We start from the raw sequence: 57,671 nt of genomic DNA on the forward strand, positions 1-57,671 counted from the left end.
AGAGAGAGAGTTATTCGGATCGTATTCATATTGGAACAAGGGAATCCGTTGAAGGTAGTATTTCTAAATTTGATCTTACCTTAACCATGATAAGTGATTCAGAAGGCTATAAGATTGATTTTGAATATTCTACAGACTTATTCAAACCAGAAACGATCGAGTACATGGCAAAACACTTCTTAACATTAATTGAAGGAGTTTTAATGTCTCCGGAAAAGAAGCTGCAGGAGCATGCCATGGTAGATCTGTACGAAGAAGCAAAAATATTGGATGAGTTCAATATGACGGATGCAGAATTCCCTCAAAATATGACGATTGTGCAGTTACTTGAAGAGCAGGCCGCCAGAATACCTAATAGTATAGCCATCACATTTAATGGACAACAGATGACCTATGCACAATTAAATGAACGGGCGAATGCTCTGGCAAGAAAGCTTCGAGAGGACTATAACATTCAACCCAATGACTTTGTGGTGATCTCAACAGAGAAGTGTTTGGAGATGGTGGTGGGTATATACGCTATTTTAAAGGCTGGAGCAGCTTACGTACCGGTTGATCCATCTTATCCAGAGGAAAGAATTAATTATATCATTAATGACTGTAAACCAAAGGTCGTATTATGCAGTACAAAAGAACCTGAAGTTGACATTCCTGTCATGCATCTTCATGATGAGGCAAATTATCAAATGGAATGCAGTAACCTTGTTCATGTAAATCACTCAAGTGATTTGATGTATGTTATTTATACCTCAGGTACGACGGGCCGGCCAAAAGGTGTTATGGTTCAGCATGTAAATGTAGTGCGATTACTCAAGAATGACAAGTTTAAGCTTGATTTATATGAAAATGATATTTGGGTTCAATTCCATTCTTATTGTTTTGATGTTTCGGTTTGGGAAATATTCGGAAGTCTATTGAATGGAGCAAAGCTTGTAATACCTTCTGAGGATACAGTAAAAGATGGATATGCCTTCGGAGAGCTGCTTCAAAAAGAAGCGGTAACCATCTTATGCCAGGTACCTTCACCATTCTATGCGTTGATCGATGCAACGACAGGACAAACCATAAATAGTTTACGATATGTTATTTTTGCAGGGGAGGCACTTTATCCAGCACATTTGAAGAAATGGCATGAGAACAATAGACATTGTCGTCTGGTTAATATGTACGGGCCAACAGAAACCACGGTATACGCTACTTATCGCGATATTGATGCTGAAGCCATCGAGAGAGGAATTAGCGATATAGGAATGCCACTTCCAACATTAAAGATTTATATATTAAATGGAAATGAACTTTGTGGAATTGGAGTTCCGGGTGAGGTATGTATAACAGGTGAGGGTGTATCTCAAGGATATTTAAATCTACAAGACCTGACAGACGAGAAGTTTGTACACAACCCATTTGGATCCGGAAAGATGTATCGGACAGGTGATTTGGCACGTTGGTTACCTAACGGAAACATTGAATATATTGGACGGATGGATGACCAAGCAAAAATCAGAGGATATCGTATTGAACCACGAGAAGTAGAAAGCCGTTTATTGGAGCTTGAAGGCATAAATGAAGCTGTAGTCATAGTGCGAGAAGACAAAAGGAATGAGAAATTCCTGTGTGCCTATGTAATAACTGAGACAGAAATAGAAGAAAAGGACGTTAAGATCAAGTTAAGTAAAGTATTACCAGATTACATGGTGCCTGCACATATTATTTCGGTTGATGCGATTCCACTTACAAGTAATGGGAAACTTGACAAAGCCTCATTACCACAGCCGCAGTATAAGTCAAAGGAATATATTGCACCACGAAATGAATATGAAACTCTGATCGTGCAGGCATTTGAGAACATTCTAGATATTGAAAAAGTCAGTGTAACTGATAGCTTCTTTGATCTAGGGGGATCGTCACTGAAAGCAGTGCTCTTGTGCAATGAATTGGAGAAGGCCATAGGAGTAAGATTGTCAATTAGAGATGTTTTTACTTTTGGTACGCCCGAGCAGATAGCGGGAAATATCGAGTCGATTGAGAGCGAGATGTTTGTGGCAATAGAACAAGCTTCAGCAGCTGAATACTACCCTACAAGTTCAGCTCAGAAACGACTCTATCTTCTGGACGAGATGACCGGACCTAATATTAACTACAACGTATCGGACGTTTATGCTTATGAAGAACCGCTAGATAAAGAAAGATTACAGAAGGCTTTGGATAAGCTGTTAAAGCAAGAAGAAATCTTGCGAACTAGTTTCCATGTTGTGGACGGTGAGCCTATTCAAACGATTTCTCCAGACGCAAGGGTTTTAATAGACTACAGCGAAGTGGACGAAATAGATATACAAACAGAATACGATAAATTTATACAACCGTTTGTTTTATCCGAAGCACCGTTGATGCGTGTGAAATTAATGAAGACAACAACGGCCTCCTATCTATTTGTTGATATTCATCACATTATATGTGATGGAGAAAGCCTGCCAGTTATACTGCAACAAGTGAACGAATTTTATGAAAATGATGGAACTGATCATGAATAAGAGGAGAACTTATGAATAAAAATTCTAACCGTGTTCAATATAAAGATTTCAGTGTATGGCAGAATTTTTATGACATCTCAAGACAGGAAGAGTATTGGAAGAGGGAATTCGCTGGTGAAATTGCTAGGGTGGATTTGAAGACGGATTTCCTCCGTCCTCAAATCCAGTCTTTCAGGGGAGACAATGTTGTAGCAAAGGTAAAGGAGCCATTAAGCTCAGGGGTTAAAAATCTAGCCCTAAAGCATGGTGCTACTGAATTTATGGTTACCCTATCTGTGTTCATTTTATTATTAGCCAAATATAGTCGCCAAAAGGATATTATTGTAGGAACTACCGTGTCAGGCCGAGTTCATGCAGATACTAAGGGTATGTTGGGGATGTTTGTCAATACTCTGGTGATCAAGGGAGAAGTTAGTCCGGATGAGACCTTTGAGCATTTGATATTAGCTGTGAAGGAGAAGTGTCTGCAGGCTTATGATAACCAAGAATACCAATTTGAAGATTTAGTTGAAGCCGTAGAGAAGAAAAGAGATCTCTCAAGAAATCCAATTTTTGATTTTATGTTCGGATTAAAAGAAAAGAAAAAACCGACGGAAATGCAAGGCCTATTGGGCGGAAAAAGTGCATTCATTAAAAGAAATGTCTCAAAGTTTGACTTATCCGTTCTGGTTGAATGTATGCCAGAAGGGTATGAGATAGATTTTGAGTATTGCACAGATTTATTCAAACAAGAAACGATTGAATATATGGCAAGGCATTATGTAACGCTGCTTGAGGAAGCCATAACACATCCAGGCAAAAAACTTAAAGATCTGCATATGCTTGATCTCAGAGAACAAGAGAAGATCTTGGTTGATTTCAATGCAACGAATGTAGAATACTCTCGAGAACAAACAGCTGTCAGCTTATTTGAGAATCAGGTAGAGAAAACAGCAGGAAATATTGCACTTAAATTTGATGATAATAAGATGACATATGCCGAGCTGAATGAAAGAGCAAATCAGTTGGCGCGAACTCTTCGGGATTTAGGAGTGGCTCCAAACGATCTAGTGGCTCTAGTGACAGAACGCAGCATGGAAATGATTGTAGGGATATTAGCCATCATCAAGGCAGGGGGAGCTTATGTACCCATCAATCCTGAATATCCAGATAATAGAATTCACTATATGCTGGAGGACAGTAGTCCAAAGATTGTATTGACGTATAAGAATAAGCTGCCAGGGAAGGTAGAGATACCAGTATTAGATTTAGAAGATGAGAATAATTATGCTAATGAAACGGACAATCTTTTGCACGTTAACAGGTCTAATGATTTAGTGTATTGTATCTACACCTCGGGTACAACTGGAAATCCTAAAGGAGTTTTAATTGAACATCGAAATGTGGTCAATATGTGGGTCACATATCAGGAGACATTTGCACTAAGCGACAAGGATACGGTGCTGCAATTTGCAAATATATCTTTTGACCAAGCGGTGGGAGATATCTTCCCTGCACTATGCAATGGTGCGGCATTATGCATTGTACCAAAACATTTAACCTATGATATGGAGCAACTACAAAAATATATCGATCGAAATAATGTTACAACAGCTTCATTGACACCTAAGTTAATAGACGGGTTGTGTGTTGACGCATTACCGACGCTTCGTTTGCTGGAGTCAGGTGGAGAGGCAGGTAGTCTAGAAAGCTTAAAAAAATGGGCGGAAAGAGTAGAAGTGCTTAACACATATGGGCCTACGGAGTCTACTGTAAATGCAACTAGTTTTAGAGTGAATACAGACTCTACTTCAATTTCCATTGGACGTCCGATTGCAAATACAAAGGTATATCTTCTAAATGAAATGGAGCTATGCGGGATTGGAATACCTGGTGAGTTGTGTATTGCAGGAGATGGTTTAGCAAGAGGTTATTTAAATCAGCCAGAATTGACAGATAAGAAGTTTATTAAGAATCCCTTCGGTGAAGGAAAACTGTACCGTACAGGAGATTTAGCACGTTGGCAGCCAGATGGAAATATAGAGTATTTAGGTCGAATAGATGAACAAGTGAAAGTCCGTGGTTACAGGATAGAGTTAGGTGAAATTGAAAGTGTATTAAGAAAGCAGAGTAATATTGCAGATGCTGTCGTTATTGTAAAAGAAGTTGGAAATGATGATATTCTCTGTGCATATCTCATTGCAGAAAAGGGGCAGGAACTAAGTATACCCCAAATTAAAGAAGCGGTAAGAGAAGAAGTAACAGAGTATATGATTCCTGCCTTTATGATCCAGATCGATGAATTTCCAATAACCATAAATGGGAAGCTGGATAAAACTAGGCTGCCAGAGCCAGATATGTTAGAAAGTTTGAACTACGTACCACCAAGTAATAAGACGGAGCAGGCAATCGTAGATGTATTTGGGGAAATTCTAGGAATATCTCCAGTCGGCATAGAGGATAGTTTCTTTGAACTGGGAGGACATTCGTTAAAAGCGACGGCAGCCATTAATGCCATCGAGAAGAAGACAGGGATTCGTTTGCCAGTCAAAGATATATTTAGTTCACCAACTCCTGTCATGTTGGCGAGAAAGATTGAGGCCGCGGGAGAAGGCGAATATAGTCCAATACCACAAGCAGAACAGAGAGAAGCTTATCCAGCATCCTCTACACAGAAACGATTGTTTATTCTGGATCAGATGGAAGGCAACAGTACTGCATATAACATGGCGTCAGCGCTAGAAGTAACGGGTAACCTTGATTTAGAAAAAATACAACAAGCCATAGATCGTCTGATTAAGCGTCATGAGTCGCTGCGAACAAGTTTTGTAATGACCGAAGAAGGAGCATATCAAGTCATTGCAGACGAGGTATTCTACCAAGTGGAATATGAAGAGACCGACAGCTACAGTGACGCTGACAGGGAACAATTTGTACGCCCGTTTGACATCGGAACAGCACCGCTCATGCGTTTTAAAGTAGTCAAAGAAAGAAATCAGAACAACTATATTTTACTATTTGATATGCACCATATTATTTCCGATCATCAGACGCTAAATATATTAATCGAAGATTTCTCACGATTGTATAACGGTGAAGAATTACAACCACTTGAAATCCAATACAAGGATTATAGTGAATGGATGCGTGGCAGAAACCTGGAGAGTCAGAGAAACTATTGGAAAGAAGTATTCAAAGAAGAGGCACCGGTTTTGGATTTGGTGACGGACTATCCACGTCCCAAAATCCAAAGTTACAAAGGAGCCCAAGTGTCTGTTCAGCTTAGCCGAGAGCAGAAAGCTGGCATTCAAAATATAAATAAACAACAGGGAACGACAGATTACATGACCTTACTGGCTGTATTTATGATAGAACTGCATAAATACAGCAGGCAACAAGATATCGTGGTAGGAACACCCATCTCAGGCCGAGTGCATCAGGACACCGAGACAATAGCCGGCATGTTTGTCAATACGCTGGCAATGAGAGGGTATCCAAGGGCTGAAAAAACGTTCTTAGAATTTTTAAGCGAGATCAAAGAGTTGGCATTGAATGCATATGAGAATCAAGAATACCCGTTTGAAGAATTGGTAGAGGAAGTAGAAGTACGCCGTGATCTGTCACGCAATCCGCTGTTTGACGTGATGTTTACCATGCAGAATAACGAGGAAATCCATCTTGCGATGGGCGAAGCACAGGTAGAGATGCTGGGCATTCCTTTCATTGATGCCAAATTTGATTTGGATTTACAAGCTACAGCGTATGAAGAGGGGTACGCTTTAGATCTGGTATATTGCAGTGATTTATTTACCGAGACTTCAGCACAGGTCATACTGGAGCATTTTAAGGTGTTGCTGGACAGGGTGATTGCTAACCCTGAAATGAAATTGTCTGAACTCCACATGGTCAGTGAGGTAGAGCAACAAAGAATATTAACCGCTTTCAATGATACACATACGGAGTATGCACAGAATCATACGGTAGTAGAGTTATTCGAGACACATACAGAACAGACACCCGAGAAGACGGTAATCGAATACGAAACGGGAGTACTTAGTTATGGAGAAGTAAATCGAAAGGCAAATGCATTGGCATGGGAACTGATTTCGTTAGGTGTCCAGCCCAATGATAGAGTTGCCATCATGACTTCACTGGAAGTGGAAACGATTATTGGAATTTTAGGCGTGCTAAAGAGTGGAGCCTCCTATGTACCGATTGATCCAGCGTTTCCGAAGGAACGAATAGAGCATATCTTAAACGATGCAGCACCCAAGGTCATTTTAACAAGAGAGAAGAATCTGGAAACAGAAATCCCATTCATCTCTATGAATCTTGAAGATCTGGGTGAGAAGGAGAAAAATCCAGAGCGTGCTGTTGAAAAAAGTGACATAGCCTATGTGATTTACACATCAGGAACGACAGGAAAGCCCAAAGGTGTGGCGGTGACACGAGGCAATCTGGATCATTACTTGTCGTATGCAGATCAAGAATACCAGAAGGAAGCTTGTACGACGGTATTAATTACAAGCTTAAGTTTCGACCTTTCCGTAACGTCCTTGTTCTTACCGCTGATTAGTGGTGGATCTCTTCTATTAAAGGGAGGAGACGCGGAGGAAAGGCTGCGTGCAGCATTCAAAGATAACAGGGTAACCTTCCTTAAACTTACCCCTTCCCATCTAAAAATGCTGGAAACCTATGCAGACGGCGTAGATGTCCCAAATTTAGAAGCGCTAATTGTCGGTGGAGAGGAGTTCACCACAGATACGGCGTGGAAAACGCAGAAGCTATTAGGAGACAGGGTCAAGATTCATAACGAATATGGCCCTACAGAGACTACCGTAGGATGCTGTGACTATGTCTATTCCAGCGAAAAAGATAAGGGTTTAAGTGTAGGAATCGGACATCCCATTGCCAATATGCAGCTTTATATACTGAATGAGATGGAGTTATGTGATGTAGGCGTTCCTGGTGAGCTATGCATCGCAGGAGACGGAGTAGCCAAAGGCTATCTAAACCAGCCTGAATTAACAGCGGAGAAGTTTATCGACAATCCATATGGCGAAGGGAAGTTATACCGCTCTGGAGATTTGGCGAGATGGCTGCCTAACGGAGAGATGGAATACCTGGGAAGAATAGATGAACAGGTTAAAATCCGAGGATATCGGATCGAGTTGTACGAGATCGAGAGCGTTCTAAGGAATCAGCCGGGTATATCAAATGCGGCAGTCATTGCGTTGGAAACGAGAGGTGGCAAGAGCTTATGCGCATACCTAGTAGCGACAGACGGAACTCAGCAACTGGACATTTCTAAAATCAGGGGTGGGCTGAGAAAAGAACTGCCGGATTATATGATACCAGCATTCATGATGCAGATTGAGACAATACCACTGAACCAGAACGGGAAGCTGGACAGGAAAGCATTGCCTGAACCGGATGTTTTGGCGGGACGTGAATATATAGCACCTAGAACTAAAAAAGAGCAAGCAGTAGTCGAGGTATACGAAGAGATTCTGGGCGTGTCACCCATCAGCATTGAAGACAGCTTCTTTGAACTGGGAGGAGACTCAATCAAAGCAATTAGGGTGGTTTCAAAGTTGCGGCAACAAGGCTATGAACTTTCTGTTGCGGATTTAATGAATCAACAGACAGCAAGGCTGATCTGTGAAAATATGAAGGTGAGCAAAGTAAGTCAAGTGTATGAACAAGGAGAAGTCAATGGGGAAATTCCATTAATTCCGATACAACATGAATTTTTCAGCAAGAATCATGCGGTTTCAGGTCATTTCAATCAAGCGTTAATGTTAAAAAGTAAGGAAAGGTTTTATGTACCTTACTTGAAAGAGGCAATTGCTGAGGTCGTTAAACATCATGATGTGCTGAGGAATGTGTACCACGGACAGCGTCAAATCACGCTACCGATAGAAAAAAGCAAGTTGTACGACTGGTACGAGAATGATTATACCAACACAGAAGATGTAGCGAAAGAGATAAAGTGTGCAAGTAACAAAATACAGGCAAGCATAGATCTTGCGGAAGGCCCTCTGGTGAAAATAGGGTTGTTCCATACAGATAGTAGTGATCATTTACTGATCTGTGTACACCATCTGGTAATAGATGGAGTGTCATGGAGGATTATACTGGCAGATTTGTTTACCGGATATCGGCAGATGCAGGAAACGGGGAAAATCACATTGCCAAAGAAAACTGCTTCGTTCAAAGACTGGGCGGAGGCTCTGACGCAATATGCTGAGAGTGAAACACTCTTGGATGAGGCTGAATATTGGGGGAATATAGCAAAAAAATCGGAGAACACCGAGGCACTGAGCATTGGAACAGCGAGTGGCCGATACAAAACCAAAGTAGTGGAAATTAATTCTGAAACGACGAGGAAGTTGCTGTTTGAAGCAGGGAAGACATACGGAACAGAAATAAATGACTTACTATTGGCATCACTGGCAGTTGCGGTAAATCGATGGAAAAACACAAAACAGATAACCATAGAAATGGAAGGGCACGGTAGAGAGGCAATAGATAAAGAGATAGCCATAGACCGCACGGTTGGATGGTTTACGAGTGTATATTATGTGGTCTTGAAGACAGGGGCAACGGTAGAAGAAACAATCATTGAGACAAAAGAAGCCTTGCGTCAGGTTCCAAACCACGGACTTGGATATGGGGTATTGAAACATCTGGGTAACAAGGAAATACTTAGTATGAGTGCGGAAATAATGTTCAATTATCTCGGAGCACTGGATAACGAACTTGATAGCTATGAAGGTATATCAATGTCGGAAATGTCATTAGGCCGAAATATATCTGAAAAAAATTCAGAAAAAACAGGACTGTCTCTGAATGGAGCTATTTTGAATGGGCGATTAAGATTTGATTTGACATATGATATGGGACTGTATGCAGAAGAAGACGTTCAGGCATTTGTGTTGGCTTATGAAAGAGCGATTACGGATGTTGTCGAGACGAGTTTATCAAAACAAGGTGTGGTAAAAACACCATCGGATTATGGAATACCCGATATGTCATATAGGGAATTGAAAGAACTTGCGGTGACTGGTGAAATTGAAAAAATATACGGAATGACGCCACTACAGGAAGGAATTTTATTCCATAAATTGTTTGATAAAAGTGCGACAAGCTATGTGCTGCAGACAGTACTTAATATCCATAAAAATCTCAATATGGAAAATATGAGGACAAGTCTTGATATTCTAGCAGGAAAATATGAGGTATTGCGGACGAAAATATTGACAGATAGGGCTGAAAGGCCTTTGCAGGTAGTCGTACGGGATCGGCCCATAGAACTCCGTGAAATCAATGTTTACAGTCTGGAAGAAAAAGAAGTGTTAAAGAAGGCGGATATCGCACGCGGGTTTGATTTAACAGAAGATAGCTTACTGCGGCTTACAGTTTTGCGTATGGGGGAAAACCAATGTACGCTTTTGTGGACAAAACATCACATCATTATGGATGGATGGTGTACGTCACTACTGTTTCGGGACTTTATCAAGTATTACGAGCTGATAAACGGTGGTGCCAGCAGGGTACAGATGGAAAAGCTGTTGGAAGCAGAAAAGAAACAAATTTTACCATACAGCGAGTATATCAGATGGTTTGAGAAACAAAACAAAAAAGAAGCTCTTATGTATTGGAACAGGTTGCTGGAAGATTACAACTCCGTGATAACAGTCCCACCGTTGGGAATCGAGAATAATCAAGAAGCTGAATCTCGACTTGAGGAATTGGCGGTGTCGGGAGAAACAACAAAGGCGATAGAGAAAATGGCTAGTCAACTGAATGTAACGGTAAGTACTGTGGTTGAGGCGGCATGGGGGCTGTTGTTACAGAAATATAATGGAGGCAGAGACGTTGTTTTTGGTAAGGTTGTCTCGGGAAGGAACGCTAATCTACTAGGGATTGATCAAGCGGTAGGGTTGTTCATTAATACAATTCCTTCGCGTATAACGAGTAAGGATGGGCAAACAGTGAGCGAACTACTCAAGGGGATGCAGGCACAGGCAATCAAGAGCATGAAATACGAGTACAGTTCACTGACAGAAATGCAGAGCAGTAGTAGGATTGGAAACAATTTGATACAAACGCTGTTTGTATTCGAGAATTATTATGTTGACAAATCGGCATATGACGGAATATCTGGATTTAATATAGAACTGGAGAGTGAAAGGGAGGAGGTCAATTATGATATATCCATGACTGCGTTTATACAGGGAACTTTACAACTTGCTGTAATGTATAATTCGGGGAAATATGCATTAGACGAGGTAAGATGCCTTCTTGTTCGGATGTCGACTTTGCTTAAAATAATGGCAGCTAACCCCGAAATGAAATTGTCTGATTTAAACATGGTCAGTGAGGAAGAACAACAAAGAATACTAACGGTTTTCAATAATACCCATACGGAGTATGCACAGCATCATACGGCAGTGGAACGATTCGAGAAACATGCGGAACAGACACCCGAGAAGACGGTAATCGAATACGAAACGGGAGTACTTCGTTATGGAGAAGTCAACCGCAAGGCCAATGCATTGGCATGGGAACTGATTTCGTTAGGTATTCAGCCCAATGATCGAGTGGCCATCATGACTACCCTGGAAGCGGAAACGATCATTGGCATTTTGGGCGTGCTAAAGAGTGGAGCCGCCTATGTCCCGATTGATCCAGCAACACCGAAGGAACGAATAGAGCATATCTTAAACGATGCAGCACCCAAGGTCATTTTAACAAGAGAGAAGACTATGGAAACGGAAGTCCCATTCATCTCGATGAATCTTGAAGATCTGGGTGAGAAGGAGACAAATCCAGCGTGTGCTGTTGAAAAAAGTGACATAGCCTATGTGATTTACACATCAGGAACGACAGGAAAGCCCAAAGGTGTGGCGGTGACACGAGGCAATCTGGATCATTACTTGTCGTATGCAGATCAAGAATACCAGAAGGAAGCTTGTACGACGGTATTAATTACAAGCTTAAGTTTCGACCTCTCAATAACTTCCTTGTATTTACCGCTTATCAGTGGTGGATGTCTTCTACTAAAGGGAGGAGACACGGAGGAAAGGTTAAGGGCAGCATTAAAAGATAACAGGGTAACCTTCCTGAAGCTTACCCCTTCTCATTTAAAGATGCTGGAAACTTATGCAGACGGCGTAGATGTACCGAATTTAGAAACACTGATTGTCGGTGGAGAAGAGTTAACAACAGATACTGCATGGAAAACGCAGAAGCTATTGGGAGACAGCGTAAAGATTCATAACGAATATGGCCCTACAGAGACTACCGTAGGATGCTGTGACTATGTCTATTCCAGCGAAAAAGATAAGGGTTTAAGTGTAGGAATCGGACATCCCATTGCCAATATACAGCTATATATACTGAATGAGATGGAGTTATGTGGCGTAGGGATTCCTGGTGAGCTATGCATCGCAGGAGACGGAGTAGCCAAAGGATATCTAAACCAGCCTGAATTAACAGCGGAGAAGTTTATCGACAATCCCTATGGAGAGGGGAAGTTATACCGCTCCGGAGATTTGGCGAGATGGCTGCCTAACGGGGATATAGAATACCTGGGAAGAATAGATGAGCAGGTTAAAATCCGAGGATATCGGATAGAGTTGTACGAGATAGAGAGCGTTCTAAGGAATCAGCCGGGTATATCAAATGCGGCAGTCATTGCGTTGGAAGCGAGAGGTGGCAAGAGCTTATGCGCATACCTAGTAGCGACAGACGGAACTCAGAAACTGGACATTTCTAAAATCAGGGATGGGCTGAGAAAAGAACTGCCGGATTATATGATACCAGCATTCATGATGCAGATTGAGACAATACCACTGAACCAGAACGGGAAGCTGAACAGGAAAGCATTGCCTGAACCGGATGTTTTGGCGGGACGTGAATATATAGCACCTAGAACTAAAAAAGAGCAAGCAGTAGTCGAGGTATACGAAGAGATTCTGGGCGTGTCACCCATCAGCATTGAAGACAGCTTCTTTGAACTGGGAGGAGACTCAATCAAAGCAATTAGGGTGGTTTCAAAGTTGCGGCAACAAGGCTATGAACTTTCTGTTGCGGATTTAATGAATCAACAGACAGCAAGGCTGATCTGTGAAAATATTAAGGAAGTAGCAAGAACTTCAGCGGATGTAACATATACCGATAATAATTGGCTTGAGGATAACCGTGACAGTGATTTGAGGATCGCCATCCAGAAGGAATTGAATCATTATGGAAACAATTATCTTAAAGCACGTTGTTTTTCAAATTGCCAATTACTAGCGGGTCAGGAAGTGTTTTTACGTCAAGATACTGAGGCTATCACTAACATAATAAGCATAGAAAGCAGTGCGAGAAGTGTTTATTTAGCAATAAAGAAGATAATTTCCATGCATGGTGCATTAAGAACAAAGCTCAATCAGAAAATGCGTTATTTAGAAGAATACGAATATACTGATGATTGGGAAATTCCAATTATGAAAGGTAGTTTAGGGTTATTATCTGTTGGAAATCTCCAAAAAATTGTTAATGAATTAGATTTTCTGGCAGATGGCAAGCTATTATCTAGATTTTTGATTTGTGAAATAGATGAGAATAATTGCTTGGTACTTAGCGCGATTCATCATCTTGTATGGGACGGATTTTCGCAAGATTTGTTACAGACTATGATTTATGAAGCTTTAACGAACAGATTTAACACGCAAAAAGAGTATTCTTATATAAATTATTGCAAAATAATTCAAAATCAAGTTAAGAGTTTAGAAATCTCTGGGGAGCAAGAGATGGAGATTGAAAAATATCTTGAAGTTGCTAAGAAGGCATCTAGGTTGAACTCTCGAAGAGATTCTAAAATAGTTACAAAAATTGATATAAAACTAAATGATTTACAAATCCAGAAATTTAACGAATATCCCAATGAAACAGCAATGGAATTCTTATCAGGGCTTATGTACAGTGATTTATTTGAAAAATTACCTAGAATACCATTTGCCATTATGGAACATAACAGAAACGATCTAAACAAGAAAATGTTGGGATTATCTTTAAATTTGGATTATTTTATATTTGATATTAATACCAAAACGCAAGCGCAAGTTCTATTAGCATTAGGCAAAAATAGTGTTGATAAACGTGCAATTACAGAGAAGCTGTTGCTCATATCGCAAAAGTATGGTGTTGATTACATGATAAATCTAATTCCAATCATTAACTATCAAGGAATACTTCATAAATATGCAAGTAAAGATAGCATATTATCAGAGGAGATTTCTTTAGAAACAATGGTTGTAGATGGTGAAGACCTCGGAGTTGGAATGCACTTTTACACTCATAACGATATTCTGAGTGCCCGTGTTTCGGGTATTACAATTGAAGAAGAGCTCCTTAAGGATGTCATGAAGAATATTTAATGATGCCGGATCATGTGCTTATGCTCGTGGCGACCCCATCCAAAATATCTGAAAGGGGAAAGTACGCTATATATTCGAGAGCAATAAGCACATGATCTAGCAATAAACAATTGGAGTGTTAATTAAACATGCTCTAATTGAAATTAGAAACAAGAAGAGGGCTTATAGTATGAATGAAAAAATTTCAAAAAGCATATACAAAAAGAATATAGGCTTATTTATTTTGTCCTGCTTACTTGGTATCATGACATCTATTCTGTTTATTGCATTGGCAATTATACTACAAAAGTTTATTGATTATTCTATTAATAAAGATATTGACAATATCATTAAGGTGACTACTGTTTCCGTTATTTTATTGCCTTTAGGTGCAGTGGGAATGTATGTGGGGTATGCTGTTAAAAATTTATATACAAAAAGGGCAACGTTAAACCTGAAAAATACCCTTGTTGAAAATATTTTGCGGTTAGATATGAGAAGTTTCAACAAGGAGAGTAATGGAACCTACATATCACGATTGTCAAATGATATAACGATAATTCAAAACGATTATATAAAAGGGACCGTGGAAATATTTGTTCAGCTAGCTATGCTTGTAGGTGGAGTGCTTGCGATGTTTATCATTAATTCATTCCTTGCATTGAGTATATTACTCACTTGTATCATTCCACTTGCAGTTTCGAGTATATTTAATAATCGTATGCAAAAAGCACAAGGTGAAGTGGCTGAGCAAAATAAAAATTATGTATCTTTCATTAAAGATATATTGTCTGGAAATCAGGTTGTTAAGAGCTTTAACATCGAAAAGGAGATTTTTGAAAGGGCAAAGGCAAAGGCGAACAAGCAGGAAAAAGCAAAAATGGTATACGAAAATCTGTTGTCACTCATTATGTCACTTACTGATATTTCAACTTTTCTTGTTGCTGTAGTCATATTTATTGTGGGTACTCAGCAGCTAATGAAAGGAGAAATTACAGTAGGAGAGATTATGGCTTTTATTCAATTGTTAAATTGCGTAACAGTTCCCATTAATAGACTCATAACCGGTTTTACCAAAAGGCAGGCCAGTCGGGCTTTATTAATGAATTTCAATAAAATTGGAGAGGCAAAAACGGATCAAACTCAAAGAATTGATATCCCTAAATTCAGTAATAAAATTTCTCTAAATGGGCTTTCGTTAAGCGTAGATGGGAAAAAAATTTTAGATGATATTAATTTTGAATTTGAATATGGAAAGTCTTATGCCATTGTAGGAACAAGTGGGAGTGGAAAGACAACCTTATTAAAGATGTTGACTGGGTTTTATGATGGGTATGAAGGAAATATCAGGTATGACGGGGTTGATCTTGAGAAAATAAGTGATCAGTCCATTTTCCAAAATGTTAGTTTTATTCATCAGGACTGTTTTATCTTTGATGATACGATTGAACAAAATATTAAATTGTTTCGTGAATGTGACACAGATGGGTTTGAGCAAGTAATAAAGAAGAGTATGTTACAGAAATTGATTCATGACAGAGGCGGCTTTGATGTATTATGTGGAGAAAATGGAATCCATTTTTCAGGTGGGGAAAAACAGAGAATTTCTATAGCAAGAGCACTCCTGAGAAAATCACCTATATTACTTATGGACGAGGCGACTTCAGCGTTGGACAATCAAACAGCTAGTGACCTTGAGTGTATGTTAAGTGAAATGCAGGGCATTACGAGAATTTCCATTACTCATAGGCTGGATGAATCAATTCTTAGTGGATATGATGAAATTGTCTTATTGAATAATGGGAAAATTGAAGAACACGGCACGTATCATAAATTAATGGAAGCCAAACAAAGATTTTATGCATTGAGTATGTTGAGTAGACATAATAATGATCTTTTAATAGAGAAAGGTATAACTAGTCTTGTATTTTAAATCTTGTATAAGATGAAAGGGGTGTCGTACGGATGGAGCAAATCGCAGTTGTTGGGTGTGGCGGAATGATTGGTGAAGTCATCTGTAAGAACTTATGTAAAGACTTTATTGTTAAGGGCGGACAGCGGCGTGAACCTACAGCATTAATGAACCTTAATAATTTTAACTACCAATTCCTGGATGTTTCTGACTGGGAGAACTTGATTGCGTTCTGTACTGATTGTACGGTTGTCATTAATTGTGCAGGGCCTGAATTTATAATTAAAGATAGAGTTGCTCAGGCAGCTATGGAAGTAGGAGCAAAATATGTCGATGCTTCCAATGCTTTATTATTGAGTCAGGAGCAAATAGAGCTTAAAGCTAACGGTGTAAATTACATAGGAGCTGGTTTTTGTCCTGGAATTACAGGTCTGCTATTAAAACGAGTAATAAATCATTTATTAGACGAAACGAAGTATGTGAATTGTTATATTGGTGGTGCGGAACATTATACGAAAACTTCTATCTCAGATATATTAATGAGTGGCCATAGTGTAATTGGAAAAACAGATTCTTATTGGAGTGATCATTGTGTTAAAACGGAAAATATAAATATGATGAAGAAAGAATTTGTACCTGAAGTGGATGTCCCTGTCTATAAGAAACCGTATTTAAGTCAAGAGATCATTGATATTCTGGAAGTTAGTTCGGTACAAGAACTCCACTGGTACAATATAGCAGCAAATGATAATATTTTTCGTTTAGCAATGCAATTTTATCAAATGCAACTTGAGTCTTCGGTTGAAGAAGCCCTGAAAAAACTAGACATTAGTTTAGAGGAGCAACCTAAAGAGGAATGGATAGCTTTAGTCATTGATGCTACAGGAGTGAAAAATGGAAAGGATGTTAGGTGCAGATTGAATTTACAAATGGAAACGAGTTCAGAGTTAACGGGTACAGTGGCTGCTGAAATCGCCCGACAAGTTATTTCAAGTAATAGACCTAATGGTACCTACTGGGCTTATGAAGTACTTCCTATAGATTTTATGAATCAATATGTTTTTTCTAATAAGCATGATTTTTATGAGGAAAAGTATGTTGAAATAAAGAAATGATATGACTAGGTTACATGGAGTACATCCGATATTTATTGGATAGGGGGAGTACATTATAAAAAAGCTTTTACTTAAGAGATTACCGTTGATTTCACTTGGAGTTATAGCTTACATACTGACAAAATACGCGCAGAACCATCAGGATTGGGCGGAAAAATACAGTAGGTCTGTATATCCGTTATTGTCAAAAATAGTAGGATTTGTACCTTCTTGGGTCAAGTTTTCTGTTAGTGAATGGCTCGTCGTGTTGGTTGTGTTACTTTTTCTATTTTATATCGTTTATTATGTGCGCAAGGTTATCATGAGTAAAGGTGTACGTAGGATGGTAGTTTATCGTGGTGCTCTAGGAATAGTTACGATCTGTAGCGTGATATATTTTTGTTATACTATTTTGGGTGGAATAAACTATCACAGATATTCTTTTTTGTCTTATACCGAATATAAAGAAGAGAACTACAGCAAGGAGGAACTGGTCAAATTGAGTAAGTCGCTTGCCGTTGAAATGGAATTGGCAAGGGAAAAGTTAGCGGACACTGATCTTTTGGCTCAAGTACCAGAGGCTTTTGATTATTATGCACAACACGCAGTGTTCTCGATGCAAATGTTATCAAAGGAATATCCTATTTTGGAGCATTCTTTATACTCAACACCAAAACCAGTTGTGATGTCAAAGCTAATGTCGCATGCAGGGATAAATGGTATCTTTGTCCCTTTTACTTATGAATCCAATATCAATGTTAATGTGCCCGTTTTCTTGGTGCCTGTTACTATGGCACATGAATTGGCACATCAGAGTGGTTTCATGCATGAGGATGAGGCAAATTTTATAGCATATCTGGCATGTAAGCAGCAGGATGATCCAATGATACTTTACAGTGGTTTTTTTCTAGCATTTGATTATTCTATATCTGAGCTAAAGAAAGTGGATCCAGATCAGGCGTCTGATATAATGTCCAGTCTGTCCAAGGCGGTGCAGCATGATATAGAACAAAATGAGCAGTACCGGGATAAGTATGAGGGTGTTATTTCAAGTATTTCAAGAAATGTAAATGATGTATATCTGAAGGCAAATAATCAGACAGACGGTTTGAATAGCTATAGTGATATGGTGAATTTGTTGCTGGCAGAGCAGCGAGAGATAGAGAAGTACAATTAAATGTATCTTGAATACTTATAGGTTTATATAGTAATGATAGTGGGCCCAAGTTGAACATAGGAGTGAGTGAAATAAATAAAATAAAAGTATTTCCTATTCCATATGCTGGAGCGTCGGTAAATGCATATTATGAATGGAAAAAACTACTGCCGGATAGATATGAATTGTGTATATGTGAATTGGCTGGAAGAGGAACTCGATTCACAGAGCCTTGTTACCAGTCTGTTGGTGAAGCAAGTGAAGATATCGCCAAAAGAATAAGTGAACAATTAGAATATGACGATGAATATGTTATATTTGGACACAGCATGGGAGCCTTATTGACTTATGAGATATATTATAAACTTAAGCAAATGGGAACTAAGGAACCAAGGCATCTGTTTTTTTCTGGGCGAGATGCTCCACATATTTTTGAAAAGAGAGAAGACATTGAAAATATGACTAATGAAACTTTCTTGACAAAGGTGGAACAATATGGGGGAATACCAGAGGAGTTTTATACAAAAGAGATTATGGATATGTTTCTTCCGATTTTGCGAGCAGATTTTATAATTTTGGACAATTATAAGTTTCAGCCCAAAGCAGAAAAAATAAGTTGTGGAGTAAGCGTTTTTTATGCGGATAGCGATTTTTCGACTCATATCAATGAAATGCATAAATGGAGTGAAGTTGTTGAAGGAAACGTGAAATTTCATAAGTTTAAAGGAGAACATTTTTTTTTGAATCGGTATCCTAATGATATTGTAAATACTATTGTTAAAGATACAGAGACTCAAAATATTTACCAGGCCACCCACCTGGATCGCCTGGAAATACGGGGGTAATCTCCCCCATTAATTCTATTTTGAATTAATTCAAATGAGAGAAACGTTAAAGTCTCAAGTAGTGGTGTAAAAAAGAACTGTGCCTTTTGACAAGGGAAGCCACGGTATGATTCTACTAAAGTGACGCGACTCAACTTTAGAAGGAGGATCAAAACCGTGGCTTCTATAGATAGAATCTCACTTTTGGAGCTGTTACGCAAGAGCGGAAATGAAGGCAATGTCGATTTTTTAAGAGAAGCAATGCAAGTGCTGGTGCAACCCCAGATGGAGGCGGAAGTAGTCCAAGACATTGGGGCAGAACGCTATGAGCGGAATACAGAACGTGTGAATCAGCGTAATGCATAACGCGAACGCCGGTGGGATACACGGGTGGGGACAAGTGAAATTCATGGCCGGAAGTGCTTACAATTGACTTTTAGTATAAGTATAACGGAGGATATAGTAATGGAAGAACAATTATTAAGAAAAATTGAAAGTATTGTTAAAAACAAAAAAAATACATTTGAAAGTGAAGTAACAGATATTTTAGAATCTATTACTTTTATTAAAATTATTGTAGCGATCGAAAAAACATATGGTTTTGAATTTGATGATGCTATGTTGCTATTATCGGAATTCCCTATTATTGGGTCATTAATAAATTATGTAGTCTCTAAAGTTGAGAGTTTAAACGTACAGATTAAAAATGTGTAAATTATATTTTGCTAGTGTAACAGATAGAATAGATAATCCAAAGTTTGAATTAATGCAAACGTTTGTGTCTAATGAAAAACAAGAAAAAATTAAACGTTATAGGTTTGATATAGATAAAAAATTAAGTCTATATGCCGAATTGCTTACAAGAACTATAATATACCGTAATATGGATATTGAGAACAAAGATATTGTTTTTGATATAACTTACTATGGTAAACCTATGTTAAGAAGTGTTTCTAAATTTGAATTTAATATATCTCATACGAGAAATGCTATTGCTGTAGCTATTTCAGACTATCCAATAGGAGTAGATATAGAATTAATAAAAAATGCAGAGCTAAATATAGCAGAAAGATTTTTCAACAATAATGAGATTTCATATATTACTGAGAACACTTCTTATCAGGATAAGCGATTTTATGAAATTTGGACCAAAAAGGAAGCCTACATAAAGTGTATTGGAAAGGGATTATCAATGAACTTAAACTCTTTTAATTCATTAGATCATAAGATTCCCTCTTATTTTTACAATGTTAATCGAGCAGAATATGTGATTTCTGTTTGCAATGGTATGCGAGAAATCGAATTAATTGAATTATCAGAGCGAGATATAGAAGACCAGTCTTTATCTGTTTTATTATAAGGGGCTTGTTTGTAATGGCTCAATCATTTTTTCTTTAGTTTTATGTAAAGCCACATGTGTTGATTAACCAAAATTATACAGTATTTATTTGGTTTATTTGCCGATGGAATGCTAGTATTTCTGTCAAATAAATTCTCCAATCAAACGGCAGAGTATCACAAAGAAACAGGCGTGTGAAACCTGCGAATGACAACGGTTTGATATGTTTTTTCTTACTACCTTTTACGTGAAGAAATTTTAGTAAAACGTAGGCAATCATAGCTACGAACAAATGATTGAACACCGCATTTGATGTTGTGCCAAATAGCACGGGAACGTTCAAATTCTGCTTAATCCAGCGGAAAAAGGACTCGATGGCCAACGCGATTTGTACATGGCGGCGATTTCTTCAGCTGTCACGTTCATCAAACTGGTCACGACACGCATGTCTTTCCCTTCGTAGTCGGTAAATTGCACGACACGATGGCGTTTTTTCGTCTGTTTTTGTGGCGTACCGATTGTGCACGTGAAATCAGCTGTCACATTTGAATCCGTGGGACGTGTGCCTTTTAGTGATTTCTTGCGATTCAATTGAACATTGTCTTTTAATCGGATAACAAAATGTTGCTTTTCTTTTTCAGTCACGTAGCAATCTACTTTATCAATTGAAAAATAGGCGCGATCACAAACGAGAATAAAGCGTTTATCCTCAAGGCTTACGCCGATGGGACCGTCATGTTTGAGCCCTGTTGTTTCAACGATTTGAAGAGGCATCACTGTTTCGTTTGTGAAGCTGACATGCAGTTTTATGCCCGAACGTTCGCCGTGATAAACGGCCCATGGTAAACGTGTTTTACCGACAGTAATAGTCGTCGAATCAATTGAAAGAAGCGTTCTCGGCATCTTTAGCGTTCGACGTGTAGCTCGATTTAACTTGCCAACAATAACTTCGAAAATACGTTTCATAATGGCGTAATCTAGCGCTTTCATGTGTTTTGACAAGGATGAATGATCGACGGAAATGAGTCCAACACTCGGACCAACATCGGCTGCGTGATGCAAGCTTTTCCATTCATTTGTCGCAGCACTAATCAAATAAGAAATAACAGTAGAAACCGTGCATTTTCGGGCTGTATCGGTGTGGTTGAACTCCATTAAAATCGCCTGGAGCTCTGCTTCTGAAAAAAAGTTTTGAATCAATATGTGGGACGTGGTAACTTACATTGTACAAGAGGAATCTCTCTGTTGCATTCATTTTTTGGTAGAATTTAGATAATCAACAGACGTGTTATTATATAAATCTAAAAAGATTTTGGTTTAGACTTTCTTGTCCCAATCAAGTTCCAAAAATAAAAATTTAGACTTTCTTTTCTTTGTACAGTTTGAATGTGTTTTGAAATATTATATTTAAAATAAATTTTATCAGTCTGAGAATCCTTCAATGATTGTTACTTAATTTTGCTTAATTATAAAAGTAATATTCAATAATTGTTTTAGGTAGGTTTTAGTAAGGAGAATTATGAAAAAAATTAAGAAAAAACATTGGAAATAATAAGCTTTCAGTTTTATTAATTATGAAAAATCACAAATAGAAGGAATGGTATCACCTTGTGGTGGTACCTTTTTTTGTTTTTTGGAGGGATAGTTAGTAAATGAAATTTATATCGGAGATTTTCCGAATATATCAGCGCAACTCGAAATATATCGGCAATTATTCGAATATATCGACTTTCCAGCAAAAAAACGACAACTATCGCAAAGCTTATTTTCAGTTTCATAGACGGATAACTTGAATAATCATTTGATAATGGTTATCATTTAGGGAGTCTTTTTAATTTTGGAAAATGGAGGTAAGATATGCTGCGTAAATTTTTCTCGTACTATAAACCGTATAAAGGTTTATTTATACTCGACTTTTCTTGTGCGGTTGTCGCAGGATTATTAGAACTCGGCTTCCCGCTTATCGTAAATCAATTTATTGATAAGTTATTGCCAGGGCAAAACTGGACGCTTATTTTATGGGCTTGTTTCGGTTTACTCGCAGTTTATATGTTAAATGCAGGCTTACAATATGTCGTTACATATTGGGGACATATGCTTGGTGTTAACATTGAAACAGATATGAGGCAGAAATTATTTGATCATATTCAAAAGCTATCATTCAGATTTTTTGATAATAATAAAACAGGTCATTTAATTTCACGCCTTACAAACGATTTAATGGAAATTGGGGAAATTGCTCACCATGGACCAGAAGATTTATTTATCGCCGTAATGACTTTAGTTGGGGCATTCTCATTTATGATGATGATCAACTGGAAGTTAGCGTTATTAACGTTCTTCGTCATTCCATTCCTATTATGGTTAGCACTTTACTTCAATAAAAAAATGACAGGTACATTTAGACGTTTATTCTCAGACGTTGCTGATTTTAATGCATGCATTGAGAACAACGTTGGTGGTATTCGCGTTGTACAAGCATTCGGAAATGAAAAGTTTGAGAAAGAGCAATTTGCTGTTAACAACGCTCGTTTCCGTACAACGAAATTAATGGCGTATAAAATTATGGCGTTAAATTCGTCGATTAGTTATATGCTCATGCGGCTCGTAACGCTCTTCGTCTTAATATGCGGTACATGGTTTGTTCTGCAAGGAGAATTAACGTACGGTGGATTTATCGGATTCGTTCTATTGACGAATATTTTCTTCCGCCCAATTGAAAAAATTAATGCGGTAATCGAAAGCTATCCGAAAGGAATCGCTGGTTTTAAAAGATATGTAGAGCTTCTTGAAACAGAGCCTGACATTGTAGACTCTAAAGATGCAATGGAAGTGAAGCATGTACACGGTGATATTCAATATAACAACATTACGTTTGGATATGAAAACAAAGAACCGATTTTAAATGACATTAGTTTGAAAATACATGCAGGTGAAACAGTTGCGTTCGTTGGACCATCAGGAGCTGGGAAAACGACGTTATGTAGCCTATTACCACGTTTTTATGAGCAATCATCTGGATCGATTCAAATTGATGGAATTGATACGAAAGATATGACATTATCTTCACTTCGTAAGCAAATTGGAATTGTGCAGCAAGATGTGTTCTTATTCTCAGGAACAATTCGTGAAAATATCGCTTACGGAAATTTAAAAGCATCAGAAGCTGAAATTTGGCAGGCAGTAAAACGTGCGCAGTTAGAAGATTTAATTTACTCACAGCCGGACGGTTTAGATACTGTTATCGGTGAGCGCGGCGTGAAACTTTCAGGTGGGCAAAAGCAGCGTCTAGCGATTGCTCGTATGTTCTTGAAAAACCCGCCAATTTTAATATTGGATGAAGCAACTTCTGCGTTAGATACAGAGACGGAACTTGCGATTCAAAAATCGCTTGCGGAGCTATCTGTTGGTCGTACAACATTAGTTATCGCTCACAGACTAGCAACGATTAAAAATGCAGATCGCATCGTCGTTGTAAATAAAGATGGTATTGCAGAACAAGGTTCACATAATGAATTAATTGAGCAAGGCGGAGGATACAGTAGGTTATACGAAGCTCAGTTTAGTTCGTAAATATAATTTGTACTGAATTAGTGCACCATAAGTAGGTAAAAATCTCATATGGGAGGCTGTACAGTATGATTGTAACAACAACTTCTACAATTCAAGGGAAAGAGATTATTGATTATGTCGATATCGTGAATGGAGAAGCGATTATGGGTGCAAATATCGTTCGTGATCTTTTCGCTTCTGTCCGTGATGTTGTCGGTGGTCGCTCAGGCGCTTACGAAAGCAAATTGAAAGAAGCACGTGACATCGCAATGGAAGAGATGAAAACTCTTGCAAGACAAAAAAATGCGAATGCCATCGTTGGTATCGACGTGGATTACGAAGTAGTTCGCGAAGGGATGCTAATGGTTGCTGTGAGCGGGACTGCTGTCCGTATCTAAAGTGAGAAGCCGTGCTGATGCACGGCTTTTTGTATTCTATGTCGAAGATTCAATATTTCTTGGGAAATGCGGAAGGTCCCGTCGATATATAGGGAAGACATTAGAGTGCTTCTTTACATTTCCGGATTTTAACTAATAATGTTTCGTATTCTTGTTCGAGAGATGAGATATCATTGTGATGATTTGGTATGGAAATTCGGCCGATGACTTCTGTTAATTTTGTTTGTAATCGTAACAACTCTTGCTCAGTAACGTTTACAGAATCTCCGGTGGTTCTTTTTGTGTATTGCTCGTAATTACCGTGGAATACTCTAGGTTCACTCTCATCTACTTGTAGAATATGGTCTGCAACAGAGCGAATAAAGGCACGGTCATGGCTAATGAAAAGTATTGTGCCAGGATATTCTTGTAACATGGTTTCTAATTCTTCTTGCGTCGCTAAGTCTAAATAGTTTGTCGGTTCATCTAGCAGAAGCATATTATAGTTTCCTAAAAATACTTTTGCGAGTGCAACCTTCATTCGTTCACCCCCGCTTAGAATGTGCACGGGTTTATGAACATCCTCACGGCGGAATAGAAGTCGTGCAAGTATTGTGCGAACGAATGCTTCTGTATAGTTTGTTTCTTCTAGAACATTTTCTAAAATGGTTTTATCTGTTTTTAAAATAGATAATGTTTGTTCGAAGTATCCAATTTTACAACTTTTCGATAGCTGCATGCCACGCTCGTTTGTGAGAAGCATGTTGAACAAAGTGGTTTTGCCGCTTCCATTTGCCCCTAAAACGGCAAGCTTTGCACCAGGGGCAATAGTTCCATTCATATTTTTAAATAGTATACGGTCGCCTATTTTCTTTGTTGCTTTATTGAATTGTACTGCCACCTTACTATGAATGGGTGTATGGTATTGCACGTCAAATTGAGCTTGAGAAAGATCCTTTGGCTTTTCCTTCTTTTCTAGTTTTTCGAGACGTGTCTCTAATGCTTTTGCTGCTTTACTAACCTGTTCTTGGCCATGAGCCCCACTTAACCTATAAAGTCTAGATTCAGATGAACTGAACCGTGTTGGGATTTTTGTCATGTTAGAAGCACGTTGCTTTCTTTGTAGAATGGACTGTTCTAAACGATTTTTTTCTTGTATATATTGCTCATATTCTGCTTGTTTTTGTATTCGTTCACGTTCTTTTTGTTTTCGATAGTTTGAATAATTACCTTTGTACTCTTGAATAATACCGACTTCAATTTCAATAATTTTGGTACATATATTATCTAGAAATTCACGGTCATGCGATATTAAAACAAGTGCCCCTTTATAAGATGAAAGTGCCTTTTCTAATTGCTCTGTACCGACCATATCTAAGTGGCTTGTTGGTTCATCAGCGAATAAAATGCCTGCATTTTGTTCGAGAGCATGCGCAATCTTTAGTCGCATTCGTTCACCGCCGCTCATTGCGTCGGTAACGTTTGAAATACTCCATTTTCCTTTTGCGAGAGAAGAAGCGGTTTCTGGTAGTTCTTCGCTGAGCTGAGGAATGATGGCGATAGAACTATGATGAGTTACTATGCCTCTGTCAGCTTCTATTTCTTTACTTAATATTTGTAATAACGTAGATTTACCAGCTCCGTTGACTCCGACAATTCCTATGCGATCCTGTGCTTGAATTTCCAGTGATGGTAATGTAAATAGTGTGCGATCACCAAAGCTCTTTTCAATATTACGTGCGAATAAAATAGTCATAAAAAAACCTCCCTAGTTTCACTAGAGAGGATAAACGTCGCCCTTGTATGTAAAAAATCGTACATAAATAAACGATTTTTTACATGATCGTTTCGAAAGAAAGTATCGACAAATGGACAGACTAATCCCCTGCTAGTTTTCATCATTTTTGTTCACTATTTGTGATGGATGAAATAAATAAGAGAATTAGAACTTCATTGGTCAAAGTACCTTCCTTTCATAATATTACTTTTATTGTATGCGCATACAAAAGGGTTTGTCAAACTTATTTCTGTTCGCTATTTTTGAATTTATTATTATACAATTGTGCTTTTGCCAGCGCCTCAGCATCGTTTTTAATTTCATCCAGTCCATTCGCATCTCCAATAACATAACCTTCAAATGAAGAACCAACAAAATCAAAGATATATTGGAATTGAGCAATAAGCGGTAATGCTTTTAGCTTTGGATTATCCCCGCCAACGATGACAACATACATTTTTTTGCCTTTCATTTTTTCTTTGAAATGAAGAGATGTATCGCGCAAGCTTTGTGACCAGCGATCAACAAAGTTTTTCATATGTCCACTCATTCCGTACCAATATAATGGTGTAGCAAAGATAATCGTGTCGTGCTCTAGCATGCGTTTGGTTAACTGCTCATAGTCATCATTTACGGATTGGAATCCTTCTGCATCATGACGTTGGTCTGTAATAGGATAGACGGTATGATCACGCAAATAAATTTGTTCTGTTTCAATGTCCTCTATCATCATATGTGTTAAAGCTTCTGTATTTCCGTTTTGTCTTGAACTGCCATGTATAACAAACATGTAATCACTCCTTTTCTTTTGCATGTTTTAGGAGTGAAACGTGTTTTTGCAAATTCGTTTGGATGTTGGAAAGTAATGTGATTTGCTTTGTTACTTCATTGAGTTTATCTTCGTAAAGTGTAAGGATACTGCTGCACGGATTGTCGTACAGGTGCGGTTCAATTTCAAGGCAGCGCAGCATCCTTGCCGTCTCTTCTAAATTTAAGCCAATTTGTAAGTACATTTGAATAAGCTCCACTTTTTCGATGGCACTTTCATCAAAATCACGGTAGCCATTTGCAAGGCGCTTAGAAGGGAGTAAGCCCTTTTCTTCGTAATGTCTTAGTGATCTTTCACTAACGCCAGTTTCTTTTGATAATTCTCCAATTCGCAATGTATTTCACTCCTTTTACATGTATTGTAAACCTTCACACTAATGTGAAGGTCAACTCTGTTTTTTCGCAAAAGAATCTACATGATTTAAGAACACTTGAATGGCTTTAGATGGAATGAAATATTTACCGCGCACGATGGAAAACGGACGGATTAGTTGTTCATTTGGAACTTCGACGTGGAATAGTTCTTTTGCTAATAGCTCTTTCCGTACAGTCCAATCAGAAAGGATAGCGATGCCAAGCCCGGCACTAACAGCTTCCTTTACGCTTTGGATACTACTGAATGTAAAGAATCGTTTCATTTTTAAATGGTGTTGATGAATAAAGCGGTCACTATAAGCGCGTGTACCAGAACCACTTTCTCTTAATACCCATACTTGATCTTGGAGTGTACTTTCATTTATTTCATTTGTGCGGAGTAATGGATGATTTGGCGGGACGACGAGCTTCATTTCATCTTGCATAAATGTTTCAACATCTACGTCGGCGTATACGACTTGTCCTTCCACTAGGCCGATATCAATTTGATTAGAGCGAAGGCTTTGCAAAACGTCTTCTGTATTTGAGATGAAAGTATGAACTTCGACGTGTGGATTTTCATTCGCATAGTTAGCCAGTATTTTTGGAAGTAAGTATTCGCCAATTGTAAAACTAGCACCAATGCGAAGTGTTCCTGTTACAACGTTATGTAGTTCATTAATTTCTTGTTTAGCATCTTCGTAAAGAGAGAGCATTTGCTTTGCATGTATATATAATATGTTTCCAGCTTCCGTAACTTGGACGTGCTTCGGGGAGCGTTGAATAAGTGTAGTGCCAAATTCGTTTTCTAAGTTGCGTATATGCATACTTACTCCGGGCTGTGAAAGGTTTAATAATTCTGCTGCACGGGAGAAGTGTTTCTGTTCAACGACAGTAACAAAAATTTTTAAAATGTCTACGTTCATATAATGGGCTCCTTTCTTTTTCTATCATCTTATCATAAGTATTTCTGATGATAGAGATTTGGTATTGGTATTAAACTTATTATAGAAACTCTCTTATAATGTAAGTAGAAAGAACATGCATGTTCCAATACGATTATTGGAGTGGTTCAAAATGGAACAAACACTTGTTATACAAAAGAAGAAGGGCTTTGGATTTTCGCAAGGAATTGGGATTACATTATTAATCGCAATTGCCGCGAAATATTTAGCAGAGCTTCCATTTTTAAATATTATGGGACAATTAGTAATTGCTATTCTAATTGGGATGGTTTGGCGCGCTGCAATTGGAGTTCCTCACGATGCGATAGCAGGAACGAACTTTGCGAGTAAGAAGTTGCTGCGCTTTGGGATCATCTTACTTGGAATGCGATTAAATCTTGTTGATATTGCGAAGGCGGGACCGAAAGTATTGGTCATCGCGGCGGTTGTTATTACATTTACTATTTTTGTTGTATACGGACTAACGAAAGTATTTAAAGTAGAAAAGAAACTTGGGATTTTAACAGCATGCGGTACGGCAATTTGCGGCGCAGCCGCGGTCGTGGCAATTGCACCGCAAGTGAAAGCAAAAGATGACGAAACGGCAGTTGGAGCAGCAATCATCGCAATTTTAGGTACTATATTTACGCTTATTTATACGTTATTATATCCAGTGCTTGGCCTATCTCCGTACGGTTACGGTGTATTCTCAGGTGCGACGCTTCACGAAATCGCTCATGTCATCGCAGCTGCGGCGCCAGGAGGAAGTACGGCTGTAGACATCGCAGTTATCGTGAAGTTAACGCGCGTTGCAATGCTTGTACCAGTAGCGATTTTAATCGGATTATGGTTTGGTAAGAGTGAAGGTAGCGAGGAAAAAAGATCATGGCGCGACCTTCCAATTCCTTGGTTCATCTTCGGGTTTTTAGCAATGAGTGCAGTGCATTCGCTTGGGATTATTCCAGAAGTTGTTGCGGGATACATTGTTGTCATTGCTTATATGCTAATCGCAATGGCGATGGCAGGGCTCGGTTTAAATGTAGAGTTTAAAACGTTCCGTAAATTAGGAAGTAAAGCATTCGTGGCAGGGCTGATTGGCTCGGTTTGCTTATCGGTTCTTGGATACGTTCTTGTATGGGGATTAGGATTTATATAAGTAGGACGAAGAAGCTGTTCCAAAAGATATTTTGGGGCAGCTTCTTTCTTATGCTTATGGTGCTACTGATGTCGATATATTTGGGAAATCGCTGATATAAATGGAGTTGCGCTGATATATTTGCAAAATCGTCGATATATTTTAAGTTGCGCTGATATATTTAAAAAATCGCTGATATAAATTGAATTACTCTTGTACTTTGTTAGAGAAGATATGTAGTAAAATGTTTTTCTAAAATTTGTAAAGATATCTTTACTTATAACTGGAAAATATTTATAATTTAAGTAAAGATATCTTTACTTTTGAAGGTGGATCCTATGGGTGTGAAAAATAAAATAAAAGAGTTAAGAAAGCAAAATCATATAACGCAAGTTGAAATGGCAAAGGCGATGCAGGTGACGCGGCAGACAATTGTGGCGATTGAAAACCATCATTATAACCCGAGTCTAGAGCTATCTTTAAAAATTGCCAAATATTTTGGAGTGAAGGTGGAGGAAATCTTTACGCTGGAGTAAGGAGAAAGAAAATAAATGATAAGCTTGAGAGATTTCAATTAGAGTAAACGTTTAAATATATAAGGATTGGTTTTGATTTATTAATTAGTATCGCATCAACGAGTGTGTTAGCAACAAAGAATAATAGATAGAAAAAGGGGAACTGGGATGGGATTACCGGTGTTATGTGTCGCTACAGCTATATTTTCGCTTCTTTGGGGAATGCAAAACTTTTCTCGTAATCCAGTGCCGAGCATTTGTATTATGATTGGTACTGTAGGTTTATCGTATTATTTATTATTATTAGCCCATTATCATAAAACGGCAACGAGTGTTGTTGTTGGAGCACTTATTTTATTTTGTGGGCGCGCCATACAAAAGGGGTTATTTCCATAAAAGCTGTTTATACACTTTGTATAAACAGCTTTTTGTATTTTTTTTACAAAACGCTTGAAAGTTACGTAACGTCATCTTTTATAATGAAAGGGAAGAGGTGATGGTAGTGATTTCAATACAACAATTGACGAGAGAAACAGGGGTTACAGTACGTACACTACGTTATTATGATCAAATAGATTTATTAAAGCCGAGCGGAAAAACAGAGGGTGGACATCGGTTATATAGTGAAAATGACGTTATTCGTTTGCAACAAATTTTATTTTTGAAAGAAATGGGATTTTCATTAAAAGAAGTTGCGAATATGTTAGTAAAAGGTGAGCTGGATTTAAAAAATTCGCTTGAAAAACAACTTCGCTTTGTACAGGAAGAACAAAAGAAATTTAATCGAATGGAGCGTGTTTTACAAGCGGTTGTTTATTCGGTAGATGTAGAGGGAGAACTTGATTGGAAAGTTATGTTTGAACTGATTCAGCTTTCGAAACAGTCTCCTCGTATACGTGAAATATTTCAAAATGAAGTATTTTCAAAGGAAGAACAAAAGTTACTTCATAATTTGCCGAATATGAGTGAAGAAGATCCGAATGTTTTAGAATGGGTAGATTTATTAAAGCAATTACGTAATTTTATGAAGGAAGGTAAAGACGCTGCAAGTGATGAGGTACAACGGGCAACGAAGAAATTAATGCAGAAGTGTTTAGAAATGGCTAATGGTGACGAAGCGTTTTTAGATAAGTTATGGGAAGTTAGAAAATCGAAGGAAGATTCACAGAAAATGAGCATGTATCCAATTGAAGAAGAACTTTTAGTATATATGGATGAGGCTTTTCGTATTTATGATGAAAGGGAGAAGGATAAATGAGTATACTCGCAGAATATCGTTGGTATTTTTTAATTGGGGCAGAAATTGTATTTTGGTTATCAGCTATCGGTTTCTTTTCACTTCGCTACGGATTCCGTTTGAAAAAGGCGAGTTTTATTATGGGGATTGTACTCCTCGTAAATGAAGTGTTTATTTTAACTTTAGGAGTAGTGGACTATTATCAAACAGGAAAGTTTTCTAACTTTCAAATCATTACTGTAATCATTTTATTATATGCAGTTTTCTACGGGAAAAAGGATTTAAAGAAGCTTGATATATTTGTACAAAAATCAGTTGCGAAATGGCGTAATGAACCGGCGCCTATTATTGAAGAACAGGTAGAATTAACAGGCATGGCCTATGCAAAGCAGGAAATAAAAAATTGGATATTACATCTTGTTTTATTCGTTGGTGTGCACGTATTCTTTTTCTTCGCGTATGGATTTATTCCATTTGAACAATGGGGTAATTGGTTAGAATCGGGAATCGTTTTAAATAAAGCTGCAAGTCGCGTGAGCCAAGTATGGGCGATTTTATTTTTAGTTGATACAGCAATTTCATTTTCATATGTGATTTTTCCGAAGAAGGAGAAAGGAAAAGAAAAGCTACTTTCATAGTTGAAAGTAGCTTTTCTGGTATACAAATAAATTTTATAGGAGAGGATGACAATAGAAAAAAGAACCAGTTGTATATGTCTATTTCTCTTTAGTTTAGTAGCATGTTCACCATCTAGCACTATAATTGATAAGAAGAATGATGTCATTGTAAAGGAAGCAGGAACTTCCAATCTAGATAAATTCGAACAGTTCGTTATGAACGTTGATCAAGGGAAAGTTGATAAAATAAGAATTGTACAGTATACCGATGAAGGTGACCCGGTTTTTCAAACGTTAGAGCATAGTGGGAAAGATATCCTTTATGTGTTAGATAGTAGACAAGACAAGTTTGCTGGTGACCATAAAGGATTACATAAAGATAGTTGTAAAAGTATTGTTAAAGAGCTGCGCGAATCAGAAAGTACTTATCGGTTAACAGATTGTATGAATGAAGCTGGGCGCAATGGATATGACTTAGTATATGTATCTAAAAAATAGAATTAGTAGAGGAAGGAAGTATTTACTCCTTCCTTTTTCTATGTGTATATTGTCGAAAACTTTACCGAATATCTGTTCGTTTTTTTAGGTTTTTTATAGGTATTCGTGGTAAAATAATAATACAGATTTTTATGAGGAGGTCGGATTTTCTTGGAACGTCAATTTGAAATTGTCTCAGCGTATTCCCCGCAAGGTGATCAGCCGGTAGCTATAGAGAAGCTTGTAGAGGGAATTAATAGTGGAAAGAAAAAGCAAGTGTTGCTTGGAGCAACAGGAACGGGTAAGACATTTACGATTTCAAATGTCATTAAAGAAGTGCAAAAGCCAACACTTGTTATGGCTCATAATAAAACGTTAGCAGGGCAGTTATATAGTGAGTTGAAAGACTTTTTCCCGAATAATGCAGTTGAATATTTTGTTAGTTACTACGATTATTATCAGCCAGAAGCGTATGTACCACAAACAGATACGTTTATTGAAAAAGATGCGCAGATTAATGATGAAATTGATAAATTGCGTCACTCGGCAACGTCTGCATTATTTGAACGGGACGATGTAATTATCGTTGCGAGTGTTTCGTGTATATATGGCTTAGGTTCTCCAGAAGAATACCGCGAGCTAGTTGTTTCGCTTCGAGTTGGTATGGAAAAAGACCGTAATCAATTGCTTCGTGAACTTGTTGATGTACAGTATGGACGTAATGATATTGATTTCAAGCGTGGTACATTCCGTGTGCGCGGAGATGTAGTTGAAATCTTCCCAGCATCACTTGATGAGCATTGTATTCGAATTGAGTTTTTCGGTGATGAAATCGATCGTATTCGTGAAGTAAATGCGTTAACAGGTGAAGTATTAGCAGAACGTGATCATGTAGCAATCTTCCCAGCATCTCACTTCGTTACACGTGAAGAAAAGATGAAGGTCGCTATTGAAAATATCGAAAAAGAATTAGAAGAGCGTTTAAAGGAATTAAATGATAACGGCAAGTTGTTAGAAGCGCAGCGTATAGAACAGCGTACACGTTATGATTTAGAAATGATGCGCGAGATGGGATTTTGTTCAGGTATTGAAAACTACTCCCGTCATTTAACACTTCGTCCAGCGGGGGCAACGCCGTATACGCTATTAGACTATTTCCCGAAAGATTTCTTAATCGTTATGGATGAATCGCACGTATCAGTACCGCAAGTAAGAGCGATGTATAACGGGGACCAAGCGCGTAAGCAAGTGCTTGTGGATCATGGATTCCGTCTGCCGTCAGCTTTAGATAATAGACCGCTCACATTCGATGAGTTTGAAGAGAAAACGAATCAAGTTATTTATGTTTCAGCAACGCCAGGACCGTATGAGTTAGAGCAGTCGCCAGAAGTAATAGAACAAATTATTCGTCCAACAGGGCTTTTAGATCCACCAATTGATATACGACCAATTGAAGGGCAAATTGACGATTTATTAGGAGAGATTCAAGATCGTATTGCAAAAAATGAACGTGTATTAATTACGACGTTAACGAAGAAAATGTCAGAGGATTTAACGGATTACTTAAAAGATGTAGGAATTAAAGTTAACTATCTTCACTCTGAAATTAAAACGTTAGAACGTATTGAAATTATCCGCGATCTTCGCCTCGGTAAATTTGATGTACTTGTCGGCATTAACTTATTGCGAGAAGGATTAGATATTCCGGAAGTATCACTTGTAGCTATTTTAGATGCTGATAAGGAAGGGTTCTTGCGTTCAGAACGTTCATTAATTCAAACAATCGGTCGTGCCGCGCGTAATGAAAACGGCCGCGTTATTATGTATGCAGATCGTATAACGAAATCTATGGGAATTGCGATTGAAGAAACGAAGCGTCGTCGTAGTATACAAGAAGCTTACAATGAAGAGCATGGTATTACGCCGAAAACGATTCAAAAAGGCGTTCGTGATGTTATCCGTGCAACGACAGCTGCTGAAGAGACAGAAACATACGAAGCAACTCCTGCTAAGAAAATGACGAAAAAAGAGCGCGAAAAGACAATTGCGAAGATGGAAGCAGAAATGAAAGAATCAGCAAAAGCGTTAGACTTCGAGCGTGCAGCTGAACTAAGAGATTTACTATTAGAATTAAAAGCGGAAGGGTGAAAAAAGTGAGTAAGAGCAAGGATTTTATCGTTGTAAAAGGTGCTAGAGCACATAACTTAAAAAATATTGATGTAACCATTCCGAGAAATCAGCTTGTCGTTGTAACGGGATTGTCTGGTTCGGGGAAATCATCATTAGCATTTGATACGATTTATGCAGAAGGGCAGCGCAGATACGTAGAATCGTTATCTGCGTATGCGCGCCAGTTTTTAGGACAAATGGATAAGCCGGATGTGGACACGATTGAAGGATTATCACCAGCAATTTCAATCGATCAAAAAACGACGAGTCGTAACCCACGTTCAACTGTTGGAACGGTAACGGAGATTTATGATTACTTACGTTTATTATTTGCACGAATTGGTACGCCAATTTGTCCGAATCATGGCATTGAAATTACGTCACAAACAGTAGAACAGATGGTAGACCGCGTTCTTGAATATCCTGAACGTACGAAATTACAAGTGTTAGCGCCTATCGTTTCTGGGCGTAAAGGTGCGCATGTAAAAGTACTTGAAGATATTAAGAAGCAAGGTTATGTTCGTGTTCGCGTTGACGGTGAAATGCTTGATGTATCTGAAGATATTGCGTTAGATAAAAACAAGAAGCATTCCATTGAAGTTGTAATTGACCGTATTGTTGTAAAAGAAGGGATCGCAAGCCGTCTTGCTGATTCACTTGAAAGTGCATTAAAGCTTGGCGGGGGACGAGTGTTAATCGATGTTATGGGAGAAGAGGAACTTCTGTTTAGTGAACATCACGCTTGTCCGCATTGTGGTTTTTCAATTGGAGAATTAGAGCCGCGTATGTTCTCATTCAATAGTCCGTTCGGAGCATGTCCTTCTTGTGATGGACTTGGTTCAAAGCTAGAGGTAGATTTAGAGCTTGTTATCCCGAACTGGGATTTATCATTAAATGAACATGCGATTGCACCTTGGGAACCGACAAGTTCACAATACTATCCACAACTTTTACAATCTGTATGTAATCACTACGGCGTTGATATGGATATGCCTGTGAAAGATATACCGAAAGATTTATTTGATAAAGTGTTGTACGGAAGCGGAGAAGAGAAAGTTTATTTCCGCTATGTAAATGAATTTGGTCAAGTAAAGGAAAATGAGATTTTATTTGAAGGTGTTATTCCAAACATTGAACGTCGTTATCGTGAAACGAGTTCCGATTACATTCGTGAGCAAATGGAAAAGTATATGGCAGAACAAGCTTGTCCAAAGTGTAAAGGTGGACGCTTAAAGCCTGAGAGTTTAGCTGTATTTGTTGGCAATAAAACGATTGCTGACGTAACGAAGTATTCAGTTCAAGAAGTACAAGAATTCTTCTCGAATGTAGAGCTAACGGAGAAGCAACAAAAAATAGCTCATTTAATTTTAAGAGAAATTCAGGAGCGCGTTGGGTTCTTAGTGAACGTTGGTTTAGATTATTTAACGTTAAGCCGTGCCGCAGGAACTTTATCAGGTGGTGAGGCGCAGCGTATTCGTTTAGCGACGCAAATTGGTTCTCGTCTAACTGGCGTACTTTATATTCTTGATGAGCCTTCAATTGGTTTACACCAGCGCGATAACGATCGTCTTATTCGTACATTGCAAGAAATGCGCGATTTAGGTAATACATTAATCGTTGTTGAGCATGATGAAGATACGATGATGGCTGCTGATTATTTACTTGATATCGGACCAGGTGCAGGTATTCACGGTGGGCAAGTTGTATCGGCAGGGACACCAGCTGAAGTGATGCAAGATGATAATTCGTTAACAGGAAAATATTTAAGCGGTAAAGAGTTTATTCCAGTTCCACTTGAAAGACGTAAAGGTGACGGACGTAAAGTAGAGATTGTCGGCGCAAAAGAGAATAACTTAAAGAATGCGAAAATGTCATTCCCACTCGGTACGTTTGTAGCGGTAACAGGGGTATCTGGTTCTGGTAAAAGTACGATGATTAATGAAGTACTATATAAATCGTTAGCTCAAAAGTTATATAAAGCGAAAGCGAAGCCAGGTACTCATAAAGAGATTAAAGGTCTTGAACATTTAGATAAAGTAATTGATATTGATCAATCACCAATTGGTCGTACACCACGTTCTAATCCAGCGACATACACAGGTGTATTCGATGATATTCGTGATGTGTTTGCGCAAACGAATGAAGCGAAAGTGCGTGGATATCAAAAAGGACGTTTCAGCTTTAACGTAAAAGGTGGCCGTTGTGAAGCGTGCCGTGGTGATGGAATTATTAAAATCGAAATGCATTTCCTACCAGATGTGTATGTTCCGTGTGAAGTTTGTCACGGTAAACGATATAATCGTGAAACGTTAGAAGTGAAATATAAAGATAAGAATATTTCTGAAGTGTTAGGGATGACAATTGAAGATGGAGTAGAATTCTTCGCCAATATTCCTAAAATTAAGCGTAAACTTCAAACGCTTGTAGATGTTGGGCTTGGTTATATGAAATTAGGTCAACCAGCAACAACATTATCTGGTGGGGAAGCACAGCGTGTGAAATTAGCTTCTGAATTACACCGTCGTTCTACAGGTCGTACGTTATACATTTTAGATGAGCCAACGACTGGTTTGCATGCGCATGATATTGCACGTCTTCTAGAAGTGCTGCAACGTCTTGTTGAGAGCGGTGAGACGGTACTTGTAATTGAACATAATTTAGATGTGATAAAAACAGCTGATTATATCGTTGACCTTGGACCAGAGGGCGGAGATAAAGGTGGGCAAATCGTTGCTTCCGGAACGCCAGAGCAAGTAGTGAAAGAAGAGCGCTCATACACAGGTAAGTATTTAAAAGAGATTTTAAATCGTGATAAAGCAAGAATGAAAGAGAAAATAAAAGAAGTAGAGTTATCGCAATAAGTTTATTGATGAAAACCGAGTGGAAATGACGCTCGGTTTTTATTGTATAGGGGGAGAAGATGGAGTTTTTAGAGGTGTTAAGGAAGAAACATATGAAGGTAAGAGAGTTTCAAAGTTGGGGTGTATATTTTCGCAAGCGCTGGGAGGATCACTTTGCAAATCATTTAAGTGATAAAGAAAAAGAAGATATTTTTCTTTATGGAGATAAGTATGCATGTGGTTATCTATGGCACATATTTAGTTATGAGAAAAAGAAGTGTTTAGAGGGTAAAGAAGCGGAAAACGCATTTCATAATGAAGTGAAAAAGGATTGCTATATATTCTATCAACATTGTGAAGATGTACTGCTAATAAAAGATGCAAGTTTATTACATATGGATGATATATTACGGGAGACGGACGATATGTATAAAGGCGATATCTATATTGTAGATAAAGATTTCACTTGGACTTTTGTAAAAACACATGAGCATAGATGGTGTGGTCCTTATTTTGCGAGGAAGTGTTAGTAGGTATACAAGCATGAAAGATAGAATAAGTTGATATAAGTGTTCGTATCATACTTGCGTTTATTATCTATTAGCGTATGATGAAATATATATGTTAAAAGGATGTGTAAAGAAATGAGATGGATTGTATCACTTCTTGTAAATAGCGTTGTGTTAATCGCTGTATCGGGACTTTTAAAAGGGATTGCACCTGACGCGTTTTACGTAGCAAATATACAAACTGCAATTATTGCTAGTATTATATTGGCGGTTTTAAATGTGTTCGTAAAGCCGTTTTTAATTTTAATTACGCTACCAATTACTGTTGTAACTTTCGGCTTCTTCTTAATTGTTATTAATGCGATTACGTTAAAAATAGCAGATTCATTATTAGGAGATGCTTTTAATATATCAGGATTTGGTGTAGCGATTGTTGCGGCAATTTGTATTTCAATTTTTAATATGATAATTGAAAAGGCAATTGTTGAACCTCTATATGAAAAAAAGAGAAAGTGACAAAAAGAAAAACATTTCATTATTCGTATGAAATGTTTTTTTCTATTTATTAGAAACCGTATTTCTTGTTTCCAGAAAAAAATGGTACAATATCCGATAGAATGGAATTTTACATCAAACGAGACTGAACCCGCAGCGGAGTGGAGGTTTATACATATGCCGAAAGTAAGGACAAAAGATTTAATTGAACAATTTCAATTGGAGTTAATCAGTGGTGAAGAAGGCATTCATCGTCCGATTGATACAAGTGATTTATCACGACCTGGAATTGAAATGGCAGGATTTTTTACATATTATCCAGCAGATCGTGTGCAGCTTCTTGGAAAGACGGAGCTTACGTTCTTTGACACGTTAACGTCAGAGCAAAAACAAGAGAGAATGAAAGCGCTTTGTACTGAGGAGACGCCATGTATTATTGTAACTCGTAATCAAGATGTACCAGATGAGTTATTACAAGCATCACGTGAATCAGGTATGCCTTTATTACGTTCTTCTCAAACGACAACTAGATTATCAAGTCGTTTAACAAACTATTTAGAAGGTAAGTTAGCACCAACAACTGCTGTTCATGGTGTGTTAGTAGATATTTACGGCGTTGGTGTTTTAATTACAGGTCAAAGTGGTGTTGGTAAAAGTGAGACAGCTCTTGAGCTTGTAAAGCGTGGTCACCGCCTTGTTGCGGATGATAGTGTAGAAATTCGTCAAGAAGATGAAGACATGTTAGTCGGAAGTTCACCAGATTTAATTGAGCATTTATTAGAAATTCGTGGTCTAGGTATTATTAACGTTATGACGTTATTCGGTGCAGGGGCAGTGCGAAATTATAAGCGTATTACACTTGTTATTAATCTTGAAATTTGGGATCAAAAGAAAAATTACGATCGCTTAGGTCTTGATGAAGAGAAGATGAAGATTATTGATACAGAACTTACGAAGATTACACTTCCAGTTCGTCCTGGTCGAAACTTGGCTGTTATTATTGAAGTAGCAGCGATGAACTTCCGTTTAAAACGTATGGGAGTCAATGCAGCACAGCAGTTCTCTGAACGATTAATGAGTGCAATTGAGTTAGGAAATCAGGAGTAAACTTTGGAGAGGGAGGTCATATACATATGCTGTTAGCTTCTGTACCACAGCTTGACCGTGTAGCTATCCAACTTGGGCCGTTTCCTGTGTATTGGTACGGGATTATTATCGGTACAGGTGTGCTATTAGGTCTTTGGCTGGCAACTCGCGAGGGAGAAAGGCTAGGTATTCCAAAAGATACATTTGTTGACCTTGTATTAATTGCAGTACCGATTGCTATTCTTTTTGCGAGAATGTACTATGTTATTTTTGAATGGGAATATTACGCACAAAATCCGAGTCAAATTATTAATACTCGTCAAGGTGGTTTGGCGATTCATGGTGGTTTAATCGGGGCTGTTATTACAGGTGTTCTTTTTGCGAAACGACGCGGACTTTCTTTCTGGAAGTTGGCTGATATTGCTGCACCAAGTATTTTACTAGGACAAGCAATTGGCCGATGGGGAAACTTTATGAACCAAGAGGCGCATGGTGATGAAGTAACGAGACAGTTTTTAGAAGGTCTTCATTTACCAGATTTCATTATTAATCAAATGTATATTGAGGGTGTGTACTATCATCCGACGTTTTTATATGAATCATTATGGAATTTTGCAGGCGTAATTTTACTACTTGCATTAAGAAAAGTGAATTTACGTCGCGGGGAGTTATTCTTCACATATTTAATTTGGTATTCAGTAGGACGCTTCTTCGTAGAAGGCTTACGTACAGATAGTTTAATGCTAGGACCACTTCGTATTGCACAAGTAATGTCAATTGGACTTGTTGTTATTTCTATTATTTTCATTATTGTGAGACGAAAAATGGGGCAAGCTGATAAAAGATATTTAGAAAATTAGAGACAAGTAGCATCTTATTATAAGATGCTGCTTCTTTCATATTCAGGAAGGTGAAAGGACTAAGGCGATGAGAATAAATACAGTGTTATTTGATTTAGATGGAACTTTAATTAATACAAACGAACTTATTATTTCTTCTTTTTTACATACTTTAAATACATATTATCCAAATCAATATAAGCGTGAAGATGTGTTGCCATTTATCGGCCCATCTTTGCATGATACTTTCAGTAAGATTGATGAAAATAAGGTTGAAGAGATGATTACAAGCTATCGCAAATTTAACCATGATCATCATGATGAATTAGTAGAAGAATATGAAACTGTATATGAAACAGTTCGAGAGTTGAAGAAGCAAGGTTATAAAGTGGGTATTGTTACAACGAAAGCGAGACAAACCGTTGAGATGGGATTACAGTTGTCAAAGCTTGATGAATTTTTTGATGTTGTCGTGACAATTGATGATGTAGAGCATGTGAAACCACATCCAGAGCCACTTCAAAAAGCGCTTGAATTATTAGATGCAAAACCAGAAGAAGCATTGATGGTTGGGGATAATCATCATGATATTGTCGGTGGTCAAAATGCGGGGACGAAAACAGCTGCGGTTTCATGGACGTTGAAAGGTAGAGCTTATTTAGAAGCTTACAAGCCAGACTTTATGCTAGATAAAATGAGTGATTTGCTACCGATTTTGTCTAATATGAACCGTTCATAAAGGTCCAAGTAAGTTAGTAGAGGAGCGAGCTAAGTGCGACGGACAACGCGCTATCCTGTTTCAGGAGAAAATTCATTATGGAATGTGTATAAAACAGTGTCTTTTTGGAAGGTAATGAAAAACTTTATTATTATCCAAATTGCACGTTACACGCCATTTTTATCTGTGAAGAATTGGTTGTACCGCACTTTTTTACGGATGAAAGTAGGAAAGAAAACATCATTTGCGCTTATGGTAATGCCGGATATTATGTTCCCAGAAAAGATAACTGTGGGAGAGAATTCGATTATTGGCTATAACACAACGCTTTTAGCACATGAATATTTAATTCGTGAATATCGACTTGGGGAAATCGTTATTGGAAATGAAGTGATGATTGGAGCGAATGTAACAATATTACCAGGTGTGAAAATTGGAGACGGTGCGACTGTCTCAGCTGGCACACTTGTTCATAGAGATGTACCGAGCGGTGCTTTCGTAGGTGGAAATCCAATGCGTATTATTTATACGAAAGAGCAAATGACCGCCAGAGAAGGTTCATGGTGAAAATGTAACATTTCTCCTCTTTTTTTATGAATAAAAAGGAAATAATTGAGTATAATATACTGTTTTGTTTTTTACGGAATCGTTTATACTTATAGATAGAAGAATGTGTGAACGAAGAAAACAAAAAACTGGAGGATATATGGGGAAAAATCAAAGGATATATAAGGAGAACGGACAAGTTATCTCTTTTAATCAATTAGCGGACTTCTTTTATAAAAAAGGGATGAGAGCTTACAAAGGACAAAAATTGCAAGATGCAATTAAATATTTTCGAAGAGCGGCACAAAGTGAGAAGGAGCCGTTTATTTTATGTCAATTAGCATCAGTATTATCTGAGGCTGGTGAATATCAAGAATCGAATCAAATCTTCTTAAAGTTAGTTAGATCTAATCCAGAACTTGAACAGTGCTATTATTTTATTGCAAATAATTATGCATATATGGGGTTATTTCAACAGGCGAAGAAATATGCGGATCGCTATTTAGAAGTTGCAAAAGAGAAGGAATTCGTAGAAGATACATTAGAACTTCTTGAGATTATGGAAGAAGAAGCAATGGGTGCGGAAGAGATTGAAGATGAAGATGATTTAATTGTTATGCAGGAAGAAGCGAATCGTTATATTCGTAATGGACAATTGGAAGAAGCAATTGCTACATTAGAAATTGTTACGAAAGATTATCCGGAATTTTGGTCAGGTCATAATAATTTAGCCATTGCACATTTTCAATCTGGTAATGTAGACAAAGCACTGAAGTTAACAGAAATGATTTTAGAGAAAAATCCTGGTAATATACATGCGCTTTGTAATACGCTTATTTTTCTATATTCAATTGGAGAGCATAAACAAGTAGAAGCGTTAGCGGGACAGCTAGTTTCGGTATATCCGATTTCATTTGAACATCGTTTGAAACTGGGAACTACACTTGCAACAATTGGTTATTTCGAGCATGCATATAAATGGTTCAAATTATTAAAGCGTCAAGGATATGAGGGAGACGTTAGTTTTTATTATTGGTTTGCATATTCTGCTTATATGGTGAAAGATCAGCAACTAGCTGAAAAAATGTGGCAATATGTCGTGGAATTGCATCCTGATAAAAAGGGAAAAGAACCGTGGAATGCGCTGAATTTAGCAGATGAAGGACAAAACGTGTTATTTGAAGAATTACGAAAATCATTTCAGCAAAGTGCGACGCTAGAAGAACAAATGCTAGCTTTATATTTAATGAATGAATTGTCAACGCCGGAGAAGGTGGGATTCTTCTTTGATATAACGCAAGCGAAGAACGGTGTTCCCATCGTATCACAACTTGCAAAGTACTTCTTTTTACTTAATAGTCATAAGAGTATTCCAGCTGATTTACAGCAATTTGAGCAGTGCGCGAGAATCGCGGATGCATTATACAATTATACGAAAAAAGATGATGAATTAATTGAAGAGTGTTTACACTTTTGGTTTTGTACGTTCATACGTTTATATACATCTGGAGACATATTTACAAATGTGTACGGCTGGTCAGCTGCGATTGAATACATTGTACGCGGCGAACAAGGAAATAAAATGACACAGTCGGAGCTTGGAGATGTATATAATGTATCTGTAGCGACTGTCCGAAAGTATGTGCAAGCTGTTAAGCGTACGCACACATAAGATAAGCAAATCATTGGGAAAAAAATGATGCTAACAGTATAATGAGGGTAACTTAATTGTGTAGGAATGGATAGGAGTGAATAGTGTGTCAGAAGAAAAAATTTATGATGTCGTTATTATTGGTGCAGGACCAGCTGGTATGACAGCTGCAGTATATACATCTCGTGCAAATTTAAGCACATTAATGCTTGAGCGTGGTATTCCAGGTGGCCAAATGGCAAACACGGAAGATGTAGAAAACTACCCAGGTTATGAGTCTATTTTAGGACCAGATTTATCAAATAAAATGTTCGAGCATGCGAAGAAATTTGGTGCTGAATATGCATACGGTGATGTGAAAGAAGTCATCGATGGTAAGGAATACAAAACAATTATTGCTGGTAAAAAAGAATATAAAGCACGTGCAATTATCGTTGCAAGCGGTGCAGAGTATAAAAAAATTGGTGTACCGGGTGAAACAGAACTTGGCGGCCGCGGTGTATCATATTGTGCAGTATGTGACGGAGCATTCTTTAAAGGAAAAGAACTTATCGTAATTGGCGGTGGAGATTCTGCTGTTGAAGAGGGTGTGTTCTTAACGCGCTTCGCATCAAAAGTAACGATCGTTCACCGTCGTGACACGCTTCGTGCACAGAAAATTTTACAAGACCGTGCTTTCCAAAACGAAAAAGTAGATTTCATTTGGAACCACACGATAAAAGAAATCAACGAAGCAAGTGGTAAAGTAGGAAGTGTAACACTTGTGGACGTAAATAGTGGAGAAGAGAAAGAAGTCAAAACTGACGGCGTATTCGTATACATCGGTATGTTACCTTTATCAAAACCATTTGTTGAACTAGGTATTACAAATGAAAATGGTTACCTTGAAACGAACGAGCGTATGGAAACGAAAATTCCTGGTATTTTCGCAGCTGGTGATGTTCGTGAAAAAATGCTTCGTCAAATTGTAACTGCAACAGGTGACGGTAGTATTGCAGCGCAAAGTGCACAACATTACGTAGAAGAATTATTAGAGGAATTAAAAACTGTATCAGAAAAATAAGGGATAATATACCTTGTGAGAAGAAAGCTACCGACAGGAGCTTTCTTCTTTTTTTGTGTGAAAATGTCAAAGTTTTGTCAAAAAATATAAGGATTATAAGCTTTCTTATTGATATACTGGACTTTACGGAAAAAATCACTATAAGAAATGAGGAATTTATTCAGTATGGAATGGCGTAATATATATCGTGGATTTTGTATGGGCGTTAGTGATTTAATTCCTGGTGTGAGCGGCGGTACAATCGCTGTTGTGTTAGGGATTTATGAACAATTGCTTGCGGCAATTAGTGGATTCTTTAGTCGTGAATGGAAAAAACATTTAGGATTTTTAATTCCACTTGCAGCTGGTGTGGCAGCGGCATTTTTAACGTTAAGTCACGTTATTAAATATTTACTTGCAAATCATTATGAACCGACTCAATTTTTCTTTCTCGGTTTAATTATTAGTATATTACCGATGTTAATGAGGGAAGCTGATGCAAAGTCGTCGTTTAAAGGTAAGCACATCGTTTTATTAATAGTTGCAGCAATTCTTGTTGCGATTACAGCTTTCTTTAAACCAGATAAGGCAGCAGATCCAATTACGACGTTAACAATTTTAAATGCAATTGGTTTATTTTTCGCAGGATGGATGGCTAGTATGGCCATGCTGCTTCCTGGAATTAGTGGATCGTTTATTTTATTAATTATTGGTGTGTATCCAACAGCAATTAACGCTTTAACTACACTTAACTTACCTTTAATCGTGGTTATCGGTGCTGGTGTTATGGTTGGATTTGTTGTAAGTAGTAAAGGCATTAGTTTTTTATTAGATCGTTATAAAAGTATGACATTTGCGGCAATTATTGGACTTGTAATCGGTTCGATTGTAATTGTATTCCCTGGGATTCCGACTGGCGGATTTTCAATTATAAGTTCAATTATTACCTTTGTTTTAGGATTTGCGATTGTTACTTATTTCGGTAAGAAATAAGTACTTTAATCCCCTTGGCGATAAAAAGCGTTAAGGGGATTTTTCATTCTATTCATTAAAAGTCTAAGCATTTACATTGCTTGTTATAGAAAGCTTTTTTAAAATTGCTGAGTAGCATATGCTTAGCGAAAGAGGACTGGCTCCTTCGTTGTAGCAAACTGTTTTTGATAGTATAATGAAAGAAGTATGCAGTGAGGAATTTTACTGCAAGTAGCTGAGGTGAAGAAACATGCAAAGAGTGACAAACTGTGTGTTAATTAGAGATAATGAAGTACTCTTACTCCAAAAACCTCGCCGAAATTGGTGGGTTGCACCAGGCGGGAAAATGGAGCGTGGTGAGACTGTAAGAGATTCCGTTGTTCGCGAGTATCGTGAAGAAACAGGTATTTATTTGAAAAACCCAGCGTTAAAGGGGGTCTTCACCTTTGTCATCCAAGAAGGTGATAAAGTTGTTTCTGAATGGATGATGTTCTCCTTTTTAGCGACAGATTTTGCAGGAGAAAACAAACTAGAGAGCGAAGAAGGCATCATTGGTTGGCATACATTTGATAAAATTGATGATTTAGCAATGGCGCCAGGAGATTATCACATTATTGATTATTTAATTAAAGGAAATGGCATAATCTACGGTACATTTGTATATACCCCAGATTTTGAGTTGCTTTCATATCGATTAGATCCGAGTTAAACCGTCAAGGAGAGGATACAATGACAGAGAATAATGATATAAAAATGGTAATTATTACAGGGATGTCTGGAGCTGGAAAAACAGTAGCTTTACAAAGTTTTGAAGATTTAGGATATTTTTGTGTGGATAATTTACCACCGATGTTATTGCCGAAGTTTATTGAGCTTATGGCGGATTCAAAAGGGAAAATGAATAAAGTGGCACTTGGTATTGATTTACGTGGCCGCGAGTTTTTTGAACATTTATGGGGAGCACTTGATGATTTATCAGAACGTACATGGATTATTCCTCATATTTTATTTTTAGATGCGAAAGATAGTACGCTTGTAACTCGTTATAAAGAAACGAGACGTTCGCATCCACTTGCACCAACTGGTTTGCCGTTAAAGGGAATCGAAGCAGAGCGTAATTTATTAACAGATATGAAGGCGCGAGCGAATATTGTGCTTGATACATCGGATTTAAAACCGAAAGAATTACGTGAAAAAATTGTTCACTTGTTCTCAACAGAAACTGAGCAAGCATTTCGTGTAAATGTTATGTCATTTGGATTTAAGTACGGTATTCCAATTGATGCAGATTTAGTATTTGATGTTCGTTTTTTACCAAATCCATATTACATTCCACACATGAAGCCATTAACAGGACTAGATGAAGAAGTTTCTTCGTATGTACTGAAATTTAATGAGACACATAAGTTTTTAGAGAAGTTGACGGATCTGATTACTTTCATGCTGCCTCATTATAAAAGAGAAGGCAAAAGTCAACTTGTAATTGCAATTGGATGTACAGGTGGACAGCATCGTTCTGTTACGCTTACAGAATACCTTGGGAAACATTTGAAACCAGAGTATAGTGTTCATGTATCTCATCGTGATGTGGAGAAGAGAAAGGGCCATTAAGGGATGAAAAAAGAGAGAAAGCCTAAAATTGTCATCATGGGAGGCGGAACTGGACTCTCTGTTTTATTAAGAGGATTAAAGCAATATCCTGTTGATATTACAGCAGTTGTTACAATTGCTGATGATGGTGGCAGTTCGGGTAGATTACGTGATGAGCTAGAAATTCCACCTCCAGGTGACATCCGTAACGTACTTGTTGCGTTATCGGATGTAGAGCCACTGGTGGAAGCTTTATTTCAGCACCGTTTCACAACAGGAGACGGACTGAAAGGTCATGCGTTAGGAAATCTATTGTTGGCAGGTATGACCTCGATTACAGGAGACTTTTTCCATGCAATTACAGAAACAAGTAAAGTATTAAATGTCAGAGGACGTGTATTACCAGCAGCGAATCAAAGTGCGGTACTTCATGCGGAACTTGAAGATGGGGAAATTGTAACAGGTGAATCAAAGATTCCTTATTACGGAAAGAAGATTAATCGTGTCTTTTTAACTCCAGAAGATGTAGAGCCATTGCATGAAACGTTGGCTGAGATTAAACGAGCTGATTTACTTGTTTTCGGTCCTGGAAGTTTGTATACGAGTATATTGCCCAATTTAGTTGTTAACAAAATTGGAGACGCTGTTCTTGCTGCAAAGGCGAAGAAGGTATATGTATGTAACGTTATGACACAAGCGGGTGAAACGATGGGATATACTGCTTTTGATCATGTGCAGGCGTTACACGATCATTTAGGGCAACCATTTATCAATACTGCAATTGTAAATAACCGTGAGATTCCTTGTGAATTACGCAAGTCATATGAGGAAGAAATGTCTACACCAGTTGTAGTGGATGAAGAACGTTTTGTTGAAAATAATATTGATGTTATTCAAGAGGGATTAGCGAAGTATGATGATCATGTTGTAAGGCATGATACGTTAAAGTTAGCGTCCATTTTATATTCATTGTTATAAATATGCGTTGCCTCGTTTGAGGTAGCGCTCCTCATTCATATAGGACAAGAATTTTGTTCCATAATAATCGTATAAGGAGGTGTTGACTGTGTCATTTGCATCAGAAACAAAGAAAGAGTTGACGAATCTTGAGATGAAGGAATGCTGTGAGAAAGCAGAATTATCAGCGTTACTTCGAATGAACGGGTCGCTTTCTTTTTCAAACCGTCGTCTATCTATCGATATTCAAACGGAAAATGCGGCAATTGCAAGAAGGATTTATACGCTTTTGAAAAAAGGATATGACGTGACGGTAGAATTGCTTGTCCGTAAAAAAATGCGCTTGAAGAAAAATAATGTATATATTGTGCGGCTTGTTGAGAAGTCTCGCGAAATATTAGCTGATCTTCATATCGTTCGAGATGACTTTTCATTTATTCGAAATATATCACAAGAATTGATTGAGAAGAAATGTTGTAAACGATCGTACTTACGTGGCGCATTTTTAGCAGGTGGTTCAGTAAATAACCCAGAAACATCATCTTATCATTTAGAAATCTTTTCGTTATATAAGGAACATAATGATGCTATATGTGAACTGATGAACGGATTTGATTTAAATAGTAAGACGTTGGAAAGAAGAAAAGGGTACATTACGTATTTGAAAGAAGCAGAAAAAATTACAGAGTTTTTAAATATTATAGGTGCTCATAATGCACTTTTAAGATTTGAAGATATTCGAATCGTACGTGATATGCGTAATTCTGTAAATCGTTTAGTGAACTGCGAAACAGCTAATTTAAATAAAACAATTGGTGCAGCACTAAGACAGATTGAAAATATTCGTTATATTGATGAGACAGTTGGTCTTGATATTTTGCCGGATAAATTACAAGAGATTGCACAATTACGAAGAGATTATCAAGATGTAACATTGAAAGAGTTAGGTGAGATGGTATCCGGGGGGAAGATTAGTAAGTCGGGTATTAATCATCGTTTGCGTAAAATCGATGAAATCGCAGAGAAATTACGCGCGGGGGAAACGTTAGTAAAAAAATAAGAGGTTAAAGGGGAAATGGAGCTGTGGTTCAAAAACGAGTTCAGGTTTCATTAAAAAACGGTTTACAAGCACGTCCGGCTGCGTTGTTTGTACAAGAGGCAAATCGCTTTCATGCAGATATCTTCATCGAGAAAGATGGAAAGACAGTAAATGCAAAGAGCATAATGGGGATTATGAGCTTAGCAATTGGAACTGGAAGCATGATAACAATTACAACAGAAGGTTCAGATGCAGAAGAGGCTTTAGAAGCATTAGCTGCATATGTACAATAAGAAGCTATCGCATATATGCGATAGCTTTTTGTTTTTGCGGTTTACTTAAAGGGAGTTTTTGGGATAGGGGGTATGTAGGTGGTTTGTCCTTGTCGTAGATTGTCGGTAAATCGATATGTTGTGTCGAACCGTTGATATATTAAAAAAATCGTTGATATAATTTAAGTTTTGTTCGATATAATTGAAAAATCGTTGATATATTTAGGTGAATACCAGGGTGGGTATCCAGACGGAGGTGCATGATAATAAAAAAGCGCCCTGTAATAGGGCGCTTTTTTTATGTATCCAGCTCCAGCGGCTAGAATCTCCGGTCGCTTCGCCCCTTCATTCGAGGCAAAAAGCGCCTCGGAATCAGGGACTCCATCGCCCTGCGATTCTAAACGAGCCGCTTCTGCTTTTAGTTATTAACGATTTGTAAAGATCTTATCGATTAAACCGTATTCTAAAGCTTTTTCTGCTGTCATGAAGTTGTCGCGGTCTGTGTCGCGTTGTAGTACTTCAAGTGGTTGACCAGTGCGGTCAGCAAGAATTTGGTTTAGTTTTTCACGTAAGAATAGGATACGTTTTGCAGCGATTTCGATTTCAGTCGCTTGACCTTGTGCTCCACCAAGTGGTTGGTGAATCATTACTTCACTGTTTGGAAGTGCATAACGTTTTCCTTTTTCACCTGCTGCAAGTAAGAATGCACCCATAGATGCAGCCATACCGATACAGATTGTTGATACTTGTGGTTTAATAAACTGCATTGTATCATAGATTGCCATACCCGCTGTGATAGAACCACCAGGGCTGTTGATGTAGATGTGAATATCTTTTTCTGGATCTTGAGATTCCAAGAATAAAAGCTGGGAAACGATTGAGTTAGCTACGTTGTCATCAATTGCACTACCAAGCATAATGATGCGGTCTTTTAATAGTCGAGAGTAAATATCGTAAGCGCGTTCTCCACGATTTGTTTGTTCAATTACTGTAGGAATTAAATTCATCTGTTATTTCCTCCTTATAAAGCTTTCTTAGTCTTATAATACAATTATGGTCAATAAAGGTCAAACGAAACCACTTTAAATCAAAAAAATATGTAGTTGTACCATGAAATATTCGCTATGTTTTCGAAATTCCCTGCTTATGTATCTTCAACATCATAACCGAATTACATAAATTTAAACGTTATGAAAATTGGAGAAAAAAGAAAAGAACGCCTTTTAACTGAAGCGTTCTTTCGATAATTAGTCTTTTAAAAGATAGGTTACTTTATTTAAAATCTTTTCGATTTGTTTCGCGTTTTTACTATACATTTCGCTTGCTGATTTCGACTTTGTTTCTAAGGAAAATAGTTCAAGATCAGCATGACATTTTTTTAAAGATGCTAATAATAAAGGTTTGTTTTGAGGAGAAGGCATCTGGAGTTTGTCATTGTAAATGTCGATAGTAAGTTGTCCGTATGAATCCACTTGACCGAGGAAGACATTTTCAATAACAACACCGAGTTTTTCTAATTCTGAATGTAGCCAAGCGCGGTTATGTCCGCTTGCTGAAAGAGGTTCATCTAGTACATTTCCATCCATAATAACAGTTTGTGGTTCTTTCTCGTTTGGTACTTTTAAACCGATGTCTTTTGCTGTAAGTGGCTGGGAATCTTTCTTTAATAATACATTTAATTCTCCGCTTGGTTCTAAGACAGCAAATTCGACTTCAGCTACGCTGAACGCACTTTTTCCACGGAGAAGTTCCAGTAATTCGTCACTCGTATATTTTTCTTTCTTCAAGTTATCTTCGAGTATCTTTCCGTCTTTTATTAATACGGTAGATTTCCCTTCAAAGAAGTCCCGAGCTGTTTTGTTCTTTAAAGAGAGGATTCCTGTTAAAAAAGGTACCACAGCGAAAATGAGTATCGCAAAGACGCCGTGAAAAAATTTTGAATCGAGCCCTGTAGATACTTGGGCAGCGATGTCACCAATTGTCATTCCGGCTATGTATTCAAAAAAGGAAAGCTGAGAGATTTGTCTTTTCCCTAACCATTTCGTAATAGCGAATAAAATAATTAATATGAATACAGAGCGAAGAATGACAAGTGTCCATTCCGGCAGGTGAGACATAGTCGTTTCCTCCAGTCTACTTAAAACCCTTTATATTGAGGTTCTTCACGTTCTAATACTGAAATTCTATCCTTTAAATCAGCGATGATGCTGTCCATTTCTAACATACATTCATGAAATACGCGTTTTGATTCTTCGTCTTGTGAATTTAATGAAAGGGAGCTTAAACTTGCTTGGGCGCCCCTTACACTAGCAAGGCAAGTTTTTACGCTAGCGATAACAGTCATATAAACACCTTTTATCCTTTCGGTTTGAATAATAATGCTCCAATGAAGCCGAAAATAATAGCTGCTGATACACCGGCGCTCGTTACTTTAAACATGCCGGTAATAACGCCAACGATGCCATGTTTTGCAGCTTCTTCCATTGCGCCATGAACGAGGGCATTACCAAAGCTTGTAATAGGTACAGTTGCCCCGGCTCCAGCGAAATCAATTAATGGCTCATACAAATTAAATCCATCTAATATAGCTCCAGCAACAACGAGTGTTGCCATTGTATGAGCGGGTGTTAGTTTGCCGACATCAAACATAAGTTGGCCGATTACACATATGAGTCCGCCAATGACGAAAGCCCAGAAAAAAATCATTGCGTTGCACCTCCAAATTCAATCGAAACGGCATGAGCGATACACGGAATCGTTTCTTCTTGTTGGAATGTAAGTGGAGATAGTAAAGCGCCTGTCGCAACGACAAGTATTTTTTTGAACTCTCCTCTTTTCATTCGGTTTAATAAATGACCGTACACGACTGTTGCGGAACATCCAGGCCCACTAGCACCAGCTATGACAGGTTGTCCTTCTCTATAAATGATAATTCCGCAATCTTGAAATTGTTCGCTCGTTACTTTCGTTCCGTGTTTATGTAGTAAGTCATAAGCAATTTCGCGTCCTACATGTCCGAGATCGCCTGTTACGATTAAATCGTAGTAAGAGGCATCAATTTGGCGTTCACGTAAATGGGCTTCAATTGTATCAACTGCAGCTGGAGCCATTGCGCCTCCCATATTAAACGGATCCGTTAATCCCATATCAACAACTCGCCCAATCGTTGCAGATGTTACTCTTGGACCATGGCCAGTATCGCTTAAAATAGCGGCTCCTGCTCCGGTTACTGTCCACTGTGCAGTAGGCGGCTTTTGTCCACCGTATTCGGTAGGGTAGCGGAATTGTTTTTCTACAGCAGTATTATGGCTTGAAGCTCCAGTTAATAAATATTTTGCACCTTTTGCATTTACGATACTTGCCCCAAGTGCTAAACCTTCCATAGAAGTAGAGCAAGCCCCGAATAATCCGAGATAAGGAGTGCCCAGTGTGCGGCAAGCAAAGCTTGTTGGAGTAATTTGATTAATTAAATCTCCTGCGAGTATGAATTGAATATCATCTTTACGAAGCTCTGCTTTTTCAGTAGCGCGACTACAAGCTTCTTCGAATAAAATTTTATGTGCTTTTTCATAGGAATCTTGTCCGAGCCATAAATCTTCATGAAGGATATCGAAGTCTTCTGGGATGTTCCCCTTTGCTTCAAATGGTCCACCGACAACCCCTGTTGAGATAATGACTGGTTTGTTTTCAAATACCCACGTTCGGTGTCCTTGTAACATTTATAGCCCTCCCCATTGAACGAGAATAGTTTTAATAAGTGCGATGACGAAAGCGGAAAATACACCAAATAAAATAACAGAACCAGCTAGTTTAAACATATTGCCGCCAACGCCAAGGACAAATCCTTCCGTTCGATGCTCAATACATGCGGCAATAACAGAGTTACCAAATCCAGTAACAGGTACAGCTGTACCTGCTCCGGCAAACTGTCCAAAACGATCGTATATACCAAATCCAGTTAGTAACATGGAGATGAAAATGAGAGTTGCGACTGTTGGATTGCCTGCTGAGCGTTCAGTGAAATCAAAATATGTGATGTAAAAAGTAGAAATGAGTTGTCCGATGAAGCAAATAAAACCACCGACGAAAAAGGCTTTTATACAATTTTTTAAGACAGGTCGTTTCGGTTCGCGTTCTTGTTCGAATTTTTTATACTCCTGTTGTACAGGGGTTAAGTTTTTATCTTTACTAGCCATTGCAATCCTTCCTTTTCTTTTAAAAAGCGTTAAGTGTTAGACTCCATTTTTTTACCAATGAATTTTAATTGTTTATTAATTTCATCTTTAGATACTTCTTTTTCCTTAATTTTTCTTTCGAGTTTTTCGAGTAACATAAAGATTTTTTTATCTGTACTGACACGAACATCGAAAGTAGGGTGCTCATCACTTAGTTGCTTTTGAAGCTTTTTACGCAGCGGCTTTAATCCAAACCTTTCGTGATGCTCAGGTGTAACTGCTATGTAGAGATCTAAATTTGAATTCACTGCTGTACTTTTTATAATTTCATCCATAGCGAGAGCTCTTTTTTTCGCTCCTTGTGATATAGATTGATTAAAGGATTCCGTACTCGTCTTTGTTAACTTTGGACCTTTTTCTTTCTCCGTTCGTTTTGCTTCTTCTTTCACTTTTTTATCTAAAGGACTATTATCACATCCGGTAAAAGAGCTAAATAGAAGTGCAAATAATGCGGTTATGAGGCCGAGTTTTCGCATAATTATCATTCCATTTCTATTGCAATATGTAATGTGATAGAAAAAGGATGACTGCATATCATCCTTTTTCTATTTCACAGCAAGACCGATTCGTTATTGCTGTGAGTATTGTGGTTCTTCTTGTTGGACTTCTTCAACGCGTGGGTTTAAAGAATCGATAATCGTTTGTGTTTGCTGCGCAGCTGTTTGGAAAAGTTGCTTCGCTTGTTGGTTATCCGTATCAAGAGCGAATCCCTCTAAGCTAGCTTGTGCACTTTTTAATCCAGAAACAGTTTGCTTTAATTTTGTAATTACAGTCATTGAATGAAGCCCCCTTTGGAATATCAATTCAAAGATTATAATTTGTGAGTTGGGGTGAATTTATGATTGGAAAATTTAGGGGTGGAATAGATTTTATATGCTTTTAGCTAAGGTGCATAAGGTATTATGGGGATATTTTTATTGATTTAGATGGATTTTATTGCTATTATTATGAGAAGAAAATGAAGTGTTTTCTATAATCATGCGCCCATAGCTCAGTCGGATAGAGCGGTGGTTTCCGGTACCACGTCTGCCGGGGGTTCGAATCCCTCTGGGCGCGTCAAAAAGTCCTAACTTACGTTTTGTAGGTTAGGACTTTTTTTATTTCCCTCTTGTTATATCTAGTAATAAGATTTACTATTAGTACTTGATAATAATTTTTTAACTTTATTATTTTCTTTCAATATTATTCAAATTTCGGTTGTAAGTTGTAAATCTCATTAATACATATAAATTAATAATATTTTGGAATGGGTGTCTGCGTGAGGATTCTCCTTTTACCAAACTTATTGTACAATAGAAACAAGGGGGAGATTAGTTTGAAGGCAAGTCTTTTACAAGAACAAAGCTTACGTTTGGCAATGACACAAGAGTTAAGGCAAGCGATTACAATGCTCCAGTATAATGTACAAGAATTATCGGAGTTTTTGTATGAGCAATCGTTAGAGAATCCCCTTATTGAGTTAGGTGGTTTTGAGAGGGAGAAGAAAAAGAGCTCTAACAACAGTAAAAGTACCAGCAAACAAGTCGAGAATCAGATGGAGATCTACAGTGTGGATTCTACAACGATTCAGCAACATTTATTAAATCAAATACAGTATTATAAAATAGATGAAGAAGAGCGAAAAGTAGCTTCTTTCATTATTATGAACATGGATGGAAATGGATATTTACAAGAAACGAATGAAGAGTTAGCAGAGCTCCTTTCTGCACATATTCATGTAGTCGACCGTTCTGTAGAGCTTGTCCAATCACTGGAGCCAGCAGGGGTAGGGGCGCGTAATATTCAGGAATGTTTAACTTTGCAATTGAAGCGCTTACAAAGACGTAATGGATTAGCAGAAGAGGTTGTAGAAGATCATTTCGCTTATTTCGTGAAGAAAGATTGGCGAAAGCTCGTTCAAGTGTTGAAGTGTAGTAATGAGGAATTGCAGAGTGCGGTAAATTGTATAACGTCATTACAACCAAAACCAGGTCTTGCGTTTTCTTCAGATAAACCACTTTACATTGTACCTGATATGGCGGTGAAAAAAGATGGCGATCGCCTCGTCTTACAAATGAACGAGAGAAATATGCCGAGAATTGAAATTCATTCTGAATATAGTGCGCTTCTTAATAATAGTGAAAGTGAAGTAGCATCTTACGTATCAGAAAAGTATCAGCATGTGCAGTGGATTATGCGCAGTTTGAAGCAGAGAAAACAGACATTGCTGCAAGTAATGACTATTATTATGGAAAAACAACGTGATTTCTTCTGGAAAGGTCCAGAGTATTTAAGACCTCTCGCTTTAAAAGAGGTAGCGGAAGAGTTAAGTGTGCATGAATCGACAATTAGTCGTGCGACGCGAAATAAATATGTGCAAACACCACACGGTTTATTTGAGATGAAATCGTTCTTTAGCAATGCCGTTTCGACGACTGAAGATGAAGCAGTTTCTACAAAACGTGTAAAACAATTTATTCAAACGCTAATTGGGGCAGAGGATAAGAAAAAGCCACTTTCGGATCAAAAGATTTCAAAATTATTAGAAGAAGAGCATGAAATTGTTATTTCTCGAAGAACAGTGGCGAAGTATAGAGAACAAATGCATATCCCAGCTTCGTCATTACGAAAAACGATCGGATAGGTGAAGAAGATGAAAGTTGTACTGTATACTAAAAAAGATTGTGGCCTTTGCGTGAAGGCGAAACAAGTTTTACAGGAAGTACAATGTGAATATTCTTTTCAAATCGAGGAAATAGATATATATGAAGATAATGACCTTTTAGAAAAATATCACTTAATGATTCCGGTTGTAGAAATGGACGGAAAACAAGTAGAATATGGTAACATTCACAAAGGTGTCATAATAAACTATATAAAGAATGCAGTTAAGAGTTGAATAAGTTTCTATCTCCTGTTACAATAATACACGTAGCAGGGATTATTTTTTTAACCTATGTGGGACACAAAATGTCACTACGGGACGTAAAGTGACCACAAGGGAAAATGAACCGATGTAGTGAGGAGAAAAGATATGCGCTCATGGATTCAGAATACAAAAAAATTATTACCTGATCTGCTACCTGTTATGCAAACGAGAATGCAAATTCTTCAATACATTAGGCTCATGCAGCCGATTGGAAGAAGAAACTTATCAGCAAGTCTCGGTATGACAGAACGAGTATTGCGAAGTGAAGTTCAAGTTTTGAAAGAACAAAACTTAGTTCACGTCGCTTCTTCTGGAATGACTTTGACAGAAGAAGGAACAACTTTAGTTCTTGCTTTGGAAGACTTTATGAAAGAAATTTCCGGGTTAAAGGTTTTAGAAAAGCAACTTAAGGAAACATTAGACTTGGATGAAGTTTTCGTTGTCCCTGGTGATAGTGATGAATCACCTTGGGTCAAACTGGAGATGGGCCGTGCTTGTGTGACTTGTATAAAAGACCGTCTGACAGCGAATAATATCGTTGCTGTGGCTGGAGGAACTACGCTAGCTGCTGCTGCGGACATGATGCAACTTGATTGCAAAGATTTACATATGCTATTTGTCCCAGCACGTGGTGGAATTGGAGAAGGCGTCGAATTAGAAGCCAATACCATTTGTGCCAAGATGGCACAAAATACGATGAGTAATTATCGCTTATTGTATGTTCCAGACCATGTTAGTAGCGAAGCATATGCGTCTATTGTGACAGAGCCTTCCGTGAAAGAAGTTCTTGAGTTGATTCGATCTTCCAATATCGTCATTCATGGAATAGGTGATGCGTTAACAATGGCACGTCGCAGAAGTACTTCAGAAGCAGATTGGTTAAAGATTCAGGCAAGCGAAGCAGTTGGCGAAGCTTTCGGTTACTACTTTAATGAAGAAGGAAATGTTGTTCATAAAGTAAGAACAGTTGGTATGCAACTAGAGGATTTACAAAATGTATCTCACGTTGTTGCAGTCGCTGGAGGTTCTTCAAAGGCAAAAGCAATACAGGCTGTAATTAAACAAGGGCACACTTCAATTCTAATTACAGATGAAGGTGCAGCAAAACAGTTAACAAAGGGTTTTACCCTTTAATATAATCCCCCAAGGAGGAAATTCAAATGACTAAAATTGGTATTAATGGATTTGGACGTATCGGACGTAACGTATTCCGCGCAGCTCTTAACAACTCTGAGGTAGAAGTAGTAGCAATCAACGACTTAACAGATGCTAAAACATTAGCTCACCTTTTAAAATATGACACAGTTCACGGAACTTTAAATGCAGAAGTATCTGCTAACGAAAACAGCATCGTTGTTAACGGTAAAGAAATTAAAGTTATCGCTGAGCGTGACCCAGCTCAATTACCATGGAGCGACTACGGAGTAGAAGTAGTAGTAGAATCTACTGGCCGTTTCACTAAAAAATCAGACGCTGAGAAACACTTAGGTGGATCAGTTAAGAAAGTTATCATCTCAGCTCCAGCTTCTGACGAAGATATCACTGTAGTTATGGGTGTTAACCACGAACAATACGATGCAGCTAACCACAACGTAGTATCTAACGCTTCTTGTACTACAAACTGTCTAGCTCCATTCGCTAAAGTATTAAACGAAAAATTCGGCGTAAAACGCGGAATGATGACAACAATTCACTCTTACACTAACGACCAACAAATCTTAGACTTACCACACAAAGATTTACG

Annotated in this window: 49 protein-coding genes, 1 tRNA gene and 1 pseudogene (2 of these 51 running past the window's edge); 38 read left to right on the top strand and 13 right to left on the bottom strand. The window is 38.0% G+C overall.

Features of this window, described 5'->3' with window-relative positions:
* From ACTFRU_RS19225 to ACTFRU_RS19265, 9 genes and pseudogenes are all read left to right on the top strand, one after another.
* Positions 1-2,531: the end of an amino acid adenylation domain-containing protein gene (locus ACTFRU_RS19225; RefSeq protein ID WP_440037757.1), read on the top strand. 14,569 nt of this gene lie to the left of the window's left edge; only the last 2,531 of its 17,100 coding nucleotides appear in the window; its start codon lies beyond the left edge, outside the window; it ends in the stop codon at positions 2,529-2,531.
* Between the two features lie 11 nt (positions 2,532-2,542).
* Positions 2,543-13,942: an amino acid adenylation domain-containing protein gene (locus tag ACTFRU_RS19230; RefSeq protein WP_440037758.1), complete on the top strand. Its 11,400-nt coding sequence runs from the start codon at positions 2,543-2,545 to the stop codon at positions 13,940-13,942.
* A gap of 169 nt (positions 13,943-14,111) precedes the next feature.
* On the top strand, positions 14,112-15,854 hold the full coding sequence (locus ACTFRU_RS19235) for an ABC transporter ATP-binding protein (protein WP_290102027.1): 1,743 nt from the start codon (positions 14,112-14,114) through the stop codon (positions 15,852-15,854).
* A 32-nt stretch (positions 15,855-15,886) separates the two neighbouring features.
* The gene (locus ACTFRU_RS19240; protein WP_000434926.1) at positions 15,887-16,948 is read left to right on the top strand and encodes a saccharopine dehydrogenase NADP-binding domain-containing protein; all 1,062 of its coding nucleotides are present in this window, start codon (positions 15,887-15,889) and stop codon (positions 16,946-16,948) included.
* 85 nt (positions 16,949-17,033) lie between these two features.
* Positions 17,034-18,104, top strand: a complete 1,071-nt coding sequence (locus ACTFRU_RS19245; RefSeq protein ID WP_353938248.1) for a DUF3810 domain-containing protein — start codon at positions 17,034-17,036, stop codon at positions 18,102-18,104.
* A gap of 50 nt (positions 18,105-18,154) precedes the next feature.
* Entirely contained in the window at positions 18,155-18,928 is a 774-nt protein-coding gene (locus ACTFRU_RS19250) for a thioesterase II family protein (protein WP_042635520.1), read from the top strand.
* 156 nt (positions 18,929-19,084) lie between these two features.
* Positions 19,085-19,270: pseudogene (locus ACTFRU_RS19255) on the top strand (transposase); the annotation flags it as partial.
* Between the two features lie 102 nt (positions 19,271-19,372).
* Positions 19,373-19,621, top strand: coding sequence for a phosphopantetheine-binding protein (locus ACTFRU_RS19260; RefSeq protein WP_440037759.1), 249 nt, complete (start codon positions 19,373-19,375; stop codon positions 19,619-19,621).
* Positions 19,614-20,267 (top strand): 4'-phosphopantetheinyl transferase family protein, encoded by a 654-nt coding sequence (locus ACTFRU_RS19265; protein WP_440037760.1) that lies wholly within the window; start codon positions 19,614-19,616, stop codon positions 20,265-20,267. The genes ACTFRU_RS19260 and ACTFRU_RS19265 overlap by 8 nt, the downstream gene beginning before the upstream one ends.
* A 318-nt stretch (positions 20,268-20,585) precedes the next feature.
* Here the strand turns inward: ACTFRU_RS19265 and ACTFRU_RS19270 are convergent, their stop codons facing one another.
* Complete coding sequence (locus ACTFRU_RS19270) at positions 20,586-21,401, bottom strand: IS4 family transposase (RefSeq protein WP_290102024.1); 816 nt, start codon at positions 21,399-21,401, stop codon at positions 20,586-20,588.
* A gap of 702 nt (positions 21,402-22,103) precedes the next feature.
* Here ACTFRU_RS19270 and ACTFRU_RS19275 point away from each other — a divergent pair.
* Together ACTFRU_RS19275 and ACTFRU_RS19280 are read left to right on the top strand one after the other, a co-directional pair.
* Positions 22,104-23,819: an ABC transporter ATP-binding protein gene (locus ACTFRU_RS19275; RefSeq protein ID WP_000944620.1), complete on the top strand. Its 1,716-nt coding sequence runs from the start codon at positions 22,104-22,106 to the stop codon at positions 23,817-23,819.
* 65 nt (positions 23,820-23,884) lie between these two features.
* Positions 23,885-24,196 (top strand): YbjQ family protein, encoded by a 312-nt coding sequence (locus ACTFRU_RS19280; protein WP_000637521.1) that lies wholly within the window; start codon positions 23,885-23,887, stop codon positions 24,194-24,196.
* A 100-nt stretch (positions 24,197-24,296) separates the two neighbouring features.
* On the opposite strand, the gene abc-f is transcribed toward ACTFRU_RS19280, so the two are convergent.
* The 4 genes from abc-f to ACTFRU_RS19300 form a co-directional block, all read right to left on the bottom strand.
* Positions 24,297-25,931 carry a ribosomal protection-like ABC-F family protein gene (abc-f, locus tag ACTFRU_RS19285; RefSeq protein WP_440037761.1) on the bottom strand — a complete coding sequence of 545 codons (1,635 nt, stop codon included), beginning with the start codon at positions 25,929-25,931 and terminating at the stop codon, positions 24,297-24,299.
* 265 nt (positions 25,932-26,196) lie between these two features.
* Positions 26,197-26,742, bottom strand: coding sequence for a flavodoxin family protein (locus ACTFRU_RS19290; RefSeq protein WP_000497611.1), 546 nt, complete (start codon positions 26,740-26,742; stop codon positions 26,197-26,199).
* Between the two features lie 4 nt (positions 26,743-26,746).
* Entirely contained in the window at positions 26,747-27,115 is a 369-nt protein-coding gene (locus ACTFRU_RS19295) for a MerR family transcriptional regulator (protein ID WP_001219205.1), read from the bottom strand.
* Positions 27,116-27,166: 51 nt separating this feature from the next.
* Positions 27,167-28,060 (bottom strand): LysR family transcriptional regulator, encoded by an 894-nt coding sequence (locus tag ACTFRU_RS19300; RefSeq protein ID WP_001099987.1) that lies wholly within the window; start codon positions 28,058-28,060, stop codon positions 27,167-27,169.
* 151 nt (positions 28,061-28,211) lie between these two features.
* Between ACTFRU_RS19300 and ACTFRU_RS19305 the strand changes: the two genes are divergently transcribed.
* The 22 genes from ACTFRU_RS19305 to ACTFRU_RS19410 all read left to right on the top strand — a co-directional run bounded on the left by ACTFRU_RS19305 (position 28,212) and on the right by ACTFRU_RS19410 (position 48,805).
* Entirely contained in the window at positions 28,212-29,234 is a 1,023-nt protein-coding gene (locus ACTFRU_RS19305) for a YeiH family protein (RefSeq protein WP_000438413.1), read from the top strand.
* Between the two features lie 317 nt (positions 29,235-29,551).
* Positions 29,552-29,749: a helix-turn-helix transcriptional regulator gene (locus tag ACTFRU_RS19310; protein WP_000538364.1), complete on the top strand. Its 198-nt coding sequence runs from the start codon at positions 29,552-29,554 to the stop codon at positions 29,747-29,749.
* 147 nt (positions 29,750-29,896) lie between these two features.
* Positions 29,897-30,124, top strand: a complete 228-nt coding sequence (locus tag ACTFRU_RS19315; RefSeq protein WP_000524139.1) for a hypothetical protein — start codon at positions 29,897-29,899, stop codon at positions 30,122-30,124.
* 100 nt (positions 30,125-30,224) lie between these two features.
* Positions 30,225-30,986: a MerR family transcriptional regulator gene (locus ACTFRU_RS19320; RefSeq protein ID WP_033691959.1), complete on the top strand. Its 762-nt coding sequence runs from the start codon at positions 30,225-30,227 to the stop codon at positions 30,984-30,986.
* The gene (locus tag ACTFRU_RS19325; RefSeq protein ID WP_426937600.1) at positions 30,983-31,603 is read left to right on the top strand and encodes a hypothetical protein; all 621 of its coding nucleotides are present in this window, start codon (positions 30,983-30,985) and stop codon (positions 31,601-31,603) included. Before ACTFRU_RS19320 ends, ACTFRU_RS19325 begins: the two co-directional genes overlap by 4 nt.
* 45 nt (positions 31,604-31,648) lie before the next feature.
* Complete coding sequence (locus ACTFRU_RS19330; protein ID WP_046393079.1) at positions 31,649-32,080, top strand: DUF4362 domain-containing protein; 432 nt, start codon at positions 31,649-31,651, stop codon at positions 32,078-32,080.
* A gap of 150 nt (positions 32,081-32,230) precedes the next feature.
* Positions 32,231-34,207, top strand: coding sequence for an excinuclease ABC subunit B (gene uvrB, locus ACTFRU_RS19335; RefSeq protein WP_440037762.1), 1,977 nt, complete (start codon positions 32,231-32,233; stop codon positions 34,205-34,207).
* 5 nt (positions 34,208-34,212) lie between these two features.
* Positions 34,213-37,089, top strand: a complete 2,877-nt coding sequence (gene uvrA / locus ACTFRU_RS19340) for an excinuclease ABC subunit UvrA (protein ID WP_044306529.1) — start codon at positions 34,213-34,215, stop codon at positions 37,087-37,089.
* 59 nt (positions 37,090-37,148) lie between these two features.
* A complete protein-coding gene (locus ACTFRU_RS19345) occupies positions 37,149-37,598 on the top strand; it encodes a DUF4275 family protein (RefSeq protein ID WP_006918453.1) in 450 nt (149 codons plus the stop codon).
* 114 nt (positions 37,599-37,712) lie between these two features.
* The gene (locus tag ACTFRU_RS19350; RefSeq protein WP_001267308.1) at positions 37,713-38,093 is read left to right on the top strand and encodes a phage holin family protein; all 381 of its coding nucleotides are present in this window, start codon (positions 37,713-37,715) and stop codon (positions 38,091-38,093) included.
* Positions 38,094-38,249: 156 nt separating this feature from the next.
* The gene (hprK, locus tag ACTFRU_RS19355; RefSeq protein WP_001127250.1) at positions 38,250-39,179 is read left to right on the top strand and encodes an HPr(Ser) kinase/phosphatase; all 930 of its coding nucleotides are present in this window, start codon (positions 38,250-38,252) and stop codon (positions 39,177-39,179) included.
* A 26-nt stretch (positions 39,180-39,205) separates the two neighbouring features.
* On the top strand, positions 39,206-40,018 hold the full coding sequence (gene lgt, locus ACTFRU_RS19360; RefSeq protein WP_153581070.1) for a prolipoprotein diacylglyceryl transferase: 813 nt from the start codon (positions 39,206-39,208) through the stop codon (positions 40,016-40,018).
* A gap of 67 nt (positions 40,019-40,085) precedes the next feature.
* Entirely contained in the window at positions 40,086-40,736 is a 651-nt protein-coding gene (gene ppaX / locus ACTFRU_RS19365; RefSeq protein WP_001222402.1) for a pyrophosphatase PpaX, read from the top strand.
* Positions 40,737-40,769: 33 nt separating this feature from the next.
* The gene (locus tag ACTFRU_RS19370) at positions 40,770-41,282 is read left to right on the top strand and encodes an acyltransferase (protein WP_001255070.1); all 513 of its coding nucleotides are present in this window, start codon (positions 40,770-40,772) and stop codon (positions 41,280-41,282) included.
* A 139-nt stretch (positions 41,283-41,421) separates the two neighbouring features.
* Positions 41,422-42,933, top strand: coding sequence for a tetratricopeptide repeat protein (locus ACTFRU_RS19375; RefSeq protein WP_000517720.1), 1,512 nt, complete (start codon positions 41,422-41,424; stop codon positions 42,931-42,933).
* 85 nt (positions 42,934-43,018) lie between these two features.
* A complete protein-coding gene (gene trxB / locus ACTFRU_RS19380) occupies positions 43,019-43,975 on the top strand; it encodes a thioredoxin-disulfide reductase (RefSeq protein ID WP_001288078.1) in 957 nt (318 codons plus the stop codon).
* Positions 43,976-44,140: 165 nt separating this feature from the next.
* Positions 44,141-44,947: a DUF368 domain-containing protein gene (locus ACTFRU_RS19385; protein ID WP_000455197.1), complete on the top strand. Its 807-nt coding sequence runs from the start codon at positions 44,141-44,143 to the stop codon at positions 44,945-44,947.
* Positions 44,948-45,176: 229 nt separating this feature from the next.
* Positions 45,177-45,635 (top strand): NUDIX hydrolase, encoded by a 459-nt coding sequence (locus ACTFRU_RS19390; RefSeq protein WP_001190080.1) that lies wholly within the window; start codon positions 45,177-45,179, stop codon positions 45,633-45,635.
* A 20-nt stretch (positions 45,636-45,655) separates the two neighbouring features.
* Positions 45,656-46,537, top strand: a complete 882-nt coding sequence (gene rapZ, locus ACTFRU_RS19395; RefSeq protein ID WP_000138459.1) for an RNase adapter RapZ — start codon at positions 45,656-45,658, stop codon at positions 46,535-46,537.
* Positions 46,538-46,540: 3 nt separating this feature from the next.
* Positions 46,541-47,494, top strand: a complete 954-nt coding sequence (locus ACTFRU_RS19400; RefSeq protein ID WP_000712188.1) for a gluconeogenesis factor YvcK family protein — start codon at positions 46,541-46,543, stop codon at positions 47,492-47,494.
* 88 nt (positions 47,495-47,582) lie between these two features.
* Complete coding sequence (whiA, locus tag ACTFRU_RS19405; RefSeq protein WP_000006558.1) at positions 47,583-48,533, top strand: DNA-binding protein WhiA; 951 nt, start codon at positions 47,583-47,585, stop codon at positions 48,531-48,533.
* A 23-nt stretch (positions 48,534-48,556) separates the two neighbouring features.
* On the top strand, positions 48,557-48,805 hold the full coding sequence (locus ACTFRU_RS19410) for an HPr family phosphocarrier protein (protein WP_000250307.1): 249 nt from the start codon (positions 48,557-48,559) through the stop codon (positions 48,803-48,805).
* Positions 48,806-49,209: 404 nt separating this feature from the next.
* On the opposite strand, the gene clpP is transcribed toward ACTFRU_RS19410, so the two are convergent.
* From clpP to ACTFRU_RS19450, 8 genes are all read right to left on the bottom strand, one after another.
* Entirely contained in the window at positions 49,210-49,791 is a 582-nt protein-coding gene (gene clpP / locus ACTFRU_RS19415) for an ATP-dependent Clp endopeptidase proteolytic subunit ClpP (protein WP_001049162.1), read from the bottom strand.
* Positions 49,792-50,031: 240 nt separating this feature from the next.
* Positions 50,032-50,901 carry a DUF421 domain-containing protein gene (locus tag ACTFRU_RS19420; protein ID WP_000018924.1) on the bottom strand — a complete coding sequence of 290 codons (870 nt, stop codon included), beginning with the start codon at positions 50,899-50,901 and terminating at the stop codon, positions 50,032-50,034.
* A 20-nt stretch (positions 50,902-50,921) separates the two neighbouring features.
* Positions 50,922-51,128 (bottom strand): DUF1657 domain-containing protein, encoded by a 207-nt coding sequence (locus ACTFRU_RS19425; protein ID WP_000215907.1) that lies wholly within the window; start codon positions 51,126-51,128, stop codon positions 50,922-50,924.
* An 11-nt stretch (positions 51,129-51,139) separates the two neighbouring features.
* Complete coding sequence (spoVAE, locus tag ACTFRU_RS19430; protein ID WP_000575919.1) at positions 51,140-51,490, bottom strand: stage V sporulation protein AE; 351 nt, start codon at positions 51,488-51,490, stop codon at positions 51,140-51,142.
* Positions 51,487-52,503, bottom strand: coding sequence for a stage V sporulation protein AD (gene spoVAD, locus ACTFRU_RS19435; protein ID WP_000938968.1), 1,017 nt, complete (start codon positions 52,501-52,503; stop codon positions 51,487-51,489). The genes spoVAE and spoVAD overlap by 4 nt, the downstream gene beginning before the upstream one ends.
* Positions 52,504-52,980, bottom strand: coding sequence for a stage V sporulation protein AC (gene spoVAC, locus ACTFRU_RS19440; protein ID WP_000146953.1), 477 nt, complete (start codon positions 52,978-52,980; stop codon positions 52,504-52,506).
* A gap of 29 nt (positions 52,981-53,009) precedes the next feature.
* Positions 53,010-53,495 (bottom strand): YhcN/YlaJ family sporulation lipoprotein, encoded by a 486-nt coding sequence (locus ACTFRU_RS19445; protein WP_001228545.1) that lies wholly within the window; start codon positions 53,493-53,495, stop codon positions 53,010-53,012.
* A 93-nt stretch (positions 53,496-53,588) separates the two neighbouring features.
* Positions 53,589-53,795 (bottom strand): DUF1657 domain-containing protein, encoded by a 207-nt coding sequence (locus tag ACTFRU_RS19450; protein ID WP_000216166.1) that lies wholly within the window; start codon positions 53,793-53,795, stop codon positions 53,589-53,591.
* Between the two features lie 204 nt (positions 53,796-53,999).
* Between ACTFRU_RS19450 and ACTFRU_RS19455 the strand changes: the two genes are divergently transcribed.
* The 5 genes from ACTFRU_RS19455 to gap all read left to right on the top strand — a co-directional run.
* Positions 54,000-54,075: transfer RNA gene (locus ACTFRU_RS19455), tRNA-Arg, on the top strand.
* A gap of 259 nt (positions 54,076-54,334) precedes the next feature.
* Positions 54,335-55,642: an RNA polymerase factor sigma-54 gene (gene rpoN, locus ACTFRU_RS19460; protein WP_000647955.1), complete on the top strand. Its 1,308-nt coding sequence runs from the start codon at positions 54,335-54,337 to the stop codon at positions 55,640-55,642.
* A 9-nt stretch (positions 55,643-55,651) separates the two neighbouring features.
* Positions 55,652-55,897, top strand: coding sequence for a glutaredoxin family protein (locus ACTFRU_RS19465; RefSeq protein ID WP_000869730.1), 246 nt, complete (start codon positions 55,652-55,654; stop codon positions 55,895-55,897).
* A 135-nt stretch (positions 55,898-56,032) separates the two neighbouring features.
* Complete coding sequence (cggR, locus tag ACTFRU_RS19470) at positions 56,033-57,061, top strand: gapA transcriptional regulator CggR (RefSeq protein ID WP_001258190.1); 1,029 nt, start codon at positions 56,033-56,035, stop codon at positions 57,059-57,061.
* A gap of 26 nt (positions 57,062-57,087) precedes the next feature.
* Positions 57,088-57,671 carry the 5' portion of a type I glyceraldehyde-3-phosphate dehydrogenase gene (gene gap, locus ACTFRU_RS19475; protein WP_000161236.1) on the top strand. It continues 421 nt past the right edge of the window, so only the first 584 of its 1,005 coding nucleotides appear in the window; its start codon is at positions 57,088-57,090; its stop codon lies off the right edge, out of view.

Origin of the sequence: Bacillus cereus group sp. MYBK220-1, from assembly GCF_051916445.1 — a bacterium.
Taxonomy (GTDB): Bacteria; Bacillota; Bacilli; order Bacillales; family Bacillaceae_G; genus Bacillus_A; species Bacillus_A cereus.

Coding starts and splice junctions, on each gene's coding strand:
- ACTFRU_RS19385 (WP_000455197.1), top strand. CDS start 44,141: ATGGAATGGCGTAATATATATCGTGGATTTTGTATGGGCGTTAGTGAT.
- ACTFRU_RS19300 (WP_001099987.1), bottom strand. CDS start 28,060: ATGAACGTAGACATTTTAAAAATTTTTGTTACTGTCGTTGAACAGAAA.
- ACTFRU_RS19465 (WP_000869730.1), top strand. CDS start 55,652: ATGAAAGTTGTACTGTATACTAAAAAAGATTGTGGCCTTTGCGTGAAG.
- ACTFRU_RS19275 (WP_000944620.1), top strand. CDS start 22,104: ATGCTGCGTAAATTTTTCTCGTACTATAAACCGTATAAAGGTTTATTT.
- lgt (WP_153581070.1), top strand. CDS start 39,206: ATGCTGTTAGCTTCTGTACCACAGCTTGACCGTGTAGCTATCCAACTT.
- ACTFRU_RS19270 (WP_290102024.1), bottom strand. CDS start 21,401: ATGGAGTTCAACCACACCGATACAGCCCGAAAATGCACGGTTTCTACT.
- ACTFRU_RS19425 (WP_000215907.1), bottom strand. CDS start 51,128: ATGACTGTTATCGCTAGCGTAAAAACTTGCCTTGCTAGTGTAAGGGGC.
- spoVAE (WP_000575919.1), bottom strand. CDS start 51,490: ATGATTTTTTTCTGGGCTTTCGTCATTGGCGGACTCATATGTGTAATC.
- ACTFRU_RS19235 (WP_290102027.1), top strand. CDS start 14,112: ATGAATGAAAAAATTTCAAAAAGCATATACAAAAAGAATATAGGCTTA.
- cggR (WP_001258190.1), top strand. CDS start 56,033: ATGCGCTCATGGATTCAGAATACAAAAAAATTATTACCTGATCTGCTA.
- ACTFRU_RS19305 (WP_000438413.1), top strand. CDS start 28,212: ATGGAACAAACACTTGTTATACAAAAGAAGAAGGGCTTTGGATTTTCG.
- ACTFRU_RS19350 (WP_001267308.1), top strand. CDS start 37,713: ATGAGATGGATTGTATCACTTCTTGTAAATAGCGTTGTGTTAATCGCT.
- ACTFRU_RS19290 (WP_000497611.1), bottom strand. CDS start 26,742: ATGTTTGTTATACATGGCAGTTCAAGACAAAACGGAAATACAGAAGCT.
- ACTFRU_RS19260 (WP_440037759.1), top strand. CDS start 19,373: ATGGAAGAACAATTATTAAGAAAAATTGAAAGTATTGTTAAAAACAAA.
- ACTFRU_RS19320 (WP_033691959.1), top strand. CDS start 30,225: ATGGTAGTGATTTCAATACAACAATTGACGAGAGAAACAGGGGTTACA.
- spoVAC (WP_000146953.1), bottom strand. CDS start 52,980: ATGGCTAGTAAAGATAAAAACTTAACCCCTGTACAACAGGAGTATAAA.
- ACTFRU_RS19310 (WP_000538364.1), top strand. CDS start 29,552: ATGGGTGTGAAAAATAAAATAAAAGAGTTAAGAAAGCAAAATCATATA.
- ACTFRU_RS19420 (WP_000018924.1), bottom strand. CDS start 50,901: ATGTCTCACCTGCCGGAATGGACACTTGTCATTCTTCGCTCTGTATTC.
- ACTFRU_RS19265 (WP_440037760.1), top strand. CDS start 19,614: ATGTGTAAATTATATTTTGCTAGTGTAACAGATAGAATAGATAATCCA.
- rapZ (WP_000138459.1), top strand. CDS start 45,656: ATGACAGAGAATAATGATATAAAAATGGTAATTATTACAGGGATGTCT.
- ACTFRU_RS19445 (WP_001228545.1), bottom strand. CDS start 53,495: ATGCGAAAACTCGGCCTCATAACCGCATTATTTGCACTTCTATTTAGC.
- ACTFRU_RS19230 (WP_440037758.1), top strand. CDS start 2,543: ATGAATAAAAATTCTAACCGTGTTCAATATAAAGATTTCAGTGTATGG.
- ACTFRU_RS19375 (WP_000517720.1), top strand. CDS start 41,422: ATGGGGAAAAATCAAAGGATATATAAGGAGAACGGACAAGTTATCTCT.
- ACTFRU_RS19400 (WP_000712188.1), top strand. CDS start 46,541: ATGAAAAAAGAGAGAAAGCCTAAAATTGTCATCATGGGAGGCGGAACT.
- ppaX (WP_001222402.1), top strand. CDS start 40,086: ATGAGAATAAATACAGTGTTATTTGATTTAGATGGAACTTTAATTAAT.
- spoVAD (WP_000938968.1), bottom strand. CDS start 52,503: ATGTTACAAGGACACCGAACGTGGGTATTTGAAAACAAACCAGTCATT.
- abc-f (WP_440037761.1), bottom strand. CDS start 25,931: ATGACTATTTTATTCGCACGTAATATTGAAAAGAGCTTTGGTGATCGC.
- clpP (WP_001049162.1), bottom strand. CDS start 49,791: ATGAATTTAATTCCTACAGTAATTGAACAAACAAATCGTGGAGAACGC.
- ACTFRU_RS19325 (WP_426937600.1), top strand. CDS start 30,983: ATGAGTATACTCGCAGAATATCGTTGGTATTTTTTAATTGGGGCAGAA.
- ACTFRU_RS19450 (WP_000216166.1), bottom strand. CDS start 53,795: ATGACTGTAATTACAAAATTAAAGCAAACTGTTTCTGGATTAAAAAGT.
- ACTFRU_RS19315 (WP_000524139.1), top strand. CDS start 29,897: ATGGGATTACCGGTGTTATGTGTCGCTACAGCTATATTTTCGCTTCTT.
- ACTFRU_RS19240 (WP_000434926.1), top strand. CDS start 15,887: ATGGAGCAAATCGCAGTTGTTGGGTGTGGCGGAATGATTGGTGAAGTC.
- ACTFRU_RS19330 (WP_046393079.1), top strand. CDS start 31,649: ATGACAATAGAAAAAAGAACCAGTTGTATATGTCTATTTCTCTTTAGT.
- ACTFRU_RS19390 (WP_001190080.1), top strand. CDS start 45,177: ATGCAAAGAGTGACAAACTGTGTGTTAATTAGAGATAATGAAGTACTC.
- hprK (WP_001127250.1), top strand. CDS start 38,250: ATGCCGAAAGTAAGGACAAAAGATTTAATTGAACAATTTCAATTGGAG.
- ACTFRU_RS19345 (WP_006918453.1), top strand. CDS start 37,149: ATGGAGTTTTTAGAGGTGTTAAGGAAGAAACATATGAAGGTAAGAGAG.
- ACTFRU_RS19280 (WP_000637521.1), top strand. CDS start 23,885: ATGATTGTAACAACAACTTCTACAATTCAAGGGAAAGAGATTATTGAT.